This window comes from Bacillus sp. YC2 (assembly GCF_019891195.1).
Classification (GTDB): domain Bacteria; phylum Bacillota; class Bacilli; order Bacillales; family Bacillaceae; genus Bacillus.
In genome coordinates this window covers 113403-161996 of sequence record NZ_JAHXDO010000008.1, presented here as the reverse complement: position 1 = coordinate 161996, position 48594 = coordinate 113403, and the positions used below count along the sequence as shown (strand labels likewise).

The window sequence follows — 48594 nt, the reverse complement described above, 5'->3', positions numbered from 1 at the left end:
ATTGCGCAATCTTACGATAAAGGCCCGATTTTTTATGACACACAGGCAGAGCAGGAGTACATTGATTCATTACAGGCAGTGATAACTGACCTTGAAGAGATCGGCGGATTCTTGAATAAAATAGCGGACGAATTTGAGGAAAAAGATCAGATGCTTGCCAATTGGCTGAGATTATAGGAGTGACAAAGCAATGCCAACGTTAGATAACCTTTTAGAACTTAAAGATGAGCCAATACGAAAACAGCTGCAGCGGAAAATGCTGAAAGCAGGCATGACGCAAGTGGCAAAAACTAAGCTAGAGACGGTTAGAAAAAATCTTAAACCAAAGTTCGAAATGAATTCGCTGCAGGAAGAATTAAACGACGTTTATTCAGCCCTTTTATACAGCTTCGATGGAAAAGCGCAAAAAGCACTTGCTCAACGTATCAGTGAAAGTGCCCAGCTTATCGTTAACTCGGAGAACGACGGAGAAACTTTTGTTAATAGCTTTAAAACAAGATAAAAAGCCACTTTAATTATTAATGATAACCAGCAGTTGACTATAGACAAGTTCAGTCGCAGAGGTGGTCGAAATGAAACTAAACGCAACGCCGCGTCTAAACGCCGTTATGAAGGCGAAAGGGTGGACGCAGGTAAGACTTTCGGAAGCATCGGGCGTTCCGCAAGGTTCGATATCGCGATTCGATAAGAATAGTCGCCACGAAGATTGGCACGTTTTTTCGATTGCGAAGGCGCTCGGCGTAGAAGTCGATGAGCTATTCGAAATTGAAGAAGCCACGGAAGAGGACGCTGAATAAATCGGCGTCTTTTTCTCGTTTGTCGCAATTTGCGATGTTCAAATTATTCAACGCTTTCCTAAACCCGGTCTATACGGACAGATTTCAAGGCAAGTTCCTAAAATTTTCATTAGTATTATTCTTAGTTTTTCTTTTACGCCCTGCCTTACTGCTGATTTGTGCTAGTGGTGAAAATTTATCATGCTGTTCTTTCAGTGACTTTCTCGATAGATGCGTATACCTCTTAATCATCCGAAGATCGTTATGTCCTAATATCATCTGTAGGTGGCGTATGTCTCCCCCTGCTTCTAAGAACATAGTCGCTCCAGTATGTCGTAGTCCCTGAATTCGGGATAAGAACGTAAATACGGTGCAGCAAGTAACCGTTTAAGTTCTGATTTCGTTAATATCTCAATTACATCATCTGGCTCCGTTATTAGTTTCAAATTTAAAAAAGGATTCTCTGTGGCCAAATCTTCGTCAATCAAAAACCTAAAAAACGTTCGGATAGTCTTTATATAATCGTTAACTGACCGTGGGGATAGCCTCTGCGTCTTATGCTCGTCCAATTTGAACTTACGGCCTTCGAATTTAACCTTATCGTTAATCAGCCACGATACGAACCCACGCGCAAAGTCAACGTCAATATGGCGTATGTCTGCGGACACCCCGATCTCCTCCGCATAATTCGTTAAGTACCGGCAAGCACGCATGTACTTATCGATTGTTTCTGGCACCACATTTTCAGCCTGCTTTGCACGCACTAAACGATCAAAGAGTTCTTTTAATAAATAATTATCATTACGCTTCACCTTCCGTGCTCGTTTAACAGGCTTACCCTTCCGGTTTTCTGAATGTATAAAAAATCTCCTTCTATTCTGAGATTACAGTAAACCTATATTAAACAAAAGAGTGCTGACGAAAAATGACTCCAACTAACTAATCAAAAATGAATAATCTTCACCAAAACACGAACTTTAAACAGGTATTAACCACTATGAATCAACGAATCACGAACGAAACTAATCACTAACAACACGACGAACTGACGGACGAAGACGCTACCAGGGCGTTAACGAATTAAATTAATCGGCAAATATCGATTCTGGCCTATAACAATAACTAAACATCCCCCCATATAATCGTGTTTAATAACTAAATCGAACGCAATAAAAAATCCCCGTCTAAAAAGACAGGGATCGTGGTCACATATTTGTATATTTTCGGTCACGATGTGGTCACAAAAGGGCCGCCAAATTGTGACCGAGTCACATTTCCGCCTAAAAATGACGTTGAATGTTCGGATATTTCCGTGACATCACTTCGTTTCACACTCCGTTCACACAACGGAAAAATTAACGATTATCAATCGTCTCCGGATACATATCATGATTCATCATACGATGCTCAGCCATTTGTTCATACTTCGTTCCCGGTCTGCCGTAGTTTGTGTAAGGGTCAATTGAAATTCCGCCTCTTGGCGTGAATTTCCCCCATACTTCAATGTAGCGCGGGTCCATCAGTTCAATCAGGTCATTCATGATGATGTTCATGCAATCCTCGTGGAAATCCCCGTGGTTGCGGAAACTGAAAAGATAAAGCTTCAATGATTTGCTTTCTACCATTTTTTCGTCCGGAATGTAGCTGATGTAAATCGTTGCAAAGTCCGGCTGTCCCGTTTTCGGGCAAAGCGACGTAAATTCAGGGCAATTGAATTTAACGAAATAATCACGGTTGACGTGTTTATTCGGAAAGGACTCCAAAACCTCCGGCGCATATTCAAATAAATAGTTTGTCCCTTGATTACCCAGGAGTGTAACTCCTTCTAATTCTGAATCTTTTCTGGTCATATGAATCTCCCTTTCTCTTTATACTCCTCGTTTGTTTCCCCACAGCAGTGTATGCAGCTGGGGCAGGACTCTGACGAGATTCAATTCTGAATCAACAGAAACCTTGTCAACGAGTTTTTCATATTTTCCGAGCAGATGCGTGATTAACGCTTGGTCATCTGTCGTATGAACGTTGTCATTTCCGACTTGCAGATAAAACGGAATACCCGGATATCGTTTATGAACCGTTTTTGCAAATGCCAGATCCTCATCATTAAAAATGACAACTTTTAAACTGACCACATGGCCCCTGTTTGCCGCTTCCAGAGAAGACAAAATGCGATCCAGCTTGTTAAAATCAGTCGTCATTCCCGAGCTCGGCGGCTTCGGAGAAATCGTCAAGTCATCAATCATCGTAAACCAATCCTGATAAACCGTTCCTTGCGTTTCTAAAGCGGCGCGCACATCATGCTGTTTCAATAACATAATAAACGCGTCAAGCTGCTTTAACAGCGCCGGGTTTCCGCCCGAAATGGTGACATGAGAAAAGGCGTCTCCGCCGATTTCTCTCAGCTCATGATAAATGTCTTCCGCCGTCATCCAGCGGATATCTTTTTTGGCTGATCCGTCCCACGTAAAAGCGGAATCGCACCAGCTGCAGGAATAGTCACAGCCGGCCGTGCGGACGAACATGGTTTTCTGACCGATAACCATGCCTTCCCCTTGTATCGTCGGTCCGAAAATTTCTAAAACCGGAATTCCTTTAGCCATTCAGATCACCTTTTTTCGGACGGTATACGCAATAGCTTGTCGGTGTTTCTCTGACAAATATCTGCACGCAAACTGGTTTATTCTCCAGTGTTTCAAGATAGGCTTGAACCTTATCATAAATCGTTTTCGCCACAACTTCCGTCGTCGGCAATGAGTATCGGTCATCATCGGAAAATTCGTCATGATCATTCAGCAATGTATGATCATAAGCGCCATGCACCAACTTTTTCAGCACGCTGAAGTTCACGAGGAATCCTGAATCATCCAATTCATCCCCGGCAACGGTAATATTTACGGTATACGTGTGCCCGTGCACTCTGCTGCACGCTCCGGCACTTTCCCGGGGAATAAAGTGCGCGGCGGAAATGTGCATGTCCTTGTTCAATTCAAATGAGTAAGGATGCTGAGCCTGCGGGTAAATTTGAGAAAGCAATTAATTCCGCTCTCCTTTCATTTTCATATATTCATCATAGCCTTTATTGCGGAGCAGACATGCCGGACATTCTCCGCAGCCGTCCGCAATAATACCGTTATAGCAAGTCAGTGTATTGTTTTTCACAAAATCAAGTGCGTCAAGCTCATCGGCAAGCTTCCATGTTTCCGCTTTATTCAGCCACATGAGCGGTGTGTGAATAACAAACGGTTTTTCCATCGCCAAATTAACGGTGACGTTGCAGGATTTCACAAACTCGTCACGGCAGTCTGGGTAGCCGCTGAAGTCAGTCTCACAAACACCGGTTATAATGTGGCGCGCCCCGATTTGATACGCAAGAATAGAAGCAAACGATAAGAACACGAGATTGCGTCCCGGCACGAAGGTTGTCGGCAATTCCCCGTCTTTTGCTTCGATCTCAATATCGTCTCTTGTCAGCGCGTTTGGCGCAAGCTGGTTTAAGAGAGACATATCAAGCAAGTGATTTTTGACGCCGAGCTTTTCAGCAATGGCCTTTGCCACATCAATTTCCTCTTGGTGGCGCTGATTGTAATGGAATGTTACGGTTTCTACTTCTTCAAAGTTCTGTAATGCCCACAATAAACAAGTCGTGCTGTCCTGGCCTCCGCTGAATACGACGACTGCTTTTTCTTTTTTCATATCTGGTCTCTCCCTTATTTACATTTTACAAATAAAAAAGCGCCTTTCTCGGAAAAGGCGCCCTAAAAAACATAAAAAAAGACCGTATCCAAGGATACAGCTCGTCCTTAGTTTTTTATAGAGGGTGTAGCTAGAACCTCTCCCGCAGAAATACGGATTTTCTTCATTTTTTCACTTCTGCTATCATACCATAATCAAGTCTCCATTTACAATAAAAAAGACAGCCTGAAAACAAAGTTCAGGCCGCCGCATCCAGAGCTGATTTTAAGCTCTTCGTTTTTTCCCGGGAAATACCATCAGCGCCATTCCAATCAGGATAAATAAGACCGGCCAGAAGACAGACATCGGGAATAACAATTGATACATCATAATAAAACTTAATGCGATCAGCGTCAGCACCATTACCGGAATCAGCAGCGCCTTTTGTTTCCCGCCAAACAGCCACAGCTCGAATAAACCGAATGCGGTTGCTAACAGGTAAACAGGCCAAGTCACACCGGAATATGACCAATTTGTTGCAATTTCGAAGAAAAACAAGACGCCCGTAATAAGCAATATGCCGCCTGGCACAAGAAGCCCTGCGTTTTTCACCGGTTTTGAGCTGAAAATCGGGATATGAAAAGCAATACCAAGCAAAATAAGGATAGCTGGCCATCCATGTTCGTTTATTTCTGCATTTGTATTGCTGAAGATGCCGAAAATTCCTGTACAAGCAAGAACCGCCGATGCAATGAGCAGACCTTTTTGCTTTTTGCCGAACAGCCAGCTTTCAAAAAGCCCGAACGCAGCGGCAAAGAGATAGACCGGCCATGTTACATTTGCATAAGCCCAATCCGTTAACGTTTCAAACCATAATAAACCGCCTGTAATAAGCAATATACCGCCTGGGATGAGAAACCCCGTTCTTTTTTGCGGATGCAAAAATGCACTGATATGAAAAATAAGCGATACGATAATGATCAAAAGCGGCCATACCTCTGCCATAAGCATGCCGGCAAAACATGCAGCACCGATGGCGGACAGGATAAAAACAGGGATCAATACACCCGTTTTTCTTCCTCCGAAGAACCACAGTTCAAAAAGGCCGAGTGCGGGAGCCCATATATATACAGGCCAAGTCATACTTGAATACGTCCATCCTGTTGCGGTTTCAAAACAAAACAGGCAGCCCAGCACAAGGGTAATTCCGCCCGGAACGAGCAGCCCCGCTTTGTCAGCTGCTTTGCCCGTGAATAAAAATCCGGCATGAAAACCTGCGGACAACACAATGAAAAGAAACGGCCAAGCCGAGGCAGCCGCTACGTGGATTATTCCTGCCTTCTGTAAAAAAAAGAGAATACCGATGCCAATAAAAATGAAGCCTAAAAAACGAAAATCTTTCATTCCATACTCCTCCCCATCATTTCCCAATTCATTATACAGAAATGACAGAGAAAAAGAAGGGGAATTTTTCAAAAAAACAGACAATAGTCTCATGCCGCTCATATTTTTTGCGGGGTTTTTTTACAAACCAGCGCGCCGATAAAAGCAAGGCTGACATATCCAAACAGCGGATAAACCGTTGAAATCAGCTGGCCGTAGCCGATTTGACTGACAATATAAGCAAATATCAAAATGCCGCCGTAAATATATGTACTCTTTATATGAAGAAAGCTGTTCAATTGTTTTTCCAGACCGTATAAATTGCCGATTACCGATGTAAACACCTCACCAAAAATAATAAACAAATAAATGATATGAAGGGAGCGGGAAAATAAATAGACGACTTGAGCCATCGGAATCTCATATTCCTGCACATTCGGGAGCACCGACAAGGACAAAAAGCTTGCGAACAGCACCAGCGTAAGCAATCCGCCGCCTAAATAAGCCCCTCTTCGGATCACCTTTTCTGATGTCATTTCGTTTGCAAGGGGTACAAGGACAGCTTGGGCCAGCGATAAATTTAAAGCGCCGTAAGACACGGCTGACAAAAGCCAATTCCATCTGTCAGGCCATACCCATTCCTCCGCGTTCCTGGCGGTCGTAAACACAAATGAATCGGCCGCCACGATAAAAGAAAAAGAAAGCAATAGCGGCACAACTAATACATTGACACCGAAAACGCCTTTAACGCCGCTTGTCATGACGACAAAGCTCAGCCCCATTGTCAAAAGTATTCCGGCTTGAGCGGTCCAGCCAAGCTGTTCATGAAACAGCGCCCCCGCTCCGGACAGCATGACAGAGGTCACCCCTAACAAAATAAACATCATAAACATGTTGACAATGCGGCCGACAGACTGCCCGAATAAATAAGTATTTAATTCTTGATAAGACGCTGCATTGATCCGCTTTGAAATGATCATTATTTTTGCGCCTAAAAAAGTAAACATCAGGCCGCTCACTACAATGCCGAACAGACCGATCCATCCGAACCTCAGGAAAAACTCAACGATTTCGCGCCCCGTGGCGAAACCGGCCCCTACAACCGTCCCTACGTATACAAATGCAAGCTGACTTGCAGACCCTTTTGATTGTCTCATTTCACCCTCCGGCTAAACGCAGTTTTGTCCAGGCCTTTTTATCAGCCTATGAGACAAGTTGCATGAAAAGAAGAATAAATCGTGTTTACTTGAGAAAACAGATGCAAATTTGCCCCTCAAGCAAAAAAATTGAAAGCAGAAAAAAAGCGGCGTATACTCATCAGCAAAGAAAGATCAGAGTGCATTGGTCAAGATTAATCAAAGAATACAAATTGACTAATCTGCATCGCAAGTATTGATTTTACAAGGTTAAAAACAAAATACTTGAAAGTCAAAGAAGGTCAGAGTATACTATTAATCAAAGAAGGTCAAACTAAGACCTTATTTTCTAACTCTATTGGTCAAAGATGATCAAACATTCCCTAAGGAGGTTTTGGCAAATGCGTTGTCAACATTGTCAGAAAAACGAGGCGACGATTCGCCTAAACATGCAAGTCAATTCCATTCAAAAACAATTGGTTTTATGTGAAACATGCTATACAGAATTAACCCGCAAACCGTCTATGAGCATGGGGCCGCCGCAATCATTCGGTTTCCCATTTGAACAAGCCTTTCACGCTGATAAAAACGAACAGCAGTCTCAGCGTAAAAAAGGATTGCTCGATGAACTCGCGCAAAATGTCACAAACGGCGCAAAAGCAGGTTTGATTGATCCTGTTATCGGCCGCGATGATGAAGTGGCGCGCGTGATCGAAATTTTAAACCGCCGCAACAAAAACAACCCGGTCCTCATCGGAGAACCAGGCGTCGGAAAAACAGCAATCGCAGAAGGCCTTGCGCTCAAAATCGCGGAAGGCGATGTACCGAATAAACTAAAAAACAAAGAGCTCTACCTGCTGGATGTCGCTTCCCTCGTTGCCAATACGGGGATCAGAGGCCAGTTTGAAGAAAGAATGAAACAGCTGATGAACGAATTAAAAGAACGGAAAAACGCAATTCTGTTCATTGATGAAATTCATCTTCTCGTAGGTGCAGGGTCTGCTGAAGGATCAATGGATGCTGGAAACATCCTGAAGCCGGCGCTAGCCAGAGGAGAACTGCAGGTCATCGGGGCGACGACGCTGAAAGAGTACCGCCAAATCGAAAAGGATGCGGCGCTTGAAAGACGCTTCCAGCCTGTTATGGTTCATGAACCTTCTATAGAACAAGCGATCAGCATTCTTGAAGGCATTAAAGATAAATATGAGAAGTACCACGGCGTCACATTCAGCAATGAAGCGATTAAGGCGTGTGTCACGCTCTCTTCCCGCTACATTCAGGACCGTCATCTGCCGGACAAAGCGATTGACCTGTTAGATGAAGCAGGGTCAAAGGCAAATCTGCAGCTGGATACTTTAAATGAGGAAGAAGCGGCTAAGAGACTTTCTGCCATTGAAGCTGAGAAAACAAAAGCGCTTCAAGAAGAGAACTATGAGCTTGCTGCAAAACTTCGTGACGAAGAAGCGGCTTTGGAGAAGCAGCTGGCACAAGAAACACCCGCCTCATCAGCTGAAGTGGGAGCGGAACACATCCAAGCCATCGTCGAACAAAAAACGGGCATTCCCGTCGGAAAGCTCCAGGCTGATGAACAAACAAAAATGAAAGAGCTTGAAGAGCACCTTCATCAGCGTGTGATCGGCCAGGAAACAGCCGTTAAAAAAGTGGCTAAAGCGGTAAGAAGAAGCCGCGCCGGCTTGAAATCCAAAAACAGACCTGTCGGCTCCTTCCTCTTTGTCGGACCGACCGGCGTCGGAAAAACCGAGTTGTCTAAAACACTCGCAGATGAACTGTTCGGCACAAAAGATTCCATTATCCGCCTCGATATGAGTGAATACATGGAAAAACACGCCGTTTCTAAAATTATCGGCTCGCCTCCGGGTTATGTAGGACATGATGAAGCCGGACAATTAACGGAAAAAGTGCGCCGCAATCCATACAGCATCGTATTGCTTGATGAGATTGAAAAAGCCCACCCTGACGTCCAGCATATGTTTTTGCAAATTATGGAGGACGGCCGTTTGACAGACAGCCAAGGCAGAACGGTCAGCTTTAAGGATACCGTTTTGATTATGACGAGCAACGCGGGCACCGGCGAAAAACAAACAAAAGTCGGTTTTCAATCAGAAGAAAGCGTGATGAAGGAGCAGACGCTGATCGATTCACTCAGCATGTTCTTCAAACCTGAATTTTTAAACCGGTTTGACAGCATTATTGAATTCCAGTCTCTTGAAAAAGAACATCTCGTTAAAATCGTTACCCTGCTGCTTGCAGAGCTCGACGACACATTAAAAGAGCGCGGAATCAGTTTGCACGTCACGGATGAAGCGAAGGAAAAAATCGCTGAAATCGGCTATCATCCTTCCTTCGGCGCACGTCCTCTCAGAAGAACCATCCAAGAATGGATCGAGGACGAAATGACTGATCTATTACTGGAAGATAACGAAATCAAAGCTTTCAACGTAATAATGGAAGATGACAGCATTAAAGTACAGGCGAAATAAGAAAAAAGCGGTTCTCCATTCGGGGACCGCTTTTTTTATGACTTCCCGTACCTTACCTTCTAATATCCTCTTCAAAAAACAGCTATTTGACATATCAGCGGTATGATAAAAGGCGAAACCTGTGAATAATTCGAGAACATTTTCCCAATCGCCCTAAAGTTCCAAGCACTGGCACCGATATTAACCATAGAAAGCTAGTATAAAGGATTTGGTGAAAAATATGGATAAAACATCGATTATCGGTATCATTCTTGCCTTGATCGCTTTAAGCGTCGGCATGGTGCTGAAAGGGGTAAGCTTAAGCGCACTCGCCAACCCCGCAGCTATTTTAATTATTTTGTTCGGTACGATTTCGGCCGTCATTATTGCATTTCCCGGCAAAGAAATTAAAAAAGTGCCTGCTCTTTTTAAAGTGCTGTTTAAGGAAAACAAACAGCTGACCATTGAGCAATTGATCCCCATGTTTTCTCAATGGGCGCAAATTGCCAGACGTGAAGGCCTGCTCGCGCTGGAAGCAAGCATTGAAGACGTCGATGACGCGTTTTTAAAGAATGGCCTGAGCATGGCGGTAGACGGTCAAAGCGCAGAATTTATAAGAGATATTATGACTGAAGAAGTTGAAGCGATGGAAGACAGGCACCAGGCCGGCGCAGCAATCTTTACCCAAGCCGGAACATATGCGCCGACACTTGGCGTATTGGGTGCAGTTATAGGCCTTATCGCCGCCCTTTCAAACATGAACAATACGGAGGCGCTCGGGCATGCTATCAGTGCGGCGTTTGTCGCCACCCTTCTCGGGATCTTTACAGGGTATGTATTATGGCACCCCTTCGCCAACAAGCTGAAACGCAAATCAAAACAGGAAATCAAACTGCGGGAGATCATGATTGAAGGCGTCCTTTCCGTGCTTGAGGGACAAGCGCCGAAAGTAATTGAACAAAAACTTCTGATGTACCTTCCTGCAAACGAACGTGCAAAAGTCAGCGAACAAGAAGGAGAGTCAAACAATGGCGAGAAAAAAGAAGAAGAAGCATGATGACGAGCATGTGGATGAGTCTTGGCTGATCCCGTACGCGGACCTTCTCACCCTTCTCCTTGCTCTGTTCATTGTATTGTTCGCCATGAGCTCTGTCGATGCGGCGAAATTCCAAATGCTTTCTAAATCATTCAACGCCGTATTTACCGGAGGCACAGGTGTCCTGGACTATTCAAGCGTCACGCCCCCTGAGAATGAAAAAGACGGCATTGATACGATAAAAAAAGACAAGGAAAAAGAGAAAGAGAAAAAAAAGAAAGCAAATGAAGCAGCGGATCGCGAAGAGCTTGAAGGCGTGCAGAAACAGGTCAATCAATTCATTAAAAATAAAAAGCTTGAGCATCAGCTTGAAACGAAACTGACAAACGAAGGCTTGTTAATCACCATTAAAGACAGCATCTTTTTTGATTCGGGAAGAGCCGATATCCGCCGGGAAGATGTCCCGCTTGCGAAGGAAATCTCGAATTTATTGGTGCTGAACCCGCCGCGCAACATTATCATCAGCGGACATACGGACAATGTTCCGATTAAAAACTCAGAATATCAATCAAACTGGCATTTAAGCGTCATGAGAGCCGTCAACTTTATGGCTTTGCTCACTGAGAATCCGAAATTGGATGCAAAAGTGTTCAGCGCCAAAGGCTTTGGCGAATATAAACCGATTGCGTCTAACAAAACCGCAGAAGGACGCAGTAAAAACAGACGCGTTGAGGTATTGATACAGCCGAGAAATGCCGGCACCGACAAAAATCAATAATAAAAAAAGGAAGCCCTTCAAACGGCTTCCTTTTTCACTTCTGATGAAAATGTTTTGCGTTTAATCCTACTCTTTTCAGCATCTCCGTACACATTTCTATCTCTTCATCACTCAGCACACTGATCATTTCGTTTATCTCCGCCGCATGATCCGGAAAAATATCATCCAAAAGACGGATACCCTTTTCTGAAATTTGTGCAAAGGTCACCCTTCTGTCGGTCGGCGAGGCTTTTCGGATCAAGAGGTCTTTTTTCTCCAGCTTGTCAACGACGTATGTAATACTTCCGCTCGCTAATAAAATTTTGTCGCCGATTTGCTGCAGAGGCTGGTCGCCTTTGTGGTATAGCAGCTCAAGCACCGCAAATTCCGTCGGATTCAGGCCGTGCTTATGAATATGTTTATTCATATGATCGTTAATAGAGCGATACGCACGTGAAAGTACAATAAATAATTTCAATGAGTTTTCTGTCTTATCTGTCATAAATCAATCATCCTTTTACAAAAGAAACCGTTACAGAGAAACATTAATAAACAAACTGAAAAATGTCAACAAAAATGTTTCCAAAATTTCTCTTCTTTTTGCAAGGCTTCATAAAATAACTTGTTTTTCTATCATTTTGGTTATTTTTTCTTATTAAAGCAGTATAATCAATGATATAATACCTCTATTCAAGTGTTATGTTGGAGCGATGCAGATTGAATACTTTTAAAGGTGCTCTGGGAAAGATCAAGCTTTATCTGATATTGGTGATTATCCCGGCACTTATTATCAGCTTTTTCATTTATGAAAAAGAAAAGCAGAAAATAGCCGATAAACATATACAGGAAGCCAGTATGATGCTGAATCTTCACCGCAATAAGCTCAATTATTTAATTGGGGAAACAAAAGCCCGGATGACAACACTTGCGATCGCTGTCGATAAGCCGGTCAGTGAAGAAAAAATAAATGAAATCCTCGATCAGGCTTTTGAAGATGAACCGAGATTCAACGGGCTTTACATGCTGAACTCAAAAGGCGATGTCATAGCGAGCACAACCGATCTGAAATCAAAAGTGAATCTGGCGGACAGGCCGTATTTTACAAAAGCAAAAGAGACGAAAAAAACGGTCATCACAAACGACTACTCCAGCAGAATTACAGGCCAGCGCATTTTTACGATCTGTGTCCCGGTTTTAGACGCAAACCGGAAGGTCACGGACTATTTAGTCGCAGCCATCCAAGTCGATTATTTGAGAAATATGATTAATATGCTGAGCCCTGATGTTTATGTGAAGGTAGTGAACCAGAAAAAAGTGATATTCGCCAGCGGACATGCTGACCAATCAGAAGACGAAAAACCGGTCAGCGGTTATTTGGATGATATCAACTGGAATATCAATGTGTATCCGAAACCGGTTGAGTTGAACGAGTTGACCAAAAGCGTGCTGCTCCCCATGTCCAGCATTGCCGTGCTGCTTAATATTTTGTTCATTCTCGTTCAATATTATTTGCTGAAGCGCCAGACCCAGCTGGAGCGCGCTCAAAATGAGGCGCAAAAGCTCGAGCTGATCGGAACGCTTGCCGCAAGCACCGCTCATGAAATCCGCAATCCGCTTACCGGAATCAGCGGCTTCATTCAGCTTTTGCAAAAAAAGTATAAAACTGAGGAAGATCAGCTGTATTTCTCTATAATTGAGCAGGAGATAAAACGAATTAATCAGATTGTGAGTGAATTTTTGGTGCTCGGCAAGCCGACCGCGGAAAAGTGGGAGGTTAACTCGCTTCAGGATATTCTCGATGAAATTATGCCGATCATTTATTCTGAAGGAAATCTCTATAATGTGGAAGTCGACGTGAAGATTCAGGTCGAACGGCCGCTGATGGTCAACTGTACGAAAGACCATATTAAACAGGTGATCTTGAATGTGGCAAAAAACGCGCTGGAATCAATGCAGGAAGGCGGCAAACTGGCAATCTATTTAGATGCCCGCGATCATAAAGCCGTGATTAAGGTCGTCGACAACGGAATGGGCATTTCTGAAGATATGCTGCAGCACATTTTTCTGCCATTTGTAACGTCCAAGGAAAAAGGCACCGGCCTCGGCCTTGTCGTGTGTAAACGTATCGTTTTGATGTACGGAGGTTCAATTGATATTCAAAGCGAGCTGGAAGAAGGCACTGTGGTCACCATTACCCTTCCTGCCGCTTCACGTTAAAAAAACACCCTGAATCGGGTGTTTTTTTATCTAAAGGAGCATATGTGTAAGAGGATGCATGCGGAGGTCGGCATCATGGCCTGCAGATAAATACGAGGCGCTTCGTGAGCGGAATCAACGGGGTCTTCCCGCTAATAAAAACGCGTTCATCTTCAGGATGCCGCGCTTGTTCAGGAAGCGCTTTTGCTCTTCGTTATCTGTTTTATCATCATTCATTTGTTTGCCTCATACGCCGGCATTACATCACCGCGGGAGAACAAGCCTATTTTCTTCACAAGGCCCTGTATTCCTTGATGATGTATGTGTTCCCGGTTTATCATCTGCTGATACGCGTTCATCAGACAGTCCAGCTCCTGACTGTGTCTGATCGTATCATATCCTGTAAACCCCTGCCTGTTAGCGGCATCTATCATCATTTTTCTTTTTTCATCAATAGATACCAGCAATTTTTCTTGTTCAGAATAACTACCCATTCACTTCACCCCTCACCGCTAAAAGAATAGGAAACAAGTTTGATTGGGTTATTGAGCATTATTACAGATTATACTTTATTTGTAAACATTTTTTTACTAAATAACTTGATTTTTCATTTCATATTGGAATCTTTAGCAGGATTAAGAGAATAATACCCAGTTGCATGATCATGTAAACGGCATTTCGCATGTTCCGGCGGCGGAAAATAGAAGTTTAGCACAAAACGGAGGATGATGACTTTATATTAAAATACTGTCAACAAGAAAAACCCCCCATGCGTTTTTCTGCATGAGAGGCTTGTGTTTTCGTTAGTTTTGCACTCTTTCATTTTCGTAAATCGGAACCCATCCTTCTGACGTAACGAAAATCCTGACTGCGACGACTTTACGGTCTTCTTGAAGCGTAAAGTAGTGGCGGATGTTTTCCGGTACCGAAATTAAATCTCCCGGATTCAAACGGACATCAAAAAAAGTGCCGTCTTTGCCTTGAATGACGAAGATGCCGTGGCCGCTGACGATAAAGCGGACTTCATCATCGGTATGATGGTGTTCTCTTTGAAAGTTTTTCAATAATTCATCAAGGTTCGGAGTCGTATCTGATAAAGATATGACGTCTTGGGATTTATAACCGCGCCGTGCGGAAATGTCCTGAATCTCCTTGTCAAAAGCAGCAAGAATCTGCTCTTTTTCGTCTTCTGTCAAATCATATTTTTCTGAAAGCTCAGGCGGAAGTTTATCAATGTTCCACTGCTCATAAATAACCTCCTGGTCGTCTAAAAAGCGTGCTACTTCCTCTTGGTTTTCTATTAATGTATTTTTTTCATCATGAATTCTGATCGTTGCCATTTTTGATTCCTCCTCTTTATTTGACAAGCTGCGGCCGGAGTGACAGGAGCTTGATATGATAGCTGAATAAAAATTCATAGGCTTCCAGCACCCTTTTTGCCTCAAACGCATTTTTCCCCCATGCCGTAATGCCGTGGTTGCGGATCAGCACGGCGCCGGAGTCGCTCGCCGCGTGTGCTGCGAAGCTTTCAGCCAATGACGGAATATGCGCGGGATTGTCAATAATCGGAATGGCCACCGCCGCGTTTTCCTCCCATAAGCCGAGCGCTTTAATGATTTCCTGTCCCTGAAAGGTAATTTGTTTTTCATCGCCGTACAGCTCTGATATCACATTATTATTTATCGTATGAATATGCAGACAGCAGCCCGCATTTGTCTTCTGATACAAATAGGTATGCAGAAGCGTTTCCGCAGACGGCTTTAAGGAATGGCCGGTTTCAGCGGGTTTCCCGTCCTGATCGACTAAGAGAAAATCTTCGTCTGTTTCTTTCCGTTTATCCTTGCCGCTTGCCGTGACGAGAAAGGTTAACGGCTCATCAGAGACTTTAATGGAAAGATTGCCGCTTGTCGCCGGGAACCAGTCTCTTTCAGCCAGCTCACGCTTTACTTCGGCAAGTTCGCGCCAGCGCTCTTGTTTTGCAGCCATGCCTGCACCTCCCCCATATTTTCAATGCCGCTTTTCACTTCGTAAAAATCATGAAAAGGAAGATGACGCAGCCCGAGCTCCTTGCATTCATCCAGCAAGTAATCTCTTGCAAAACACATATCAGATAACTTGGCAGCCTCGACATCCGTAACGGAATCACCGATCATGATGAGAAACTCCTTTTGGTCTTCTGAAAGCTTTCGGATGACTGACGGTTTGCAGCAGCCGCATTGGTTTGTACAGCCCTCGTCACAGGCATGAGGCCATTCAATATGAATATGGGCATTTTCAAAAGACGCGTGATTGCAGAAAATACGCTCCTTTTCCACGATTCCATCCAAAAGCGGGTGCACAAAAAAGTCCATCCCGCCGCTTACGACGTAAAACGGAAGGCCGTTTGACCGGACGAACGACACAAACTCCACAAAACCGTCCCGTATGTTCGCATCCTGCAGAACAAAATCTGTCAGCTCTTCTTTTAAGCTGCTCGGCAGAAGCCCGAACATCCGGCCGACGCCCTCTTGGATGGATATGCTTTTAGACAGGACGCCATCCTTTAAAGCGAGCCATTCAGGCGGTGCAAATTCTTTCATGATGCTGATAATGTTGTCGTTCATTGTAACCGTTCCGTCGAAATCACAAATAATCAGCGGTGTTTGGGTCATACGGCTTCCGCCCTCCCCCATTTGTCTAATGCGAGCTGAAGGTCTTTGCACGCTGCGGCTTTTTCTTCTATCGGCTGCGCTTGAAGCACCGCATCGATAATAGCGCGGAACGCTTTTCCTCCGCCCTCGGCGCCTCTCGGATGCCCGTGAATCCCGCCGCCGGCGTTAATGATATGATCAATTCCGAAATCACGCATCAATAAAGGCGCCATGCCCGGATGAATGCCTGCTGACGGTACTGCAAATGAAGGCTTGAAGACATCTTCCTTCACACATTCGTCGTGAATGGCGAGCGCTGTCTTTTTCGGAAGAGCCACCGACCCGTAAGGTGACGGAAATAAACTGAAATCGGCTCCGCAGCACCGGTTCAGCTTACCAAGCAAAAGTGCATGCGATAAACCGTAGACGGGAGATGATGTGAACGCGCCGCTGACCGCCGGGTGCGCCATGATCGGAAGCGGGATGTCCGCATCTTCCGCAAGGCTTTGCATAACGTCTAAGCCATAGGCAAACACATTCAGTAAAAGGGCGTCGGCTCCAAGCTCGGCAGCGCGTCTTGCTTTGTCCCGCAGGTCAGCCGTCCGTCCCGTAAGGTTTACCGCATACAGCGTTTTATGCCCGGTCTCTTCACAGGTTTCCTTCAGGACACGCTTCCCTTCTGTAATACGGGTTTCAAACGGGGCCAAATCATTTTCAAAGAAAATTTCGTCATCTTTAATGATATCGACGCCGCCCAGCGCCTGCTGTCTGAGCTGATCTTTAATGTCAGTGAGATCCCGTCCGATTACGCCTTTAAAAATGCTCATTAAAAGCGGTCTTTCAAACTCGCCGATCATTTTGCGGATGCCGTATATGCCGAATTTCGGCCCGGGCAGGGAGCGTTTAAACGCCTCGGAAAATTCAAGATCAATCAGTTTCATTTTTCCGTCAAGCGACAGCTTCCCGAACACTGTTGTCAGCACTGCCGGAATATCGTTTGAAAAATTAACCTCAGGATAGGCAATGGTAATGACCGCCTGTTTTTCGTTTTCAGCGGTTGCTTCTTTCTTCTCAACCTTTACCACCCGGCCCTTATGCCGTCTGAGCTGATCCTGCTTCAGCTGGGGCAAATCCGTCCAGGAGCCTACCGTCAGCCCTGTCGCAATTTGTTCAGCCCGTTTCTCACTGTCTCCCGGGTCCGTCAAAAGGTATGTTGCCAATACTTCGCTCATGCGTGAACTCCTCTCTTTCTTTCGCAAAACAATAAAAAACCTCTCCTGTTTGAGCAGAAAGAGGTTTCAAGGTTTCGTGTTATGTCCGAATCTTATCTCTCAGCTCCTGCTGCAAGAATTAGCACCGTGCTTTATCAGTCGGTTGCCGGGCTTCATCGGGCTCGTCCCTCTGCCTGCTCTTGATAAGAATAATGATTTTATAAATTATTTTGAATTATCCCATTGTTATCTTGTAATGTCAATGCTTTTTCGGGCGAAAAGATTTAGTTTTCCGATCCGGTCCGCCGCCTCTTTAAGTCTTTCTTCACTTGTCAACAGACCGACTCTGATGTAGCCCTCGCCCCATTTTCCAAAGCCGTTTCCCGCTGCGACCGCGACATTGGCCTTTTCCAGAAGCAAGTCTGAAAATTCCTGTGACGTATAGCCGGCGGGCACAGGCAGCCACGCGAAAAAGGAGCCGGCCGGGGCCGTCACTTCCCAGCCGATATCGCGGCAGGCCGTGATCCACGCATTGCGCCTTGATTCATACCTGTCATTTTGCTCGGCGACACACGTCTGATCCGCTAAAAGAGCCGCTGCCGCAGCCTGCTGGACCGCAGGGAACAAACTGACAAACATGTGGTCTTGGTACAGGTTGATCGCTTCGATGACTGATCTGTTCCCAATGGCAAATCCAACCCGCCAGCCCGCCATATTGTAGGTTTTTGACAGCGTGTAAATTTCAATTCCGGTTTCTTTTGCTCCGTCTGTCTGCAGGAAACTCAGCGGTTTGTGCCCGTCAAAGCCGACGGCCCCGTAAGCGAAATCATGAACGGCGCAAATGCCGTTTTCCTTTGCGAAGCTGACCGTTTCCTCAAAAAACTCCGGTGTCGCCACAGCCCCGGTCGGATTATTCGGATAATTGAGATACAGGAGCTTCGCTTTTTTTCGCACTTCCGCAGGAATCGCGTTGTAATCCGGGAGGAAATCCCTTTCTTTCGTCAGCGGCATCATTTCCATTTTTGCTTTCGCCAGGGCAACGCCTGACCAGTAATCAGGATAACCGGGGTCCGGCACCAGAATCGTATCACCCGGGTTTAACAGGCATTGCGGAAGCTCAACAAGCCCTGCCTTGCCGCCGAACAATACGGCTACCTCAGTTTCCGGATCGACAGTGACGCCGTACTCTCTTTCGTAAAAAGCCGCTGCTGCCTTTTTAAAGCTGTAAGAGCCGCGGAATGATGAGTATTTATGATTTTCCGGCCTTTCAACAGCGCGTTTCATTTCTTCTACGATATGCTGAGGAGTAGGCTGATCAGGGTTGCCCTGCCCCAAGTTAATTACGTCTTCGCCTTCTTTCAGCTTTCGGTTCACCTTTTGCACCAAAGATGCAAAAAATTGTTCAGGCAAATGTTTCAGTACATCAGAGAATTCAAAGTTCATATTTTCACCTTCTAAAAATTTCTTGAAATGATAGTCCATCATCATATATGGTTAAATAAAAAAAGTAAAGAAAAACTTGGGGAGTTGTAAAAAATGAAATGGATCGTTTCTTGTTTGCAATTTGATATTTCATATGGAAATCCTTCAGAAAATATGAAAAAAGCAGAATCTTTCATCGAACGAGAAAGCCGCCATGCCGATGTTTTAGTGCTTCCTGAATTGTGGACGACAGGCTATGACCTTACACGCCTTGATAAATTGGCTGATGAAAACGGTGAAGCCTCAAAGCAATGGCTCCGGCAAACGGCGAAAACATATAACGTGCACCTCGTCGCCGGATCGGTTGCGGTTAAAGAAGGAGATAACGTCTATAACACGATGTACATCGCCGATAACAACGGACAGATCAAAAAACAATATCAAAAAGCGCATTTGTTTCAGCTGATGGATGAACACCTGTATTTATCAGCCGGCAGCAGTGATGGTTGCTTTGAGCTTGACGGCGTAAAGTGCGCCGGGCTGATTTGTTATGATATCCGCTTTCCCGAGTGGGTCAGAAAACATACGGCGAAAGGGGCGAATGTGCTGTTTATTTCTGCGGAATGGCCTCTTCCCCGCCTCGATCATTGGAAAAGCCTGCTTGTCGCAAGAGCGATTGAAAACCAATGTTTTGTCGCGGCTTGTAATTGCACGGGTTCTAATCCCGATAATGAATTTGCCGGCCACAGCCTGATTATCGACCCGTGGGGACGGGTTTTAGCCGAAGGGGGACAGACAGAAGGCGCCGTTCGGGCGGAAATCGATGTATCAGAAAGCGCGGCTGTACGCAGCACCATTCCCGTCTTTAATGATTTGCGGAGTGATTTATATTAATTTTCCGAAAAAAACGTTGACAAAAAGATCAGGCTCCTGTTAGTATTTTCATCAACTGATTAATTCGAATTATTATACAACTCAATATATTTTTCTCTTATCGAGAGTTGGGCGAGGGATTGGCCTTTTGACCCCAACAGCAACCGACCGTAATTCCATTGTGAAATGGGGCGCGTGATTTTTGCGCCGAGACGATTTGTCTCTTAAGGCACGGTGCTAATTCCATCAGATTTTTATCTGAGAGATAAGAGGCGGACGTTACTGTTTCAGCCTCCTTCTCTTCAGAGAAGGGGGCTTTTTTTACGGGCCTATTCTCCGGACAACATCTTTTTACACCACTACATAATTGGAGGGGAAATCCATGCCAGCAACGAAAACAAGTGTTTATGAACAATTAACCGAAAGCTCAGCTGCCGCGTTAGCCGTTAAGCTCGGCTTATTCCAAAGCAAAAGCACATTAACGTGCCGTGAAATCGGCGACGGCAATTTAAATTACGTCTTTCATGTTTATGACAAAGAAAACAATAGAGGACTGATTATCAAACAAGCAATTCCTTATGCAAAAGTCGTCGGTGAAAGCTGGCCGCTTACCATCGACCGCGCAAGAATCGAAAGCAGCGCGCTGATCCGCCAAGGAGAACATGTGCCTCACCTCGTTCCGTCTGTGTATTATTCAGATACAGAGATGGCTGTGACCGTTATGGAAGATCTCTCCCGCCTGCAAATTTCAAGAAGAGGATTGATTGAGGGTAAAAACTACCCAAATTTATCAGCCCATATCGGTGAATTTCTCGGAAAAACGCTTTTTTACTCATCCGATTATGCGCTTGATGCAAAAGTGAAACAGCAGCTCGTAAAGCAGTTTACGAATCCGGATCTCTGCAATATTACAGAAAGGCTTGTCTTTACAGAGCCGTTTCTTGACCATGAGACAAATGATTTTGAAGAGGAGCTTCGCCCTTACGCAGAAAAGATTTGGAACAATTCCCGATTAAAAATGGAAGCAGCCGAGCTGAAATCCATATTTTTAACATCAGCCGAAACATTGGTTCACGGGGACCTGCATACGGGAAGCATATTTGCCGGTGAACATGAAACAAAGATCATTGATCCCGAGTTTGCCTTTTTCGGGCCGATCGGTTTTGACATCGGCCAGTTTATCGCAAACCTGCTGTTAAATGCCCTCAGCCGGGACGGTGAAGACAGACAGCCTTTATATGACCATACAGCGGCCGTATGGGAGACATTTGTGAAAACGTTTAGTGAGGCGTGGGAAAAAGACAGTCTCACCTCCTGCAGACACCGGCTTCACGAAACGCTTCAAACCGCATTTGAGGAAGCCGTCGGTTTTGCCGGATGCGAGCTGATCCGCCGCACAATCGGGCTTGCCCACGCGGCCGACTTAGATGAGATTGTGCCGTTTGACAAACGTATTGAAAGAAAGAAATTGGCACTTGAAATCGGCGCCTTTTATATTGAAAACCGAAAAGAACTGAAAAGCATCACTGAAGTTTTGGAACAATTTAAGCTCCGCGTAAAGGAATGATATATCATGACGAATGAATTTGCCATCCCGCGTTCTGTTGAATGGAAGGAAACACACATTAACATTTTAAACCAACAAAAGCTCCCGGAGATCACTGAATATGTGGAGCTGACGACGAAAGAGGATGTATTTGATGCGATTGTCACACTAAAAGTAAGAGGCGCTCCGGCCATCGGCATAACCGCGGCGTTCGGACTCGCTCTTTGCGCTAAATCGATAGAAGCTGCGGATGTTTCTGACTTCCGCCGGCAGCTTGCATCCATCAAAGAATATTTAAACAGCTCAAGACCGACGGCTGTCAACTTGGCGTGGGCGCTTGACAGGCTTGAGAGTTCCATCAGCCGTGCCATTTCAATCAATGAAGCGAAAACCACTCTTGTCCATGAAGCCATTCAAATCCAAGTTGAGGATGAAGAAACATGCCGGATGATCGGCCAGAATGCCCTGCACCTTTTTAAAAAAGGCGATCAGATCATGACCATCTGCAATGCAGGTTCGATTGCCACAAGCCGCTATGGCACAGCGCTTGCGCCTTTTTATTTGGCGAAGCAAAAGGATCTCGGCCTCCATATTTACGCATGTGAAACACGGCCGGTATTACAGGGATCACGGCTGACGGCATGGGAGCTGATGCAGGGAGGAATTGATGTGACCCTCATTACAGACAGCATGGCCGCCCATACGATGAAAGAAAAACACATTTCAGCTGTTATTGTAGGCGCTGACAGAATCGCTAAGAACGGTGATACGGCCAACAAAATCGGGACGTACGGTCTCGCGATTTTAGCCAATGCGTTTCAAATTCCGTTTTTTGTCGCCGCCCCGCTTTCCACATTTGATATGCAGATTGAGAGCGGTGATCAAATTCCTATTGAAGAACGAGATCCTGAAGAAGTAAGGCAGATATCCGGCGTGCGCACCGCTCCTGAAAACGTACCCGTATTCAATCCCGCCTTTGACATCACCCCCAATCATCTGATTTCGGGTATTATTACAGAGAAAGGGATTGTGACCGGTTCATATAAGGAAGAAATCGAGCAATTATTCGCAGATTGCCAGATCATCTGAAAAACCGCTGATGATACTGCCTCCTCTTCAGGCAATGTCAGCGGTTTTTTTGTTTACACAATTTGACCATTTCATCTCTTTGGACGGCTGATATCAGATGCAATTTCAGAAACAGCTCTGCATAACCGGCTATTTTTTCCGGACGGCTCAGCTTCATCAGACTTCGTCCTCCTTTTTCGTCAGACCAACTCTTTTTACTTAATAAAATAATATGTCAGACGTAAAAAAACGGAACGTGCCATATGCTTTATTTTTCTTTGTAGGATATTTGTTCGAGGTTTAATAAAACGGCTTTTACATCAGTCTTGCTGCCCGCGTATCCCGTTAAGGCACTATTTTTGCCGATTACCCTGTGGCACGGAATAAAAATCGGAAGCATATTGCGTTTGTTGGCTTGTCCGATGGCGCGCACCGCTTTTGGATTGCCGATTGCTTCGGCAATATCGGCATAGCTTCGTGATTCCCCGTAAGGAATCATGGCAAGTGTGTCCCACACTTTTTCTTGAAAAGGTGTGCCTTTTTGTCTCAGCGGCAGAGAGAAATGCTTTCTTTTTCCGGAAAAATAGTCTTTCAGCTGTTTTTTTGCCTCCGTTAACAGGGCGGTTTCACGCATTTCAGTCTGAGGGGATGATTGTTCCCATTCCGCAAAATCGTCCCCGCTCAGAAAAAGGCCGGTGATAAAGCCTTCTTCCTCTGTGATCATGATAGTTCCAAGCGGTGTGTCCGCACTTGTAAAGCAGGTCATTCGATATTCCTTCTTTCCTCTTTGTTCTGCCGGATCGGGAGCGTCAAATGAAACACGGTTCCTTTTCCTTCTTCACTTTCAACATGAATACGGCCTTGGTGTTCTTCGATGATTTTGTAGCTGACCATCAGCCCGAGGCCCGTTCCTCTGTCTTTCGTCGTGTAGAACGGTTCTCCCAAACGTTTCAGTTTGTCCTCTGGGATGCCAGTACCTTCATCTTGTAATGAAATCTGAATGTGATCTTTATCCGAAGGCTGAATGGTCACGTAGATATTACCGCCGTCGGGCATGACTTCGATTGCGTTTTTTAAAATATTAATAAACACTTGTTTTAATTGATTGGGCTCACAGTAAATCGGAGGAATGTTTCCGGTCAGATTTAAATGGATCTGCACATTGACAAGGTTGGCCTGGGCGTTCAGAAGATCAGCCGTGTCTTTCATAATCTGCGTCACATCTTTTTCTTCATACAATATGGCCTGCGGTTTTGCTAAAATTAAAAATTCGGTGATAATAGACTCGATGCGTTTTAATTCTGAGGTAATGACGTTAAAATACAGGGAATACTCACCTTCAATGCTTCCTTTGAGAAGCTGAATGAATCCTTTCAGCGCCGTCATGGGATTTCTGATTTCGTGAGCGATGCCTGCTGCCAGCTCCCCTACGACGTGCAGGGTGTCGGATTTCCGAAGCCGCTCCTCCAGCTCTTTGCGCTCCGTGACATCTTTAAAGATGGCAAGATTCATATTTTGAATGATATTCCGCTTGAAGGAAAATTCCAGTTTGCGGTGATCGCTGCTGCTTAATAAAAAGGGGATTTCATTATCCATTCCTTCTAAATCAATCTCTCTTGCGGGAACGCCCGCGTTTTCAATATCAAAAGAAGAAAGAATGTCAGGCACGGCGTGTGTTTTCAGCTCTTCATGCGGTATGCCGAGAATGCGGCTGGCCAGCGGATTCGCGTCGATAATGCGGAACTGGTTGTCAAATAATACGTTGCCGTCCATGGAGCCGTTAAATACTTTTCTGAATTTCAGCTCGCTTTCCCTCAGTTCTTTTTCCATTCGCTTACGGTCGCTGACATTTCTTAAAATCGTCAAATGCTGGCCTTCGAGTATCGTCCGTTTTGACGTGAATTCAAGCTCTTTATATTGTCCGTTCCCCATCTGAAACAGCATTTCTTCCCGGATTTCTCCGTATTTTTCGTATTTCTTTTTGATATGTTTGTATTTTTTCTGCGGATCGGCGATAAACGTACATAAGTACCGCTTCAGAAGCTCGTCCATCGGCAGCTCAAAAATTCGGCATGCCGCTTGGTTCGCCTTGGCGATTTTTCCGTCGTCAGACCAAATCACGATGGCATCCATGGCGTTTTCAAAAATTTCGCGGAAGCGCTCTTCGCTTTTAAAGAGTTTTATTTCCATCGACCGTTTTTCCGTTATGTCTCTCATAATGGACATATAAAACCCGCTGATTAAGTTGGAAGTGATCGTAAACTCAAACAGCTTCTCCTTACCTGACCGGAGCTTGACGGGCAGCTCTCCCTTGGCTTTTCCTTTCCTGCGGAGGGTATCCCAAATGTCCTTCAGGTGCACGTTGTTTTCGCCGTCCGTAAAATGCTGGAGTGACAAATGAAACAGCTCGTTTTGGTCTATCTCGAAGCTTTTGCAAAAAGAGAGATTTGCATCAATAAATCCCCCATCCTTGTCAAACAGCACAATTCCGTCAACAGCCCTGTCAAACAAATCTTTGAACAGCTGTTCGTTCATTGAGAATTCCCGCTCCAATATTTTTTTAGAGGAGATGTCCCTCATCACCACAAAAAAATAATCCTCCCCAATTCCGTCCCTGGCAAGGAATTCAATGTATTTAGTCGCGCCGCTGTCCAGCTTAATCGGCACCTCTTTCCATAAGAAGCCCTTATCTAAAAATTTCTTGACGGCCGCGTTCAATTCTTCCTGAGGGACAGAATATAAAAAATCGAGGACGGAGCGGTTGATGAGGCCGTCTGCCTCAATCTGCATCATCCGTGCCGCAGCCTCGTTCGCCTGGACGATTTTCATTTCCTTATGGCAGATGAAAATGGCATCAAGCGTGTTGTTCATTATGATATGATACCGGCTCAAATCATTTTTCAGACGGTCATTTTCCTCCTTCAGCCGCTTCAGCTGCTCTTGCAAAGATTCCTTTGTTTCCAAATCCAGAGTTTCAGCCATTCAGTACACTCCTTCTTCAAAAAACCTATCCTTCAATATTTCTACAAAATCCTCCGTCTTCCTTCATTTGCCCTATACATTTCAGAAAATTTCAATGATATGACAAGTTAAAGTCTTTTTCTACGATCCTTACCTCCCCGTTACATCATCCTAACAATCCTTTTTTTTCGCCTTCATTTTTCATTTTTTATTTTAAAATGGACACGAGCAGGAAATAATCATGCAGTGAATGATTTTTGAAGAGAAGGTGATGCTATGACGAAATCGCGTGACAGTTACTTTGACAATGCCAAGTTTATTTTGATTTTCCTTGTGGTGTTCGGCCATATCCTCCGGTCATTTATTAACGGAAATGAGTTTATGCTCCATCTCTACAAATTCATTTATACTTTTCATATGCCTGCCTTTATCCTTGTGTCCGGCTATTTCGCGAAAAACTTCAAGCGTAAAGGTTATGTGAAAAAACTGGCTGTGAAGCTGATTATTCCGTATTTGATTTTCCAGAGCATCTATTCGGTTTTTTATTACTTTATTCAGGATGAAAGCATAACAAGCGTTAATCCGATTGATCCGCAGTGGTCTCTCTGGTTTTTAATCAGCTTATTCTTTTGGAATCTGCTGCTGTACCCATTTACGAAACTGCCGAAAATGTGGGCGCTTGCTGCGAGCTGCGGGCTTGCCGTTATGATCGGTTATCTCGATTTTATCAGCAGCACGCTGAGCCTTTCACGAACGTTTGTCTTTCTCCCGATGTTTCTCGCCGGCTTTTATTTAAATAAAGATCACTTTGATTTACTGAAGAGCAAAAGGGGCAAACAAATTGCCGCCGGCGTTCTTTGCACGGTTTTTCTTTTATGCTGGTGCATTGACTTTGATTACTCGTGGCTGTTTGGCTCAGAACCCTATTCCACATTCGGAGACGTGACGCTGTTAAGCGGGCTGTCACGTATCGGCTGGTATGCTTTGGCCTTTGCCGCTACCTTCAGCTTTTTGGCACTCGTTCCGCAAAAACGCTATTTCTTTACAAAGTGGGGCACGAGAACATTTTACGTCTACCTGCTGCACGGATTTATTATTAAAACCTTGCGGCAGATCGGGCTGGAGGATCATCTGTCTGATTATCAAAATGTAGTGATGCTTCTTATTTTAACAGCAGTCCTTACATCCATTTTATCCAGCAATGCTGTGAAAACAGCCGCCCAGCCGTTTATTGAATTGCGAATGACCGCCTGGCTTGAAGCTGTAAAAGGAACAAGGAAAAATGCTTATTCCAAATAACGAAAAATACCTCTTAAGCGCGTGACGCCTAAGAGGTATTTTTTATTTTTTGCTGTCTTCTTTTTTCTTTGGTTTTGTCTGTTCAAGCGTTTCAATCAGTTTTCCGGCGTTATAATCACCGAGTTCGCTTGAGAATTCTTCTTCAAGCAATTTAGGATCCATCGGTTTTTTATGATTTTGCATATCCTTGCTGTGGCGGTTTTTTGTCACGCTTATTCGCCCCCTTGTTTGCCGTGTTTTGACTTGCGGTTTGCGCCCCTGAGCCCCGGATCACCGTCATATTGTGTTTTGTATGCATCTTTATCCATACTTTCTGTCGGTGTATTGTTATTTGTTAATGCTTCATTCTTCGCTGCTTTGCGTTTCATCTCATTTCCTCCTTCTGTAAGCAATTCAGTTTTGAATTCCTGCAAAATTGATTTAAGATCGCGCACTGTGACTGTTTTTGCCTCATCCATCAGCTCGTAGCCGATTTGTCCGTTCGGCTCCAGCAGCACAATTTTAAAATCCTTAATATCCCCGAGGCCCTCCTGCCTGATCCTCATCGACAGCTGTGATTCGGTTAAGCGCATTTTTTTTAAATTTTTCGATATGACTTGCCCGTTTTCAACAACAGCTATGGTTTTCCCGGAAAATAAATACTCGAAAAATTTTGATTTGATTTCGAGGAATTCCATTAGAATCAAGACCAAAATGAAAATCGCTGCCGCAAAAATAGTTTCCCATAAACTATGCTCAATAAACGGCTGAATGATAATGGAGCCGATGGAAATCATGATGACTGTCTGGGTAACCGACAGCTGGCTAATCGATTTCCGTCCGGCAATTCTTAATAAAAAGGTACCGACCGCTATCATAATCACTGATTTCCATAATACGGCTAACAAGTATGTCACCTCTTTATAATTAGCGTCTCCCAAGAATTCATTTCCACACATCTTTTTTTTGGCAATAAAAAAACACCGCGCTTGAAGACGCGGTGTCAGCCGATAATGACTCTTTCCTTCGGATAATGATAATTCGCTTCGATTTCTTTGCGCCCGATTAAATAAAGGAAAGTCAATATGCCGATTCGGCCGATAAACATGACAATCATAATGACACATTTGCCGACGTCGCTTAAATGCGGCGTAATCCCCAATGACAGCCCGGTTGTTCCGAAAGCCGAGCATACCTCAAACAGCAGTTCAAGCAGTGACTGATGCTTTTCGGTCACGGCTAAAATGAGCGTCGATCCGAAAACAAGCAAAATAGCCATCATCGTGACGACAAGCGATTTTATGACATCCGCCTGATGAAGTTCGCGTTTAAATACCTTCACCGCTTTATTCCCGCGGGCAAAATGAAATAAAGCAAGGAGATTAAGCGCAAAGGTCGTCGTACGGATTCCGCCGCCGACTGAGCTTGGCGAAGCGCCGATAAACATCAGGGCGCATATAAAAAATAAGGTCGGCGCCGACAGCTGGCTGATGTCAATCGTCGCAAGACCCCCGCTTCTCGTGGCGGTTGATTGAAAGAGACATAAAAATAAAATATCGTGCCAGCTTTTCCCCTTCAAGAGATGGCTTGCCTCAAGAGCATATATCCCGACAGCCCCGAACAATACGAGCAGCCCAAACATAATCGTCGTAATTTTCGTAAACAGTGTAAATGAATATCTGCGCTGCTTAGAAAATAAAAAGTCCTTCACTTCCACAAGCACCGGAAAACCGATAGCGCCGAAAATAATCAGAAGCATCGTAATAAACTGCACAAAATAGTCATGTCTGAACGGAACGAGCGAATTTCCGGTAATATCAAATCCGCCGTTCGTCGTGGCGCTGATGCTCGCAAAGAAGCCGTGTAAATAAGCTTGTTCAAATGAATGGTAATACGTTAAAAAATACGTTCCTAAAATCAGGCCGCCAAAAAACTCGATCCATAAAATCAGAACCAGCACTTGCTTCATCAGATTCACGATCCCGGAAAACTGCGATTGGTTTTGGTCGACCATTATCAGTTTTCGTTCCCTTAAACCAATCCGTTTCCCCATAATCAGCCAGACGAATGTTCCGAGTGTCATAATGCCGATTCCGCCGAATTGCAGCACGAAGGCTAAAATGACAATTCCTGTCGTGCTGAACGTATCAGCCGTGTTTACTACCGTTAATCCGGTCACGCTGACTGAACTGACGGCCGTAAACAGCGCGTCTATAAACGACCAGCTGGCTCCCTCTTTATGGGCAGCCGGCAAACTTAACAAAATAAATGCGACCGTTACAGCAAGAAAATAATATAACGCAATCAGCTGTGCGGGCGACAAAACCTGTATTAATTTCCCTAGCTTTAATTTCATATGATTATTCCTTCAGCCTCTCATTGTAGTACGTAATTATTCTAAAGATATTAGGAGAATTTTTAAAGGTTTTTTGACAAAGAATTTTCTTTACCTTATGTAATTACACATATCTTTAAACAAAAAACCTCTGAACCAGGTTCAGAGGTTTTTGACATTATTTCGCTTCCAGCCTGCGGATTCTTTCGTCCAGGTCAGGGTGAGTAGAGAACAGGGACGAATGCTTTTTCCCGTTGATTTTTAACGTTTGCACCGCTGTCTGATCCTCTTCGTTCACACCGGCTGTATAAGATTTCAGTGTGCGCAGGGCGTGAATCATTTTATCCTTACCTGCAAGATCCGCTCCTCCGCGGTCAGCATGAAATTCTCTGTGGCGTGAGTACGCGAAGACGACAAGACTGCCGAGTATGGAAAAGATAATCTGAAACACAATCATCGCGATAAAGTGGACGATCGGCGCAAGATCTTCTTTTACAAATCGGCTTGCAATCCATGCCGCGATACGGGAAAGGAATACAACAAACGTATTGACGATCCCCTGCAACAGCGTCATCGTAACCATATCCCCGTTTGTTATGTGGGCGACCTCATGGGCAAGAACCCCTTCTACCGCAGCATCATCCATTTGCTGCAGAAGCCCCGAAGAAACCGCAACGAGCGAGCGCCGTTTAGATGGCCCGGTCGCAAAGGCATTGACTTCAGGAGAATTGTATATACCGACCTCAGGCATTTTCGTTAAACCTGCGGAACGAGACAGTCTGTGGACGCGGTCGACTAATTGCTGCTCCTCATAGCTGAGTGATTGTTTTTTCGGGTTTAACACCCTGACACCCATCATTGTTTTTGCCATCCATCTGGACATGGCAAGTGAAATAAAGGAACCGACAAAACCGACAACAAGGCTGAAGACGAGTAATGCCACGAGATCTACCCGGCCATTTTGTATATACGAGCCAACACCGGTGACGCTTGTAATGATCGTAAGCACAATCCCAATTGTCGTGATGACCAAAATATTCGTTAAAATAAACAGAAATATTCTTTTTGCCATAATAACCTCCGTCATTTTAAGATCAAAAGAACTTATTTAATTAAATTATATATGATCTGTTTGAAAATGCAACAATTACGACGTATGATGATAGTGTATTTCTCAGCGATTGAACAAAGTAAACACGTAATCAGAGGTGAACAATGAATACTTTTAAACTGACCCGAACTGACATGGTCCGGCTTCTTTATGCGTTACAAGGCCAAGGGGACACGAGCCCTCTCCAAATCTTAATAAAATCAGCAAAATCAGCAAATATGACGTTAGATGAAGCAGAGAACCACCTTTACATTCCTGATTTTCTCACAAGATTTGAACGAAAAAAAGAAAGGAGAGAATACGGGCTTTCAACAAACGAGATTGTTGAGCTCGGCAACTTGTGCGAGCTGACGTCTTTAAAATCAACGGCTGTCCAAAATTGGGTAAAACGCGATATTAAAGACTTAATCGGCCATCCCGAATTAGGAAAAAAATATTCAATCGAACAAGCTGTTATTCTTCTCATTGTACGTGATTTAAAATCAATTTATGACTTTGAACATATACGCGTCATATTAAAGATTGCGTTCAATACCATTACAGACCGGTCCGATGACATCATCAGCCCGATCAGCTACTATGAAAGCTGCGCCCAGGTGATCGATTATATTCATCACAAAGACAGCCCTCCGATGAAAGAGACAAGCCTTCAAGAGCTCGTTGAACAGCAGACGGACAAGCTGCGCGGCTGCTTTAAAGAGCTGGGAAGCGGACAATGGGAGAAAATTAAAGCCATTATCGCGGTTACGGTGCTCTCCGTTTTGACATTCCACATCCAGACTACCGCCTACAAAATGACACGCCATTTGTTATAAAAGATGCTTTCAGCCCCGGTCCTTTTACCGGGGTTTTTTAACGGCGTACAACAATTGCCAGCATAATGAGGACGATTCTGCCTGAAACTAAGACGCGTAAATAATCTTGCCAGAGAAAAGGAGATGAAAAAGATGGCGAGCAGAAATAAACTCGTTGTTCCAGGGGCTGAGCAGGCACTCGACCAATTTAAATACGAAGTGGCTCAAGAATTCGGCGTGAACCTTAGTTCTGATACAGCAGCACGCGCAAACGGCTCTGTGGGCGGGGAAATGACAAAACGGCTTGTGCAGCAGGCCCAATCACAATTAAACGGGAAAAATCAATAATACAGTTTATTCGCCGGGATTTCTCGGCGAATTTTGATGTTTATCAGCATTCTCCCTGCCGTGCCGGTACCCGTTCGGATTCCGGCGGTCTGACGCATCTTCATGCCGGTGATAGGATTCGCGGCGGTCATTGCGGTCCTGATTCCAGCGATGATTATAATACCTTTGTTGATGCCCTTTGTCATTTCCGTTTTCTTGAGGATCTTGTGTTGGGGTTTGCTCTGTTTCCCCATCTTGTTCCTTCTGTGTATTTTCCTCTGATCCGGAATTTACATTCGTGTCTTTTCCCTGATTGTCGTCCTGGCTTTTTGGACTTTGATTATTTGGGTCAGTCGTTTCATTGCTGTCCGGCTGCTCTGTTTTCAATTCTCCATCAGTATTTTTTTGATCGTCTGCTGCCGGTTTTTCCGCTGCCGGGTGCTCTGTTTGATCACTGTCTGTCTCGGTGTTCTGATGTTCGGTTTCATTGCTGTCCGTTTTCTTTTCGGGCTGGTCTTCTTCTGTTTTCTTTTCATTTCTTCTTATGTAGCTGCCTGTTGACATTCCTTCCTGTTTTGCTTTTTCTCTTGTTTCCATATCTGATTCAAGAGATTCCAGACGGTAGGTGTCTTGATATTTTTTCGTTACGTCAGCCAGCTGTTTTTTAACGCCTGTTTTATATGTATGATCATCTGAATTTTCATAAACCGTGGAAATTAAGATCTCTTTTGATTCCTTTACATATCCATGCTTGCTGCAATCGGTAATTATATCACTGATGACTTCCTTAAAATCATTGCTTTTCCAATCGCCGATATCATCGATAACCCGTTTGGCATCATCATTAAGCGGCGTCAGCTCAATAACCTCATATTTGCTGTTTAACGCCATTTCAATACTCGGATTAATGTCAAGCGTCATGTAGGCGTATGCTTTGTTATCAGAAAAAATCGGGAGCATAATTAAAATAAATAAGATCATAGCTGTCATTGTAAAAACTCCCAATTTGAGAGGGCGCAGTTTCAGAAAATCAAAAAAGCTGGCCCTTCTGCTCATACGCGTTTCGCCTGAAAACGTAATTTCCTCTCCGATTTCACAAGTATGGTGATCATTTTTTGTTTTTAAAAATTGTCCGTCAGGGGTTAGCAACGTGACGAATTTTTTATTTTTCTCTACAATGATCCCTCTTCTCATGAGTGCAACACCCCTTTAAGATAATCTTTTAAATAAATATAATCACCGGTAATAATAATGCTCATGGCAATGATATACTTTCTGTTCCGCTCGATCGTTTTTCTGCTGACCGACACAAGCTGCTCCAGCTGTTTGACCGGAAGCTGTTTTTTCTGGCGAAGAATGGCTGCCAATTCTTCATTTTCCACAAGCGTATAGGCAACCTTAATCGCATTCTGCCTCGCATCTGTATGCTTTGGCGATTGCTCAAGCAATTCTTTAAAAGACAATCCGTATTCTCTCAGCTGCTTTTGAAAAAAAAGGATTTCTTCCCGCCGCTGTTCCTGTTCAATTTGTTTGCGGTATTCATCGATGGAAAGCTCTGCCTCGATTAGGCTTTGGGAAGACTCCTGGTCATCGCCTTCTTGCACATCCATATTGATATGCTGAGCGGCTCTTGCTTCTTTTCTTATATAATCTATTACTTTTCTTTTTATAATCAGCTCTGCAAATGCAAGCAGCGAATTTCCTTTTTCAGGCGAATATTTTTCAATGGCTTCGTTAAACGCGATCAGTCCGATGCTGAATTCGTCGTCTTTTTCATCTATATATCGTTTACAAACGGATGAAACCGTCTTCGCGATAAAAGGCTTATATTGCTGTATTAAATCGTTCTGCAGATCTTTGTCGCCTTTTTGTATTTTTTCAACAGATGTTTCAAGCGTTTGCTTCTTTTTTCCCAATTTAAACAAAAGGCTAAGCACTGGTTTCACCTCAGTTCCTCCCTATAACTACTCATAATCATAGCTAATTTAGTAGGGATTCGCAAAGGAAGAAAAAGAGAAATCGATTTCTTTTGTCTCAATTATGACAAACTAATAAGACGTACTATACATGATTTCGTGCCCTTATTTAGAATTAAGGGGGTTTTCTGTACGTTTTTTGTAACAATGCTGTTATAAAATTGTTATCATATGTCTTGTTTGTAAGCGTTTCAACTATAAAAGGGAGTTCCGCTTTGAAAAAGCAGAACTCCCTTTTTGAACCCTTTTACGCGTGCTCTCTCCCAGCGGATTCTTCTTTATGCCTCTCCTCTTGCATTTTTTTTGATCCGGACATAAACCATCCGCCGGCCGCGATCGCCGCAAGAACCGTCCAAAAAACGACCTTCCATGCCGCCGAATGAATAAAGTGAGCGGAAACCATACCGATTTCCTCATGAGCAAGGGTGTATAAAGCGAGTTTTACACCTACCCAGCCCACAATAACAAATGCCGCCGTTTCCAAACTCGGGCGTGTTTTCAATAAAGAAACGAACATGGATGCCGCAAAACGCATAATAATCAAACCGATGATTCCGCCCGCTAAAATAACGATAAACTGGCCGCCGTCAAGTCCACCGATGGCTGGAAGCGATGTCTTAGGGAGCGTTACGGCAAGCGCGACCGCCGCTAATATCGAATCAACGGCAAAGGCGATGTCAGCCAGCTCCACTTTGAATACAGTCGCCCAAAACCCGCTTTCTTTCTGAACTCTCTGTTTGCCGTCATTTTTGTATACATAGCGCTTCAGCAAGTGGCTTACGGCAATGTAAAGCAAATACAAGGCCCCGATTGCCTGAACCTGCCATACATTAACGAGAAAAGAAATGGCGAATAATGAACCGAAACGTAAGATAAAAGCCCCTGCCAGTCCGTAAAACAATGCTTTCTTTCTTTGTTTCTCCGGGAGATGCTTCACCATCACCGCCATCACCAGCGCATTATCCGCCGCTAAAATCCCTTCCAGCCCGATTAAAACGAGAAGAACCCAGCCATACTCCAACAACAATGCAATATCCATTTTTACTCCTCCTCTTCTCCGTTTTCTATCATCCGAGCTTATACCGGCGGTTTTTTTATACAAAAAAGACCTTTGCCGATATAAGGCAAAGGTCTTGCTAGACATGAAATGATTAGCATGCCAACAAAGCCGATGGATATAGATCCATGAATTGACGACTTTGTTTCCGGAAAATCCGGACGCTACTCCCCTTTGGGATATCAAGAAAATATTGGTTTATACGCTCATCATAAAGGCTGTTTCTAAGTTTGTCAATGCTTAACTTTTTCATTAAATCGAGAATCCGCTTTGATCCCGTTTCTTCTTTTCATCAGCATATAAACGACAAAAAGCAATACAATGAAAATACCGAACGGCAGCATATATTGATCAAGGATTGAGCCGACGCTTTTCCAATTTTCCCCGAGCTTCATGCCTAAATAAACGTAAACGAAAGTAATCGGCAGCATGGCGATATATGTATAAAGAGAAAATACCCAGACATTCATCTTTGCAATTCCGCAAGGCAATGAAATCAATGTCCTTACACCGGGTAAAAAACGGCCGCCGAAAGCCACAAAACCGCCGTGCTTTTGAAAAAACTCGTCCGATTTTTGAAGAGATTCGGGCTTTATCCATATGTACTTCCCAAACTTAAGCAAAAACGGCCGGCCTCCCCATCTGCCGATCCAGTACAAGACAAGCGGGCCGGAAAGACCGCCGAGCGACCCGGCAAACACTGCGCCGGCAAACGTCATATCTCCTCTCGATACCCAATAGCCCGCAAGCGGAAGAACGATTTCCGCAGGGATGAATTCTATACTCAGCGCCAAAAAAATTCCGGCGTAGGATAAGCTCTTAAACGCCTCAATTATCGATAGGATAACATCTTCGATCAGTATCACTCCCCTTATGGGTTTTCTATTCCGAAACTTCAGAATGATTTTAACACAGATGCACCGGAAGAAACGATTACTTTTACTGAAATGTTTTAAAGGCATGCCGCTATAAATGAGAGTTATTTCAGATCGGCGCTGAGTGAAGAGGCGGCAACGGATATGCAAAAAAAACTTTCGGGTGAAAAAGGCTGTGATTTCCGCAAGGCTTCTGCTTCAGCAGGCCTTTGCGGCCAAAGGAAATCGAACAGCTGCTTAGTGAAACGCCGCACCACCCATAAGTTGCTACACATGGAACGAGGCTGTCTATCCACAATAAAAAACAAAAAGGAGTTTTTATTCATGCATACGATGTGGAAGGGATCGATCAGTTTCGGCCTCGTCAATATTCCGGTTAAGCTCTTTGCGGCCACTGAAGATAAAGATGTAAAATTCCGCAGTCTTCATAAAGAAGATCACGCGCCGATTAAATATGAAAAAATCTGCACCGGCTGCGAAAAAAGCCTCAGTCCGGACGAAATCGTCAAAGGATACGAATATGTAAAAGGAAAATACGTTATTTTGACTGATGAAGACTTAAAAGAAGTAAAACAGGAACACGAAGAAAAAGCGGTTGAAATCGTTGATTTTGTTCAATTAAAAGAGATCGACCCGATTTATTTTAACCGTTCTTATTATGTCGGTCCCGGAGACAACGGCACGAAAGCTTATACGCTTTTGCGGGAAGCGCTTAGAACGACCGGTAAAATCGGCATCGCCACCATTACGATCCGTTCAAAGCAGCAGCTTGCCATCCTCCGCGTGTATGAAAATTGCATTGTGATGGAATCTATTCATTACCCGGATGAAGTCAGAAGCGCAGGACATGTGCCAGGCGTCCCGGATCAAACGGATGTAAATGAAAAGGAATTGCAGACAGCCATCACTTTAATCGATGAGCTGACAACCGAATTTGACCCTGAACAGTACGAAGACACATACCGCAAAGCCCTTCTCGCCAAAATTAATGATAAGCTGGAGCATCAGGAAGCGGGTGTCACACCGGCTGCGGCAGGTCCGCGTGAGGACGTCATTGATCTCGTCAGCGCCCTTCAGGCAAGCATCGATCGAACAAAGCGGCCCAATCGCGAGAAAGCGGCGCCCGCTCAGCCGAAAGAAGCTGTACCTGCTGGCAGCGGGGGCAAAAAGCGGAAAACAACAAGACAAAAAGCCTCCGGAACGTCATAGTCATGGTGCTGACGATGCAGCCGATTTTGACCTCCTCACCGCCTGAGGGCAGTGAATGGCGCTACGAAGTGAAGTACGACGGGTTTCGCTGTCTGCTCCATGTGAACGCAAAAGAGGTTACATTAACAAGCAGAAACGGACAGCCGCTCACCAGCCAATTTCCGGAAATCACCCTTTTTGCGGCACAATGTTTTCAGCAGATGAAAGATAAGCTCCCCCTTACGCTCGACGGAGAGCTTGTCTATTTAATCAATCCGTACCGGGCAGACTTTGAGCGTATTCAAATCCGCGGGCGTTTAAAACGTGCGGAAGCGATTGAAAAAACGGCTGCTGAACGGCCGTGCCGCTTCCTTGCGTTTGATCTGCTGGAACTTGCGGGATCAAAATTGGCTTCTCTTCCATATTCGGAGCGGAAGCAAATGCTTTTTAATCTGCTGGCGGAAGCACAGCTCCCTGCGTCTCCTCATCACCTGGCAAAAGAAGCCATTCAATACATTCCCGAGCATGCTGGCTTTGACCCGCTCTGGAATACAGTTGTACGGCATGACGGAGAAGGAATTGTGGCGAAAAAAACAAACAGCAAATGGATCGAAAACAAACGGTCTCCTGACTGGCAGAAATATAAGCATATGAAAACGGCGCATGTTTTATTAACCGGTTTTAATCCGAAAAACGGCTATGTGACCGCATCGGTTTTAAAAGACGGTAAGGTCATTCCCGTTGCGTCAGTCTCCCATGGCATGCAGGATGAAGAAAAAAACGCCATTAGGACGATTATGGAGACCCACGGAAAAAAGCTGGAGACCGGCGAGTATACACTTGATCCTTCTATTTGTATGACCGTCCAATATTTAACCGTTTTGCAGGATACGCTGCGGGAGGTCTCCTTTGTTTCCTTTCAGTTCGACATGGATTGGACGGCTTGCACCTATAAGCAGCTTGTTCTTCACTCAAAAACGCTGCACCCAAAGCTGCAATTCACCAGCCTGGATAAAGTCATTTTTAAAAAACGCAAAAAGACAAAAGAAGATTTTATATGCTATATCGTTCAAATCAGCGATTTTCTTTTGCCTTTTCTGAAAGACCGGGCAGTCACAGTCATCCGTTATCCGCACGGAGCGCCCGGTGAATCCTTTTTTCAGAAAAACAAACCGGATTACACGCCTGACTTTATCTCATCCGTTTTTGCCGGAAGCCATGAACATATTGTGTGCAACGATATGTCAACGCTTTTATGGCTGGCCAATCAGCTGGCGCTGGAATTTCATGTTCCTTTTCAAACGATACACAGCGAAAGACCCTCAGAAATCGTAATTGATCTCGATCCGCCGTCACGAGATGATTTTCTTATGGCCGTGCAGGCGGCGCATGTGCTGAAGCAGCTGTTTGAGTCATTCGGCATCACGCCGTTTCCAAAGCTGTCCGGAAATAAAGGCATTCAGCTCTACATCCCGCTTTCTCCGGAGGCTTTCACTTATGATGATACCCGCCGGTTTACAATGCTCGTTGCTGATTATTGCGTCAGGACCTATCCTGATCTTTTTACGACAGAGCGTTTTATAAAAAATCGCAATGGAAGGCTGTATCTTGATTATTTACAGCATGCCGAAGGGAAAACGATTATTTCTCCCTACTCCACACGGGGCAATGAACTAGGAACCGTCGCCGCCCCTCTGTATTGGAACGAAGTAAACACATCGTTAACGCCTGATGATTATACGATTGACACAGTGATTGAACGTGTAAAAAAGCAAGGCGACCCGTTTTATGACTTTTACCGCCAGCCGCAGGACGAGCCTCTTTCAATGATGCTTGAGCAAATAAAGAAAAAGAGCTGATTTCTTCTGTCAGCTCTTTTCAGCTTGATATGTGCACATCAGCTTTTCTTTAGAAATCATTAAATAATAGGAATAAGGGATATTTTTGAGGGTGAATTGTTTTGTTGTAAAATATAAAATCGGAATATGCGCCACTTGCTTAAATACCCTGTAAAATCCGTTGGACGGCTTCATTACCTCAAACCCGAGCCTCGCCGCTCCTTTATGAAGCATTGTAATGCCGATGACGCCTTTAATCTCGTCTTTTCGTTTATGCTGATGAATATAATCCGCTAAATAAGGCATGGATTGATAAACCTTTTGGTATATCATAATGCCTCTTCTGACCGCACTTTCAATATGCTGCAGCTCTTTTAGGAGTTTGACATTATGAAGGTGGATCTTGACCAATATATCGTTCTTTTTAATCCGGGTTCCGTCGCTTAATACGACTTCTTTTCCTTTATACCTTGTTAAACGGACGCGAAACACATTGGACTGGTGTTTGTCAATCAGCGTCAGCCGGGTAAAAAAGAAATAAAGCGGATCAAGTACATACCAAATGGACAGCAGACAGCTCCTCACACGCTCACCTTCTTTATTGTTCAAAGCACCCTCATATTTTGGCATGAGGCGTGTCACATTATGATTGGTAAATAATGATGCTCCCCTTTTCCATCATATGCAAAAAGAACTGCCGGCTCTACATTCGCGCACAGAAAAAAACACTCTCAATATAGAGAGTGCCGGCTCGTTTTCAATGCCAGTTTCCCGCTTTGCGTTTAACGGAACAGCAAATGCTGGCTGTGAATACCCGCTTTTTTCAATAGGGCTATCAGCTGTTCTTGTTCATCAGGCATAAGTCCTGAAAACGCTCTCGCAATTCTCAATGAATGAATCGGATAAATTTTATCCAAATACTCGTTTCCTTTATCAGTTAAATGGGCATAAACAGACCGTTTGTCCTTCGGATCTTGTTCTCTGACTAAAAATCCGTTTCTCTCAAGCTTATCGATGACATAGGTGACATTCCCGCTGACAAGCAAAAGGCGCGACCCGATTTGCTGCAATTTTTGCGGGCCTCTCGTGTACAGAAGTTCCAGCACTGCAAATTCAGTCGGATTAAAGCCATGTTCTTTGCTGTCACGGATACTGTGTTCGGACACACTTTTGAAAGCCCTTGCAAAAACTTTGTACAAATTCATCGAACGCATAACTTCCTCTTCGTTAAACGATAATCTCATCATATCTACCTCGTATATAAGATTTTTATAAAAAAATAATGTAAACCCTTACAATTAATAAGAGTCGTTTCTGTTTTATATTCTATTCGTGCTGCTTTTCAGAATTCCTTCTTTTTTATATAAAAAATACCCTTATACATAAATTAATTTGTATAAGGGTTTCGTTCTCTATAGGGAATGTTTCGAAAAAAATATGCGTATTCCTTTCTTAGCTCCGTAATGGTCATCGAATTCAAGATCTCTTTCGTATAAACTCCGATCTGAAGCAATTTTTTTGAATAATGGCTTCTCTCTTTGTCCAATGCGTTCTGAAGCAAATGACTCATGGCGCCCTCCTTTGTTTTGCGTTATTCTGTTAATAGGATAACGTTTTTATATCAATGACGTATAAAGCATTTGTAAAGCTTCTGTAGATTATGATGTTTTTCGGTAAAGCCCGTTTTGTACGGATCGGAGCAATTGAAAAGCATGTTCTCCGGCAAGCTGCATGAACGTTTCCAGCATTTCATCCCGTTTCATATCCAGTTCAATAATCTCTTTTGCCAGCAAAACCGCTTTTTCTTCCTCCATGATATCCTTCCTCCTCATTGGTTCTGTACATCAAGCATAAAACGGGAGATGAGGCCGTGCATCAAACTTGTTAATTTTTCTGCCGTCCTTTTTCTAAAATCTTCTATTTCACGTTAGAAAACCTAACAAGCATCAGGTTTTTTCTCTTCTTTTTTTATATAATATGAGTAAAAGACATCCAGGGGTGGAAAAATGACGACAGACGAACAATCTTACAAAGACAAAAAAGTGATTTCGATCGGTATTGTAAGTGAATTAACCGGATTGTCAGTCAGACAGATCAGATATTATGAGGAACGGAAATTGATCTATCCGCAGCGCTCTTCACGGGGGACGAGAAAGTACTCTTTCGCAGACGTAGAACGGCTTATGGATATTGCGAACAAACGGGAAGACGGCGTCCAAACCGCGGAGATCTTAAAGGACATGCGCAAAAAAGAACAATCTCTGAAAAATGATCCGCAGGTCCGGAAGAAAATGCTCGAGGGACAGCTTAACGCCCACTTTAAGTATAAAAACCGCTAAATAAAAAAAGTCCGCCTCACAAAAGAGACGGACTTTTTTTACAGCGCATGAAGAAATGCCGTTGCGATTCCGAAATAAATTAATAAGGACAAAATATCATTAAGCGTCGTAATCAGCGGCCCGGAAGCAATCGCCGGATCAATGTTCAGTTTATGAAGAATAATAGGGACAATCGTTCCCGCCATCGTTCCAATAATTAAGGTCACGAGCAGAGACGAACCGACGACGAAACCGAGCGTTAAGTCCTTCTGCCAGACGGATGCGACGATCGTAATCGCTATCGAGCAGACGATTCCGATATAGATACCGGCTCTCAACTCACGGAAAATCAGCTTAAAAATGGTTTTTTTATTCATTTCTTCTTTAGCCAATCCTCTGATGACCACAGCGAGGGACTGTGTACCGGTGTTTCCGGTAGTTCCCGCGATCATCGGCATGAAAAATGCCAAGGCGACTACTTTTTGCAATGTGTCTTCAAAATAATTCAGAATGCTTCCGGAAATCAATCCGATAAACAAAAGCAAAATCAGCCACGGCAATCTGCGGTATGCCGCTACATAAGCTTTCGTATCAAACGTGATCGCTTTACCCGATGCGGCGAATTTTTCATAATCTTCATCGGCTTCTTTAATGACGACGTCGATAATATCATCGACGGTGACAATGCCGACCAGCACATTGTTTTCTTCGACGATGGGAATGGCTAAAAAGTCATACCGCTGAATAAGCCTGGCGACTTCTTCCTGATCTTGAAGCACTCCCGCTGAAATGACACGCGTAAACATGAGATCTTGGACTTTATCTTCCGGATCTCCGAGAATTAAATCCCTGTAGGAAAGAACCCCGACAAGCTGCTTGCTGTCATTAATGACGTATAAATAGTTTATCGATTCGGCGATTTCTGCGAAGCTTTTCAGCTTAACGACCGCATCATTTACAGTATAATGCTGCGGGATCCAGACAAAGCGGTTCGTCATCATACGGCCCGCTGATTCCTGCGGATAGTTCATCAGAAGCTGGACGGCCTTTGATTCCTCCGCCTCCATACTGGAGAGCAGCTGTTCTTTCAGTTCTTCATCCATCTCTTCCAGCAATGCGGCGAGATCATCGTTATCCATTTTGTTCATCGCGAGGGTGGCTTTCGTTTTACCGACTTTATGTAAAACGGCAAGCTGGAATTCCCGCTCTAATTCTCCGATCATGTCGGTAATATCATCAACCGTCAGGTACGACAGGTAGCGGGCCCGGTGTTTTTCCGGCATTTCTTTAAATAAAAACGCCATATCATAAGGCTGAAGTTCATCTATCATGCTGCGGAATTCTTTTATTTTTCCATCCCGCAATAAAATTATAATGCGTAATATGAGTTCGTCATAGGTCATGTTTTGAACCATCGGGACTCGTACCTCCTTTACGGAGACGCGCCGTCTGTCAAAGAAAGTGCGGCGGACTGTCTCCTCATCATGTCATCACTTGTTATCTGGCTGTATATGGGTACTTCTTCTGACATACTCGAATGGGGAGAATCCATACTCCGCACCTCCTTATCATGCTCAGTCATGTACATTTTGAGGCATAAAAAAAACCTTCTGAATTGAAGGCGAAAAGAAGCACGGCAAATAAACGTGCGCGGCCTTCAATCGTAGAGCTTTAGCACTGTATGGCATAGGATGACCATCCAGCTGCGTTAAAAATCACCTTATGTCGATGATTCCTGTTGACCCATTGGCGTCTTTGGACATTTTTGGGCAGCAGCGTATCTCCATACAGGAGCCTCACCTAACGAAGTTCCTATTTGAATTGACACACTGAGATTACAGAAAAAAAAGGGATGTGTCAACCATAAAATGCGTTATTTCAGCTATCGGTGACAAAATAAACGGAATAAAGGCTAAAACCCTTATTCCGGCAAATCGCTTTCATCTTCTTCTGAGAGCAAATGATACGATTCATGCAGCATTAACGCGTATTCCCCTTCTTTTGTCGGATGGGGAACGTATTCAGCCTGATTAATGTACTGCTCTTCTCTTTTTTTCATGTACAGACCTCCTTTTCACATTAGATTGTCCAAAAGAATGCCTGTTATCATAGGAAAGAAAAACCCCGCCCGAGGACGGGGTCAGGCCGCTATATTTTTCGGATCGTGAAAAATTTCCGCAAGAGCCAAGGCCCCGGATTGAAGCCGAGCGTCAATTGCCACGCTCCGATCGCCTGAAGGCCGAATTCCCGCACGAGAACCATTTTTTCACTCATGCTTCTTACGTCTTCAAACCACACTTCATGAGCTCTTCCCTGTTCATCCGTGTACCGGAAATACGGCGAGCGGTCTTGCTCCGAATAGTGTATCGCCGACTGGTGCTTCATCGCAGTTTCAACGGCGCGCTGATTGGATATGGCTGTTCCGATGGTGCCCGGTTTGTACGGAATGAGCCAATCATAGCCATACAGCGGAACACCGAGAATCACTTTTCTTCTCGGCACCCTGCTGATGGCAAAATTGATTGTTTCCCTGACCTCGGTCAAAGGCGCAACAGCTCCCGGCTCACTGCCCGCATGGTGCCAATCGTACGCCATAATAAACATGTAATCGACGACAGCACCGATTCCGCCGTAATCATACCCGCGAAGCCAAGGCACCCCTTCACTTGTTTTAGCCGGAACCGATATGGTTAAGGCAAGCTGATGCTGGGAAAGCCGGTTTTTTAATTCACGGAGAAAGCCTGTGAAAAGATCACGATCGGCTTCACTGATCCGTTCAAAATCAATGTTTACGCCGCCATACCCCTTTCTTGTGGTCAAACTCACGATATTGTTGACGAGGTTCGCCCGGGCTGACGGATTTTGCAGCACTTGATGGGCAAGGTCAGAACTGAACCCCCCGCCCGTCAGATTCGTAATGACGGCAAGCGGCCGCACTCTGTTTTTCCACGTGGTTTCAATCGCTGTTTTGTCATTTAAGTCATTCAGAAGATCCCCATTTGGGCCAAAATGATATTCAAACAGCGATATGGCTGATGAATAGGGTGCATAATCGTTGATTAACGCTCTGTCTGCTTCAGGTGTCCGAATGACATAAAATTGCAGAGTGCCGGCAAGGTAGTTTGAGATGTCAGGTATCCTCACCTTCATTCCCGCCTGTAAACGGTTTGGCAAAATCGCGGGATTGGCCTGCATCAGCTGCATTTGCGAAACATAAGACTTTCTCGCGATGACGGCATACGTATCATTCGGCTGAACCGTATATTCATAAAGAGGAATAAGCAGCGCTTGCCCCGGAACAATATTCGTTTCCTCAAGCCCGTTGACGCTTCTGATCCGGTCAACAGGAAATCCGTATCTCCTGCTTATTGAAAATAACGTGTCGCCAGACTGCACTGTATGAACAAACATAGGAGTCCTCCATTTCCTTTTTGTAAAAAAAGGCGCGCGATAAACCCTCTTCCTATCTTTATGAATGACAGTCCGGCCCGATTCCTCTCTTCAACCGGGAAAAGCTGTTTACAAATCAGAATTGATCAACTATGATGATGTCATCATAAAAAACTGTATAGGAAACGCACTAGGGGTGCTGTAATGGCTGAGATAAAACATGCTGCGGCGTGTTTTGATCCCTCATAACCCGATCTGGATAATACCAGCGTGGGGAAGTGCAGATTGACCGAAGCGCGGTTTATTTTCCATGCGTTTTCGTTCTGTTGCTGCATATTCCCTTGGATATGCAGTTTTTTATTTTCATTTAAAAACGGGAGGGAAACGAAAATGATGAAGCCGAATGGCCATTTCCTGTAACGAAGTCAGTATTCAATAGCAGCCGATAATCCAACAGACAAGAAAGCAGGAGATTAAATATGAAGAACTGGAAAATGAGAGAAATTGTTGTCATGTCAGTCATCAGTGTTGTATTCGCCGTCATCTATTTATTGTCTACTCACTTAAGCAATATAGCGGCCGGTTTTTTCGGCCGGATGAGCTATGAACCGATTTACGGCATTTGGTTTATCGTATCGGTTATTGCTGCATACATCATTCAAAAACCCGGAGCGGCGCTTATTTCTGAAATCATTGCCGCATTTGTGGAGTGCCTTCTCGGAAATCCGTCAGGCCCGATGGTCATTCTGATAGGAATTGCGCAGGGGCTGGGAGCGGAAGCCGTCTTTTTAGCCACACGCTGGCGGGTCTATTCCCTGCCTGTTTTGCTGTTGGCGGGGATGGGTTCTTCTGTGACAAGCTTTATTTATGATTTGTTTGTTTCCGGCTACTCTGTTTTGAATCCGGGTTTATTGGCAGTTATGCTGATCATCCGTCTTGCTTCCGGTGCGATTCTTGCCGGGCTTCTCGGAAAAGTGATCAGCGACTCGCTTGCCTATACGGGCGTGCTGAACGGAATGGCGCTCGGAAAGGCATTCAAAAAGAAAAAGAAACAGGTGACCCAAGATGCAGGCATCTGATCCGCTTCTCACGGTTGACCGTCTGACATTTTCTTATGAAGAGGATGAAAAACCGATTATTCAAGACGTATCATTTCAGATAAAAAAAGGAGAACGTGCCTTATTGCTCGGTCCGAGCGGGTGCGGCAAAAGCTCGCTTGCCCTTTGCTTAAACGGCCTTTATCCGGAAGCGTGCGACGCGGTTCAAATAGGCCGTGTTGCCTTATACGGGACACCCCTCTCAGATCTGTCAGAGCCTGCCGCCAAATCAATCGGCGCGGTGTTTCAAGATCCGGATCAGCAATTTTGCATGCTGACGGTTGAGGATGAAATCGCCTTCGGGCTGGAAAATCTGCAATATGCAAAAGAAGACATGGACAGGATCATTGATGATGTGCTGGAAAAATTCGAAATTCCCCACTTGAAGAAGCGGACAATCGCTTCCCTGTCAGGCGGGTTAAAGCAAAAAGTCGCGCTCGCTTGTATTATCGCAATGGAGCCTGAACTTATTATTTTGGATGAACCGACAGCTCAGCTTGATCCTTATTCTGCGCGTGAATTCGTACAGCTGATCAGGGAACTCCAAAAGAAAAAAGGCTTCGGCCTTCTCGTTATTGAACATCAGCTCGATCATTGGGCGCCGTGGATGGACAGAACGATTGTGCTTGACGAATCGGGGCGGAAAGTGATGGACGGGCTGACAAAAGACATCTTTCAATTTCAGCTTGATGAGCTGACGCAGCTCGGAATAACCATTCCGCGCGTCATTACTTTGCAGAAGCATCTTCATCTCCCTTTTACTTTGTGCAAAGAAACCCTTTTTAACGAGCCGTTCCCTCCCTTTTCGGATAACGGCGGGATCAAGCCTTCTTCAGAAGATGCGCTCCGCGTTCATGATCTGTCATTTAAAAGAGGATCGAAACCGATTTTTCAGAACCTGGGCTTTTCCGTGAAAAAAGGCTCAATCACTGCGATTGCCGGGCCTAACGGCACCGGAAAGTCCACGCTTCTCTCAGTGCTTGCCCGGCTGAATCGGCCGGAGAGCGGACTGATTGAAATAGACGGGAGACCGGTTGATTCCTATTCTGAAAAAGAGCTGCGGCGCCACATGGGATTTGTATTCCAAAATCCTGAGCACCAGTTTGTCACTGACACAGTCATGGATGAACTGCTATTCGGCTTTGAACGTCATAAAGCAGTGAAGGAGAAAGCCCTTCAGCTGTTAACCCGGTTCGGACTCCGGCGCTATGTCTCGTATCATCCGTTTTCGTTAAGCCAAGGACAGAAACGCAGGCTCAGCGTTGCGACAATGCTGATGCACGATGTAAAAATGCTGCTGCTTGATGAGCCGACATTCGGCCAAGACGCAAAAACGGCGCGTGAATGTATGCAAATGCTTCAAGAGATTCAGGCAGAAGGAACGGCGGTTCTAATGGTGACACACGATATGGAGCTTGTCTCCGACTATGCCGACAGCATCCTTGTGCTTCATGATACGAACCTGGTTTACTATGGGTCACCTGACTTTCTGTTTTCTGAACGGCACGAGCTCGTTGAACAGGCAAAGCTGGCTTTGCCGCTGAAGTATGAATGGATGAGACAAGATGGGGGGCAGAGACATGAATCACCGGCTGCAAGCTGTTAACCCGACGATAAAAGCGGCGGCTGTCCTTTGCTGTGTCGTGATGCTGTCGTTTATTTATAATCCATATACGCCCGCTTTGTTTTACATTATCATCGTGGCAGGTGTCATAACGGCAGGCCGGATTCCGCTGAAAAAATGGCTTCTGTTTACGGTTCCGTTTTTCATTCTTGCCTTCGGCTGCTTATGGACAGCGGCCGTTTTCGGAAACGTCCCGACAACTGCCGGCAACCTGCTGTTCCGGCTGGGTCCTATTTCCGTCAACAGTGACAACGCGGCGCTCGGCATTTCGATCGGTTTTCGCATTTTATGTTTTTCTGCTTTGTCGATGATGTTTATTTTCACAACCGATCCGATTCTGTTTATGCTGAGTCTCATTCAGCAGTGCAAGCTGCCGCCGAAGCTTGCGTACGGCATTATCGCCGGATTTCGGTTTCTTCCTCTTCTGAAAGACGAGATCCGGATCATCAGGCAGGCGCACAGAATCAGAGGCGCTGTGACTGAATCCGGCCTGAAAGGAAAGCTGTCCGCTTTTACACGCTATACCATTCCGCTTTTGGCAGGTGCGATCCGGAAAGCAGAACGCACAGCCATCGCAATGGAATCAAAAGGTTTTACAGGCAGCCGAAACCGTACGTTTTACAGGACCGTGACTGTGCGGGGCGGCGACTGGTTCTTTTTCCTGCTCGTCCTTTTATTATTTGGCGCAAGTTATACTGTCTCTTTATTCTTTTTATAAAAACAGGCTGCCGGAGACGATTCGGCAGCCTGTTTTTGTTATGTACGCTTCTGTCACTGATTATAATTAAGCGCTTGAGCCAAGTTTGACTTAATCGTGATATTTGAGAAATTAATACCGAGCTGAACGGCCGTTTGGGCGATTTCCGGCCTGATTCCGGATAAGGTCGATTTGACTCCGATCAAATTAAGCGCCTCAATCAATTTAAAGATTTGGTGCGCCACCATCGTATCCACGACCACCACGCCCGACAAGTCGATTAACAAATGCTCGACACGCCTGTCTGCACAGGTGCTCAACGTGTTTTCAAGAATAAATTTAGCCCGCTCAGTGTCGATATCGCCGACAAGGGGCAAAAGGGCCGTGCGTTTGCTGAGTGTGATGACCGGCGAGCTTAATTCTAATATCATTTCCCGCTGCGCGTTCAGCTGCATTTTCGAATTATGCTCGGCATGATCAACAAACGTATAAATGGTAAAATCAAATACTTGAACGATTAAATCCTCCCATTTCTTCCTTTCTCCCCGTGCAAACAAAGACTCGTGAGAATCGGCAAACGCATCGTAATAGCTTTTGTACAGCGTCCGGTTTCTCATAAATTCACGGACCACATATTGAACGGGTGTGTCTAAATGCTTCTGGTCCTTCGCAAGCTCGATCACCCACCGTTCGAACTCTTCCAAAAATTCCTTTTCCGGTTTGATATACATGTTATTAATATGCCGGTAAAATTCTTTATCCTGCTCAAGCAGTTCTTCTGTCATAACCGGATTCGTCAAGGAATAGATCGAATTGGGGTCTGTTTCTTCCATTGTGTCGATCCAATCTTTTGCAATTTGATCAACCTGTCCTGAAAAATATTCGTATAATGCTTCATTTAGTTTCATACCTCTTCTCCTTTCCCATTTCCAATTATAGCGTCAGCGGGTGCCGATTCACAGTGAAAGCTGTTAATCTATCCATTTATTTGAAAATAATTAGTGCAATGGTTTGCGCCTGATTTGTCAAAATGCTTCAAATGACTCTTTCCAAGCAGCGGTCCCTGCCATAAAATAGTAGCAACACCCTTGTATCCACTTGCAAACATAAAAAAGGAGGGCTTTTTTATGAATGGTGAAATGCGCTTGATCCCGTATGTCACGAATGAGCAGATGATGGATGTGAACGAGCTTCCTGAGGGTATTAAAGTGATTAAGGCGCCAGAATTGTGGGCAAAAGGGTTTAAAGGCAAAGATATTAAAATCGCGGTTCTTGATACAGGCTGCGACACGAACCACCCCGATTTAAAAGATCGGATTATCGGCGGTAAAAATTTTACAGATGATGACGGAGGCAAAGAGGATGCGATTTCCGATTATAACGGACACGGCACCCATGTTTCCGGAACGATTGCTGCTAATGATGCAAACGGCGGAATTTCCGGGGTTGCGCCAGAGGCAAGCCTGTTAATCGTCAAGGTGCTCGGCGGTCAAAACGGCAGCGGAAAATATGAATGGATTATTAACGGCATTAATTATGCGG

Annotated in this window: 52 protein-coding genes, 1 pseudogene and 5 riboswitches (1 of these 58 cut by a window edge); of the genes and pseudogenes, 20 read left to right on the top strand and 33 right to left on the bottom strand. The window is 44.6% G+C overall.

What is annotated here, in order from left to right; all coding sequences use genetic code 11:
* The 3 genes and pseudogenes from KY305_RS20085 to KY305_RS14345 form a co-directional block, all read left to right on the top strand.
* A pseudogene (locus KY305_RS20085) lies at positions 1–177 on the top strand (lipase); the annotation flags it as partial.
* A gap of 13 nt (positions 178–190) precedes the next feature.
* Complete coding sequence (locus tag KY305_RS14350; RefSeq protein ID WP_223063108.1) at positions 191–502, top strand: hypothetical protein; 312 nt, start codon at positions 191–193, stop codon at positions 500–502.
* 70 nt (positions 503–572) lie between these two features.
* Positions 573–797, top strand: a complete 225-nt coding sequence (locus KY305_RS14345) for a helix-turn-helix domain-containing protein (RefSeq protein ID WP_147797326.1) — start codon at positions 573–575, stop codon at positions 795–797.
* Positions 798–881: 84 nt separating this feature from the next.
* Here KY305_RS14345 and KY305_RS20370 read toward each other — a convergent pair whose 3' ends face one another.
* The 8 genes from KY305_RS20370 to KY305_RS14305 all read right to left on the bottom strand — a co-directional run bounded on the left by KY305_RS20370 (position 882) and on the right by KY305_RS14305 (position 6988).
* Entirely contained in the window at positions 882–1094 is a 213-nt protein-coding gene (locus KY305_RS20370; RefSeq protein ID WP_223063107.1) for a hypothetical protein, read from the bottom strand.
* Entirely contained in the window at positions 1085–1588 is a 504-nt protein-coding gene (locus KY305_RS14335) for a tyrosine-type recombinase/integrase (protein WP_223063106.1), read from the bottom strand. The genes KY305_RS20370 and KY305_RS14335 overlap by 10 nt, the downstream gene beginning before the upstream one ends.
* 543 nt (positions 1589–2131) lie before the next feature.
* Entirely contained in the window at positions 2132–2626 is a 495-nt protein-coding gene (gene queF / locus KY305_RS14330) for a preQ(1) synthase (protein WP_061523548.1), read from the bottom strand.
* Between the two features lie 18 nt (positions 2627–2644).
* Positions 2645–3376: a 7-carboxy-7-deazaguanine synthase QueE gene (queE, locus tag KY305_RS14325; RefSeq protein WP_223063105.1), complete on the bottom strand. Its 732-nt coding sequence runs from the start codon at positions 3374–3376 to the stop codon at positions 2645–2647.
* Positions 3369–3809, bottom strand: coding sequence for a 6-carboxytetrahydropterin synthase QueD (gene queD / locus KY305_RS14320; protein WP_223063104.1), 441 nt, complete (start codon positions 3807–3809; stop codon positions 3369–3371). Before queD ends, queE begins: the two co-directional genes overlap by 8 nt.
* On the bottom strand, positions 3810–4469 hold the full coding sequence (gene queC / locus KY305_RS14315) for a 7-cyano-7-deazaguanine synthase QueC (protein ID WP_223063103.1): 660 nt from the start codon (positions 4467–4469) through the stop codon (positions 3810–3812). It lies immediately after the preceding gene.
* Between the two features lie 101 nt (positions 4470–4570).
* Positions 4571–4615: riboswitch (PreQ1 riboswitch) on the bottom strand.
* A 118-nt stretch (positions 4616–4733) separates the two neighbouring features.
* The gene (locus KY305_RS14310) at positions 4734–5852 is read right to left on the bottom strand and encodes a hypothetical protein (protein ID WP_223063102.1); all 1119 of its coding nucleotides are present in this window, start codon (positions 5850–5852) and stop codon (positions 4734–4736) included.
* Positions 5853–5950: 98 nt separating this feature from the next.
* Positions 5951–6988 carry a YkvI family membrane protein gene (locus KY305_RS14305; protein WP_223063101.1) on the bottom strand — a complete coding sequence of 346 codons (1038 nt, stop codon included), beginning with the start codon at positions 6986–6988 and terminating at the stop codon, positions 5951–5953.
* Positions 6989–7368: 380 nt separating this feature from the next.
* Between KY305_RS14305 and clpE the strand changes: the two genes are divergently transcribed.
* The 3 genes from clpE to motB all read left to right on the top strand — a co-directional run bounded on the left by clpE (position 7369) and on the right by motB (position 11261).
* Positions 7369–9468 carry an ATP-dependent protease ATP-binding subunit ClpE gene (gene clpE / locus KY305_RS14300; RefSeq protein WP_223063100.1) on the top strand — a complete coding sequence of 700 codons (2100 nt, stop codon included), beginning with the start codon at positions 7369–7371 and terminating at the stop codon, positions 9466–9468.
* Positions 9469–9688: 220 nt separating this feature from the next.
* Positions 9689–10504: a flagellar motor stator protein MotA gene (motA, locus tag KY305_RS14295; protein ID WP_061523541.1), complete on the top strand. Its 816-nt coding sequence runs from the start codon at positions 9689–9691 to the stop codon at positions 10502–10504.
* Positions 10476–11261 (top strand): flagellar motor protein MotB, encoded by a 786-nt coding sequence (gene motB, locus KY305_RS14290; protein WP_223063099.1) that lies wholly within the window; start codon positions 10476–10478, stop codon positions 11259–11261. Before motA ends, motB begins: the two co-directional genes overlap by 29 nt.
* A gap of 34 nt (positions 11262–11295) precedes the next feature.
* On the opposite strand, the gene mhqR is transcribed toward motB, so the two are convergent.
* On the bottom strand, positions 11296–11742 hold the full coding sequence (gene mhqR, locus KY305_RS14285) for a MarR family transcriptional regulator MhqR (protein WP_214799715.1): 447 nt from the start codon (positions 11740–11742) through the stop codon (positions 11296–11298).
* A 197-nt stretch (positions 11743–11939) separates the two neighbouring features.
* On the opposite strand from mhqR, the gene KY305_RS14280 reads away from it, so the two are divergent.
* Positions 11940–13457: a sporulation kinase KinD gene (locus KY305_RS14280; protein WP_223063098.1), complete on the top strand. Its 1518-nt coding sequence runs from the start codon at positions 11940–11942 to the stop codon at positions 13455–13457.
* Between the two features lie 212 nt (positions 13458–13669).
* On the opposite strand, the gene spo0E is transcribed toward KY305_RS14280, so the two are convergent.
* From spo0E to KY305_RS14250, 6 genes are all read right to left on the bottom strand, one after another.
* Positions 13670–13930 (bottom strand): aspartyl-phosphate phosphatase Spo0E, encoded by a 261-nt coding sequence (gene spo0E, locus KY305_RS14275; protein WP_223063097.1) that lies wholly within the window; start codon positions 13928–13930, stop codon positions 13670–13672.
* Positions 13931–14239: 309 nt separating this feature from the next.
* Entirely contained in the window at positions 14240–14776 is a 537-nt protein-coding gene (locus tag KY305_RS14270) for a 1,2-dihydroxy-3-keto-5-methylthiopentene dioxygenase (protein WP_214799721.1), read from the bottom strand.
* A gap of 16 nt (positions 14777–14792) precedes the next feature.
* Complete coding sequence (locus KY305_RS14265) at positions 14793–15422, bottom strand: methylthioribulose 1-phosphate dehydratase (protein WP_223063096.1); 630 nt, start codon at positions 15420–15422, stop codon at positions 14793–14795.
* Positions 15380–16087: a 2-hydroxy-3-keto-5-methylthiopentenyl-1-phosphate phosphatase gene (gene mtnX / locus KY305_RS14260; protein ID WP_223063095.1), complete on the bottom strand. Its 708-nt coding sequence runs from the start codon at positions 16085–16087 to the stop codon at positions 15380–15382. The genes KY305_RS14265 and mtnX overlap by 43 nt, the downstream gene beginning before the upstream one ends.
* Positions 16084–17298: a 2,3-diketo-5-methylthiopentyl-1-phosphate enolase gene (gene mtnW / locus KY305_RS14255; RefSeq protein WP_223063094.1), complete on the bottom strand. Its 1215-nt coding sequence runs from the start codon at positions 17296–17298 to the stop codon at positions 16084–16086. The genes mtnX and mtnW overlap by 4 nt, the downstream gene beginning before the upstream one ends.
* A gap of 89 nt (positions 17299–17387) precedes the next feature.
* A riboswitch (SAM riboswitch) is annotated at positions 17388–17487 on the bottom strand.
* Positions 17488–17523: 36 nt separating this feature from the next.
* Entirely contained in the window at positions 17524–18720 is a 1197-nt protein-coding gene (locus KY305_RS14250) for a pyridoxal phosphate-dependent aminotransferase (protein ID WP_223063093.1), read from the bottom strand.
* 93 nt (positions 18721–18813) lie between these two features.
* Between KY305_RS14250 and KY305_RS14245 the strand changes: the two genes are divergently transcribed.
* The 3 genes from KY305_RS14245 to mtnA all read left to right on the top strand — a co-directional run bounded on the left by KY305_RS14245 (position 18814) and on the right by mtnA (position 22207).
* The gene (locus KY305_RS14245) at positions 18814–19593 is read left to right on the top strand and encodes a carbon-nitrogen family hydrolase (RefSeq protein WP_223063092.1); all 780 of its coding nucleotides are present in this window, start codon (positions 18814–18816) and stop codon (positions 19591–19593) included.
* 94 nt (positions 19594–19687) lie between these two features.
* Positions 19688–19844: riboswitch (SAM riboswitch) on the top strand.
* A gap of 110 nt (positions 19845–19954) precedes the next feature.
* Positions 19955–21139: an S-methyl-5-thioribose kinase gene (gene mtnK, locus KY305_RS14240; RefSeq protein ID WP_223063091.1), complete on the top strand. Its 1185-nt coding sequence runs from the start codon at positions 19955–19957 to the stop codon at positions 21137–21139.
* Between the two features lie 6 nt (positions 21140–21145).
* Entirely contained in the window at positions 21146–22207 is a 1062-nt protein-coding gene (mtnA, locus tag KY305_RS14235; protein WP_223063090.1) for an S-methyl-5-thioribose-1-phosphate isomerase, read from the top strand.
* A 247-nt stretch (positions 22208–22454) separates the two neighbouring features.
* On the opposite strand, the gene KY305_RS14230 is transcribed toward mtnA, so the two are convergent.
* The gene (locus tag KY305_RS14230) at positions 22455–22952 is read right to left on the bottom strand and encodes a methylated-DNA--[protein]-cysteine S-methyltransferase (RefSeq protein WP_223063089.1); all 498 of its coding nucleotides are present in this window, start codon (positions 22950–22952) and stop codon (positions 22455–22457) included.
* Positions 22949–25168: a PAS domain S-box protein gene (locus KY305_RS14225; RefSeq protein ID WP_223063088.1), complete on the bottom strand. Its 2220-nt coding sequence runs from the start codon at positions 25166–25168 to the stop codon at positions 22949–22951. Before KY305_RS14225 ends, KY305_RS14230 begins: the two co-directional genes overlap by 4 nt.
* Positions 25169–25423: 255 nt before the next feature.
* Here KY305_RS14225 and KY305_RS14220 point away from each other — a divergent pair, with 255 nt between their 5' ends.
* The gene (locus KY305_RS14220; RefSeq protein ID WP_223063087.1) at positions 25424–26446 is read left to right on the top strand and encodes an acyltransferase family protein; all 1023 of its coding nucleotides are present in this window, start codon (positions 25424–25426) and stop codon (positions 26444–26446) included.
* Positions 26447–26488: 42 nt separating this feature from the next.
* Here KY305_RS14220 and KY305_RS14215 read toward each other — a convergent pair whose 3' ends face one another.
* The 4 genes from KY305_RS14215 to htpX all read right to left on the bottom strand — a co-directional run bounded on the left by KY305_RS14215 (position 26489) and on the right by htpX (position 29832).
* Positions 26489–26656, bottom strand: coding sequence for a hypothetical protein (locus KY305_RS14215; protein WP_156476290.1), 168 nt, complete (start codon positions 26654–26656; stop codon positions 26489–26491).
* Positions 26657–26658: 2 nt separating this feature from the next.
* Positions 26659–27333 carry a DUF421 domain-containing protein gene (locus KY305_RS14210; protein WP_223063086.1) on the bottom strand — a complete coding sequence of 225 codons (675 nt, stop codon included), beginning with the start codon at positions 27331–27333 and terminating at the stop codon, positions 26659–26661.
* 95 nt (positions 27334–27428) lie between these two features.
* Positions 27429–28781: a TrkH family potassium uptake protein gene (locus tag KY305_RS14205; RefSeq protein ID WP_223063085.1), complete on the bottom strand. Its 1353-nt coding sequence runs from the start codon at positions 28779–28781 to the stop codon at positions 27429–27431.
* 157 nt (positions 28782–28938) lie between these two features.
* Positions 28939–29832 (bottom strand): protease HtpX, encoded by an 894-nt coding sequence (gene htpX, locus KY305_RS14200; protein ID WP_223063084.1) that lies wholly within the window; start codon positions 29830–29832, stop codon positions 28939–28941.
* Between the two features lie 143 nt (positions 29833–29975).
* On the opposite strand from htpX, the gene KY305_RS14195 reads away from it, so the two are divergent.
* Together KY305_RS14195 and KY305_RS14190 are read left to right on the top strand one after the other, a co-directional pair.
* Positions 29976–30686 (top strand): DUF1836 domain-containing protein, encoded by a 711-nt coding sequence (locus tag KY305_RS14195; RefSeq protein ID WP_223063083.1) that lies wholly within the window; start codon positions 29976–29978, stop codon positions 30684–30686.
* Between the two features lie 132 nt (positions 30687–30818).
* Positions 30819–31013, top strand: a complete 195-nt coding sequence (locus KY305_RS14190) for an alpha/beta-type small acid-soluble spore protein (RefSeq protein ID WP_214799753.1) — start codon at positions 30819–30821, stop codon at positions 31011–31013.
* Between the two features lie 6 nt (positions 31014–31019).
* On the opposite strand, the gene KY305_RS14185 is transcribed toward KY305_RS14190, so the two are convergent.
* The 4 genes from KY305_RS14185 to KY305_RS14170 form a co-directional block, all read right to left on the bottom strand.
* A complete protein-coding gene (locus tag KY305_RS14185) occupies positions 31020–32186 on the bottom strand; it encodes an anti-sigma-I factor RsgI family protein (protein WP_223063082.1) in 1167 nt (388 codons plus the stop codon).
* The gene (gene sigI / locus KY305_RS14180; protein WP_223063081.1) at positions 32183–32938 is read right to left on the bottom strand and encodes an RNA polymerase sigma factor SigI; all 756 of its coding nucleotides are present in this window, start codon (positions 32936–32938) and stop codon (positions 32183–32185) included. Before sigI ends, KY305_RS14185 begins: the two co-directional genes overlap by 4 nt.
* Before the next feature lie 277 nt (positions 32939–33215).
* Complete coding sequence (locus tag KY305_RS14175; protein ID WP_483862206.1) at positions 33216–34007, bottom strand: TerC family protein; 792 nt, start codon at positions 34005–34007, stop codon at positions 33216–33218.
* A 251-nt stretch (positions 34008–34258) separates the two neighbouring features.
* Entirely contained in the window at positions 34259–34891 is a 633-nt protein-coding gene (locus KY305_RS14170) for a DedA family protein (RefSeq protein WP_396021529.1), read from the bottom strand.
* Between the two features lie 333 nt (positions 34892–35224).
* Between KY305_RS14170 and ku the strand changes: the two genes are divergently transcribed.
* Positions 35225–36109, top strand: a complete 885-nt coding sequence (ku, locus tag KY305_RS14165) for a non-homologous end joining protein Ku (RefSeq protein WP_483862205.1) — start codon at positions 35225–35227, stop codon at positions 36107–36109.
* Between the two features lie 2 nt (positions 36110–36111).
* Positions 36112–37947, top strand: a complete 1836-nt coding sequence (locus tag KY305_RS14160) for a DNA ligase D (RefSeq protein WP_223063078.1) — start codon at positions 36112–36114, stop codon at positions 37945–37947.
* A gap of 9 nt (positions 37948–37956) precedes the next feature.
* Here the strand turns inward: KY305_RS14160 and KY305_RS14155 are convergent, their stop codons facing one another.
* From KY305_RS14155 to KY305_RS14140, 4 genes are all read right to left on the bottom strand, one after another.
* Positions 37957–38511 carry a YkoP family protein gene (locus KY305_RS14155; RefSeq protein WP_223063116.1) on the bottom strand — a complete coding sequence of 185 codons (555 nt, stop codon included), beginning with the start codon at positions 38509–38511 and terminating at the stop codon, positions 37957–37959.
* Between the two features lie 197 nt (positions 38512–38708).
* Complete coding sequence (locus KY305_RS14150) at positions 38709–39173, bottom strand: MarR family winged helix-turn-helix transcriptional regulator (protein WP_156476255.1); 465 nt, start codon at positions 39171–39173, stop codon at positions 38709–38711.
* A 140-nt stretch (positions 39174–39313) separates the two neighbouring features.
* Complete coding sequence (locus KY305_RS14145) at positions 39314–39496, bottom strand: stress protein (protein ID WP_223063077.1); 183 nt, start codon at positions 39494–39496, stop codon at positions 39314–39316.
* An 88-nt stretch (positions 39497–39584) separates the two neighbouring features.
* Positions 39585–39740: a hypothetical protein gene (locus KY305_RS14140; RefSeq protein ID WP_156476762.1), complete on the bottom strand. Its 156-nt coding sequence runs from the start codon at positions 39738–39740 to the stop codon at positions 39585–39587.
* A 192-nt stretch (positions 39741–39932) separates the two neighbouring features.
* Here KY305_RS14140 and KY305_RS14135 point away from each other — a divergent pair, with 192 nt between their 5' ends.
* On the top strand, positions 39933–40265 hold the full coding sequence (locus KY305_RS14135) for a MerR family transcriptional regulator (protein ID WP_223063076.1): 333 nt from the start codon (positions 39933–39935) through the stop codon (positions 40263–40265).
* Positions 40266–40303: 38 nt separating this feature from the next.
* Here the strand turns inward: KY305_RS14135 and mgtE are convergent, their stop codons facing one another.
* The 3 genes from mgtE to KY305_RS14120 all read right to left on the bottom strand — a co-directional run bounded on the left by mgtE (position 40304) and on the right by KY305_RS14120 (position 43655).
* Positions 40304–41659: a magnesium transporter gene (gene mgtE, locus KY305_RS14130; RefSeq protein ID WP_214799771.1), complete on the bottom strand. Its 1356-nt coding sequence runs from the start codon at positions 41657–41659 to the stop codon at positions 40304–40306.
* 234 nt (positions 41660–41893) lie between these two features.
* Positions 41894–42059: riboswitch (M-box (ykoK) riboswitch) on the bottom strand.
* 106 nt (positions 42060–42165) lie between these two features.
* Positions 42166–42303 (bottom strand): transcriptional regulator SplA domain-containing protein, encoded by a 138-nt coding sequence (locus KY305_RS14125; protein ID WP_156476266.1) that lies wholly within the window; start codon positions 42301–42303, stop codon positions 42166–42168.
* An 89-nt stretch (positions 42304–42392) separates the two neighbouring features.
* Positions 42393–43655 (bottom strand): glycoside hydrolase family 18 protein, encoded by a 1263-nt coding sequence (locus KY305_RS14120; protein WP_223063075.1) that lies wholly within the window; start codon positions 43653–43655, stop codon positions 42393–42395.
* A gap of 161 nt (positions 43656–43816) precedes the next feature.
* Positions 43817–43928: riboswitch (TPP riboswitch) on the top strand.
* A 185-nt stretch (positions 43929–44113) separates the two neighbouring features.
* Here KY305_RS14120 and KY305_RS14115 point away from each other — a divergent pair.
* The 3 genes from KY305_RS14115 to KY305_RS14105 are packed head-to-tail and all read left to right on the top strand — an operon-like array spanning position 44114 to position 47073.
* The gene (locus KY305_RS14115) at positions 44114–44713 is read left to right on the top strand and encodes an ECF transporter S component (RefSeq protein ID WP_223063074.1); all 600 of its coding nucleotides are present in this window, start codon (positions 44114–44116) and stop codon (positions 44711–44713) included.
* Positions 44700–46337, top strand: a complete 1638-nt coding sequence (locus KY305_RS14110) for an ABC transporter ATP-binding protein (RefSeq protein WP_223063073.1) — start codon at positions 44700–44702, stop codon at positions 46335–46337. The genes KY305_RS14115 and KY305_RS14110 overlap by 14 nt, the downstream gene beginning before the upstream one ends.
* Positions 46312–47073, top strand: coding sequence for an energy-coupling factor transporter transmembrane component T family protein (locus KY305_RS14105; protein ID WP_223063072.1), 762 nt, complete (start codon positions 46312–46314; stop codon positions 47071–47073). Before KY305_RS14110 ends, KY305_RS14105 begins: the two co-directional genes overlap by 26 nt.
* Before the next feature lie 53 nt (positions 47074–47126).
* On the opposite strand, the gene KY305_RS14100 is transcribed toward KY305_RS14105, so the two are convergent.
* Complete coding sequence (locus tag KY305_RS14100; protein ID WP_223063071.1) at positions 47127–47960, bottom strand: STAS domain-containing protein; 834 nt, start codon at positions 47958–47960, stop codon at positions 47127–47129.
* A 219-nt stretch (positions 47961–48179) separates the two neighbouring features.
* Here KY305_RS14100 and KY305_RS14095 point away from each other — a divergent pair, with 219 nt between their 5' ends.
* Positions 48180–48594 carry the 5' portion of a S8 family peptidase gene (locus KY305_RS14095; RefSeq protein ID WP_223063070.1) on the top strand. 545 nt of this gene lie beyond the right edge of the window, so 415 of the gene's 960 nt are visible here — the first part of the coding sequence; its start codon is at positions 48180–48182; its stop codon lies off the right edge, out of view.

Coding starts and splice junctions, on each gene's coding strand:
- KY305_RS14350 (WP_223063108.1), top strand. CDS start 191: ATGCCAACGTTAGATAACCTTTTAGAACTTAAAGATGAGCCAATACGA.
- KY305_RS14345 (WP_147797326.1), top strand. CDS start 573: ATGAAACTAAACGCAACGCCGCGTCTAAACGCCGTTATGAAGGCGAAA.
- KY305_RS20370 (WP_223063107.1), bottom strand. CDS start 1,094: ATGTTCTTAGAAGCAGGGGGAGACATACGCCACCTACAGATGATATTA.
- queF (WP_061523548.1), bottom strand. CDS start 2,626: ATGACCAGAAAAGATTCAGAATTAGAAGGAGTTACACTCCTGGGTAAT.
- queE (WP_223063105.1), bottom strand. CDS start 3,376: ATGGCTAAAGGAATTCCGGTTTTAGAAATTTTCGGACCGACGATACAA.
- queC (WP_223063103.1), bottom strand. CDS start 4,469: ATGAAAAAAGAAAAAGCAGTCGTCGTATTCAGCGGAGGCCAGGACAGC.
- KY305_RS14310 (WP_223063102.1), bottom strand. CDS start 5,852: ATGAAAGATTTTCGTTTTTTAGGCTTCATTTTTATTGGCATCGGTATT.
- KY305_RS14305 (WP_223063101.1), bottom strand. CDS start 6,988: ATGAGACAATCAAAAGGGTCTGCAAGTCAGCTTGCATTTGTATACGTA.
- clpE (WP_223063100.1), top strand. CDS start 7,369: ATGCGTTGTCAACATTGTCAGAAAAACGAGGCGACGATTCGCCTAAAC.
- motA (WP_061523541.1), top strand. CDS start 9,689: ATGGATAAAACATCGATTATCGGTATCATTCTTGCCTTGATCGCTTTA.
- motB (WP_223063099.1), top strand. CDS start 10,476: ATGGCGAGAAAAAAGAAGAAGAAGCATGATGACGAGCATGTGGATGAG.
- mhqR (WP_214799715.1), bottom strand. CDS start 11,742: ATGACAGATAAGACAGAAAACTCATTGAAATTATTTATTGTACTTTCA.
- KY305_RS14280 (WP_223063098.1), top strand. CDS start 11,940: ATGTTGGAGCGATGCAGATTGAATACTTTTAAAGGTGCTCTGGGAAAG.
- spo0E (WP_223063097.1), bottom strand. CDS start 13,930: ATGGGTAGTTATTCTGAACAAGAAAAATTGCTGGTATCTATTGATGAA.
- KY305_RS14270 (WP_214799721.1), bottom strand. CDS start 14,776: ATGGCAACGATCAGAATTCATGATGAAAAAAATACATTAATAGAAAAC.
- KY305_RS14265 (WP_223063096.1), bottom strand. CDS start 15,422: ATGGCTGCAAAACAAGAGCGCTGGCGCGAACTTGCCGAAGTAAAGCGT.
- mtnX (WP_223063095.1), bottom strand. CDS start 16,087: ATGACCCAAACACCGCTGATTATTTGTGATTTCGACGGAACGGTTACA.
- mtnW (WP_223063094.1), bottom strand. CDS start 17,298: ATGAGCGAAGTATTGGCAACATACCTTTTGACGGACCCGGGAGACAGT.
- KY305_RS14250 (WP_223063093.1), bottom strand. CDS start 18,720: ATGAACTTTGAATTCTCTGATGTACTGAAACATTTGCCTGAACAATTT.
- KY305_RS14245 (WP_223063092.1), top strand. CDS start 18,814: ATGAAATGGATCGTTTCTTGTTTGCAATTTGATATTTCATATGGAAAT.
- mtnK (WP_223063091.1), top strand. CDS start 19,955: ATGCCAGCAACGAAAACAAGTGTTTATGAACAATTAACCGAAAGCTCA.
- mtnA (WP_223063090.1), top strand. CDS start 21,146: ATGACGAATGAATTTGCCATCCCGCGTTCTGTTGAATGGAAGGAAACA.
- KY305_RS14230 (WP_223063089.1), bottom strand. CDS start 22,952: ATGACCTGCTTTACAAGTGCGGACACACCGCTTGGAACTATCATGATC.
- KY305_RS14225 (WP_223063088.1), bottom strand. CDS start 25,168: ATGGCTGAAACTCTGGATTTGGAAACAAAGGAATCTTTGCAAGAGCAG.
- KY305_RS14220 (WP_223063087.1), top strand. CDS start 25,424: ATGACGAAATCGCGTGACAGTTACTTTGACAATGCCAAGTTTATTTTG.
- KY305_RS14205 (WP_223063085.1), bottom strand. CDS start 28,781: ATGAAATTAAAGCTAGGGAAATTAATACAGGTTTTGTCGCCCGCACAG.
- htpX (WP_223063084.1), bottom strand. CDS start 29,832: ATGGCAAAAAGAATATTTCTGTTTATTTTAACGAATATTTTGGTCATC.
- KY305_RS14195 (WP_223063083.1), top strand. CDS start 29,976: ATGAATACTTTTAAACTGACCCGAACTGACATGGTCCGGCTTCTTTAT.
- KY305_RS14190 (WP_214799753.1), top strand. CDS start 30,819: ATGGCGAGCAGAAATAAACTCGTTGTTCCAGGGGCTGAGCAGGCACTC.
- KY305_RS14185 (WP_223063082.1), bottom strand. CDS start 32,186: ATGAGAAGAGGGATCATTGTAGAGAAAAATAAAAAATTCGTCACGTTG.
- KY305_RS14175 (WP_483862206.1), bottom strand. CDS start 34,007: ATGGATATTGCATTGTTGTTGGAGTATGGCTGGGTTCTTCTCGTTTTA.
- ku (WP_483862205.1), top strand. CDS start 35,225: ATGCATACGATGTGGAAGGGATCGATCAGTTTCGGCCTCGTCAATATT.
- KY305_RS14160 (WP_223063078.1), top strand. CDS start 36,112: ATGGTGCTGACGATGCAGCCGATTTTGACCTCCTCACCGCCTGAGGGC.
- KY305_RS14150 (WP_156476255.1), bottom strand. CDS start 39,173: ATGATGAGATTATCGTTTAACGAAGAGGAAGTTATGCGTTCGATGAAT.
- KY305_RS14145 (WP_223063077.1), bottom strand. CDS start 39,496: ATGAGTCATTTGCTTCAGAACGCATTGGACAAAGAGAGAAGCCATTAT.
- KY305_RS14140 (WP_156476762.1), bottom strand. CDS start 39,740: ATGGAGGAAGAAAAAGCGGTTTTGCTGGCAAAAGAGATTATTGAACTG.
- KY305_RS14135 (WP_223063076.1), top strand. CDS start 39,933: ATGACGACAGACGAACAATCTTACAAAGACAAAAAAGTGATTTCGATC.
- mgtE (WP_214799771.1), bottom strand. CDS start 41,659: ATGGTTCAAAACATGACCTATGACGAACTCATATTACGCATTATAATT.
- KY305_RS14125 (WP_156476266.1), bottom strand. CDS start 42,303: ATGAAAAAAAGAGAAGAGCAGTACATTAATCAGGCTGAATACGTTCCC.
- KY305_RS14120 (WP_223063075.1), bottom strand. CDS start 43,655: ATGTTTGTTCATACAGTGCAGTCTGGCGACACGTTATTTTCAATAAGC.
- KY305_RS14115 (WP_223063074.1), top strand. CDS start 44,114: ATGAAGAACTGGAAAATGAGAGAAATTGTTGTCATGTCAGTCATCAGT.
- KY305_RS14110 (WP_223063073.1), top strand. CDS start 44,700: ATGCAGGCATCTGATCCGCTTCTCACGGTTGACCGTCTGACATTTTCT.
- KY305_RS14105 (WP_223063072.1), top strand. CDS start 46,312: ATGAATCACCGGCTGCAAGCTGTTAACCCGACGATAAAAGCGGCGGCT.
- KY305_RS14100 (WP_223063071.1), bottom strand. CDS start 47,960: ATGAAACTAAATGAAGCATTATACGAATATTTTTCAGGACAGGTTGAT.